49 protein-coding genes and 1 tRNA gene (2 of these 50 running past the window's edge) are annotated in these 56138 nt (G+C 68.7%); 28 read left to right on the top strand and 22 right to left on the bottom strand.

Annotated elements, in window-relative coordinates:
* Positions 1 to 412 carry the final stretch of a serine/threonine-protein kinase gene (locus Q0654_RS02835; RefSeq protein WP_298850288.1) on the top strand. It extends 614 nt beyond the left edge of the window, so 412 of the gene's 1026 nt are visible here — the last part of the coding sequence; its start codon lies beyond the left edge, outside the window; the stop codon is at positions 410 to 412.
* A gap of 9 nt (positions 413 to 421) precedes the next feature.
* On the opposite strand, the gene Q0654_RS02830 is transcribed toward Q0654_RS02835, so the two are convergent.
* Positions 422 to 1663, bottom strand: a complete 1242-nt coding sequence (locus tag Q0654_RS02830) for a M12 family metallo-peptidase (protein WP_298850286.1) — start codon at positions 1661 to 1663, stop codon at positions 422 to 424.
* A 241-nt stretch (positions 1664 to 1904) separates the two neighbouring features.
* Here Q0654_RS02830 and Q0654_RS02825 point away from each other — a divergent pair.
* From Q0654_RS02825 to Q0654_RS02780, 10 genes are all read left to right on the top strand, one after another.
* Positions 1905 to 1994 (top strand) — tRNA-Ser (locus Q0654_RS02825).
* A gap of 79 nt (positions 1995 to 2073) precedes the next feature.
* Entirely contained in the window at positions 2074 to 2832 is a 759-nt protein-coding gene (locus Q0654_RS02820; protein ID WP_298850284.1) for a 5-oxoprolinase subunit PxpA, read from the top strand.
* Positions 2829 to 3536, top strand: coding sequence for a DUF969 domain-containing protein (locus Q0654_RS02815; RefSeq protein ID WP_298850281.1), 708 nt, complete (start codon positions 2829 to 2831; stop codon positions 3534 to 3536). The genes Q0654_RS02820 and Q0654_RS02815 overlap by 4 nt, the downstream gene beginning before the upstream one ends.
* A complete protein-coding gene (locus tag Q0654_RS02810) occupies positions 3533 to 4495 on the top strand; it encodes a DUF979 family protein (protein ID WP_298850279.1) in 963 nt (320 codons plus the stop codon). Before Q0654_RS02815 ends, Q0654_RS02810 begins: the two co-directional genes overlap by 4 nt.
* A gap of 89 nt (positions 4496 to 4584) precedes the next feature.
* Positions 4585 to 6246, top strand: coding sequence for a M48 family metalloprotease (locus tag Q0654_RS02805; RefSeq protein WP_298850277.1), 1662 nt, complete (start codon positions 4585 to 4587; stop codon positions 6244 to 6246).
* Between the two features lie 49 nt (positions 6247 to 6295).
* Complete coding sequence (gene phoB / locus Q0654_RS02800; RefSeq protein ID WP_298850275.1) at positions 6296 to 6985, top strand: phosphate regulon transcriptional regulator PhoB; 690 nt, start codon at positions 6296 to 6298, stop codon at positions 6983 to 6985.
* 53 nt (positions 6986 to 7038) lie between these two features.
* Entirely contained in the window at positions 7039 to 8382 is a 1344-nt protein-coding gene (gene phoR / locus Q0654_RS02795) for a phosphate regulon sensor histidine kinase PhoR (protein WP_298850273.1), read from the top strand.
* A 107-nt stretch (positions 8383 to 8489) separates the two neighbouring features.
* Entirely contained in the window at positions 8490 to 10559 is a 2070-nt protein-coding gene (gene ppk1, locus Q0654_RS02790) for a polyphosphate kinase 1 (protein WP_298850271.1), read from the top strand.
* 11 nt (positions 10560 to 10570) lie between these two features.
* On the top strand, positions 10571 to 12094 hold the full coding sequence (locus Q0654_RS02785) for a Ppx/GppA phosphatase family protein (RefSeq protein WP_298850269.1): 1524 nt from the start codon (positions 10571 to 10573) through the stop codon (positions 12092 to 12094).
* Positions 12095 to 12178: 84 nt separating this feature from the next.
* The gene (locus tag Q0654_RS02780; RefSeq protein WP_298850267.1) at positions 12179 to 12613 is read left to right on the top strand and encodes a cytochrome c oxidase assembly factor Coa1 family protein; all 435 of its coding nucleotides are present in this window, start codon (positions 12179 to 12181) and stop codon (positions 12611 to 12613) included.
* 20 nt (positions 12614 to 12633) lie between these two features.
* On the opposite strand, the gene Q0654_RS02775 is transcribed toward Q0654_RS02780, so the two are convergent.
* Positions 12634 to 13947 carry a hemolysin family protein gene (locus tag Q0654_RS02775; RefSeq protein ID WP_298850266.1) on the bottom strand — a complete coding sequence of 438 codons (1314 nt, stop codon included), beginning with the start codon at positions 13945 to 13947 and terminating at the stop codon, positions 12634 to 12636.
* Between the two features lie 133 nt (positions 13948 to 14080).
* Positions 14081 to 14608, bottom strand: coding sequence for an SRPBCC domain-containing protein (locus tag Q0654_RS02770; RefSeq protein WP_298850264.1), 528 nt, complete (start codon positions 14606 to 14608; stop codon positions 14081 to 14083).
* A 123-nt stretch (positions 14609 to 14731) separates the two neighbouring features.
* On the opposite strand from Q0654_RS02770, the gene Q0654_RS02765 reads away from it, so the two are divergent.
* Positions 14732 to 15316, top strand: coding sequence for a DUF5655 domain-containing protein (locus Q0654_RS02765; protein WP_298850262.1), 585 nt, complete (start codon positions 14732 to 14734; stop codon positions 15314 to 15316).
* 223 nt (positions 15317 to 15539) lie between these two features.
* Here the strand turns inward: Q0654_RS02765 and Q0654_RS02760 are convergent, their stop codons facing one another.
* A complete protein-coding gene (locus tag Q0654_RS02760; RefSeq protein ID WP_298850260.1) occupies positions 15540 to 16622 on the bottom strand; it encodes a PA0069 family radical SAM protein in 1083 nt (360 codons plus the stop codon).
* 152 nt (positions 16623 to 16774) lie between these two features.
* On the opposite strand from Q0654_RS02760, the gene Q0654_RS02755 reads away from it, so the two are divergent.
* The 4 genes from Q0654_RS02755 to Q0654_RS02740 all read left to right on the top strand — a co-directional run bounded on the left by Q0654_RS02755 (position 16775) and on the right by Q0654_RS02740 (position 21637).
* Positions 16775 to 17338 (top strand): LemA family protein, encoded by a 564-nt coding sequence (locus Q0654_RS02755; RefSeq protein ID WP_298850258.1) that lies wholly within the window; start codon positions 16775 to 16777, stop codon positions 17336 to 17338.
* The gene (locus Q0654_RS02750; protein WP_298850256.1) at positions 17335 to 19077 is read left to right on the top strand and encodes a DUF2207 domain-containing protein; all 1743 of its coding nucleotides are present in this window, start codon (positions 17335 to 17337) and stop codon (positions 19075 to 19077) included. Before Q0654_RS02755 ends, Q0654_RS02750 begins: the two co-directional genes overlap by 4 nt.
* A 716-nt stretch (positions 19078 to 19793) precedes the next feature.
* Positions 19794 to 21230, top strand: coding sequence for a hypothetical protein (locus Q0654_RS02745; protein ID WP_298850252.1), 1437 nt, complete (start codon positions 19794 to 19796; stop codon positions 21228 to 21230).
* Positions 21231 to 21319: 89 nt separating this feature from the next.
* Positions 21320 to 21637, top strand: a complete 318-nt coding sequence (locus Q0654_RS02740; protein ID WP_298850250.1) for a hypothetical protein — start codon at positions 21320 to 21322, stop codon at positions 21635 to 21637.
* Positions 21638 to 21656: 19 nt separating this feature from the next.
* On the opposite strand, the gene Q0654_RS02735 is transcribed toward Q0654_RS02740, so the two are convergent.
* Both Q0654_RS02735 and Q0654_RS02730 read right to left on the bottom strand, forming a co-directional pair.
* Positions 21657 to 22181, bottom strand: coding sequence for a CIA30 family protein (locus Q0654_RS02735; RefSeq protein WP_298850248.1), 525 nt, complete (start codon positions 22179 to 22181; stop codon positions 21657 to 21659).
* A 170-nt stretch (positions 22182 to 22351) separates the two neighbouring features.
* A complete protein-coding gene (locus Q0654_RS02730; RefSeq protein WP_298850245.1) occupies positions 22352 to 23065 on the bottom strand; it encodes a class I SAM-dependent methyltransferase in 714 nt (237 codons plus the stop codon).
* A 162-nt stretch (positions 23066 to 23227) separates the two neighbouring features.
* Here Q0654_RS02730 and Q0654_RS02725 point away from each other — a divergent pair, with 162 nt between their 5' ends.
* Positions 23228 to 24004 (top strand): alpha/beta fold hydrolase, encoded by a 777-nt coding sequence (locus Q0654_RS02725; protein ID WP_298850243.1) that lies wholly within the window; start codon positions 23228 to 23230, stop codon positions 24002 to 24004.
* An 87-nt stretch (positions 24005 to 24091) separates the two neighbouring features.
* Here Q0654_RS02725 and Q0654_RS02720 read toward each other — a convergent pair whose 3' ends face one another.
* The 6 genes from Q0654_RS02720 to Q0654_RS02695 all read right to left on the bottom strand — a co-directional run bounded on the left by Q0654_RS02720 (position 24092) and on the right by Q0654_RS02695 (position 30480).
* Positions 24092 to 25027 carry an OmpA family protein gene (locus Q0654_RS02720; protein WP_298850241.1) on the bottom strand — a complete coding sequence of 312 codons (936 nt, stop codon included), beginning with the start codon at positions 25025 to 25027 and terminating at the stop codon, positions 24092 to 24094.
* Complete coding sequence (locus Q0654_RS02715) at positions 25024 to 25395, bottom strand: DUF4398 domain-containing protein (RefSeq protein WP_298850239.1); 372 nt, start codon at positions 25393 to 25395, stop codon at positions 25024 to 25026. The genes Q0654_RS02720 and Q0654_RS02715 overlap by 4 nt, the downstream gene beginning before the upstream one ends.
* Before the next feature lie 236 nt (positions 25396 to 25631).
* The gene (locus Q0654_RS02710; RefSeq protein WP_298850237.1) at positions 25632 to 26012 is read right to left on the bottom strand and encodes a hypothetical protein; all 381 of its coding nucleotides are present in this window, start codon (positions 26010 to 26012) and stop codon (positions 25632 to 25634) included.
* 268 nt (positions 26013 to 26280) lie between these two features.
* Entirely contained in the window at positions 26281 to 26808 is a 528-nt protein-coding gene (locus Q0654_RS02705; RefSeq protein WP_298850234.1) for a hypothetical protein, read from the bottom strand.
* A 792-nt stretch (positions 26809 to 27600) separates the two neighbouring features.
* The gene (locus tag Q0654_RS02700) at positions 27601 to 29721 is read right to left on the bottom strand and encodes a hypothetical protein (RefSeq protein WP_298850232.1); all 2121 of its coding nucleotides are present in this window, start codon (positions 29719 to 29721) and stop codon (positions 27601 to 27603) included.
* 201 nt (positions 29722 to 29922) lie between these two features.
* Positions 29923 to 30480, bottom strand: a complete 558-nt coding sequence (locus tag Q0654_RS02695) for a DUF3228 family protein (RefSeq protein WP_298850230.1) — start codon at positions 30478 to 30480, stop codon at positions 29923 to 29925.
* Between the two features lie 376 nt (positions 30481 to 30856).
* On the opposite strand from Q0654_RS02695, the gene Q0654_RS02690 reads away from it, so the two are divergent.
* Positions 30857 to 31432, top strand: a complete 576-nt coding sequence (locus Q0654_RS02690; protein WP_298850226.1) for a DUF2845 domain-containing protein — start codon at positions 30857 to 30859, stop codon at positions 31430 to 31432.
* Between the two features lie 321 nt (positions 31433 to 31753).
* On the top strand, positions 31754 to 32872 hold the full coding sequence (locus Q0654_RS02685) for a choice-of-anchor Q domain-containing protein (RefSeq protein WP_298850224.1): 1119 nt from the start codon (positions 31754 to 31756) through the stop codon (positions 32870 to 32872).
* 49 nt (positions 32873 to 32921) lie between these two features.
* On the opposite strand, the gene mfd is transcribed toward Q0654_RS02685, so the two are convergent.
* Positions 32922 to 36395, bottom strand: coding sequence for a transcription-repair coupling factor (gene mfd / locus Q0654_RS02680; RefSeq protein WP_298850222.1), 3474 nt, complete (start codon positions 36393 to 36395; stop codon positions 32922 to 32924).
* A gap of 175 nt (positions 36396 to 36570) precedes the next feature.
* On the opposite strand from mfd, the gene Q0654_RS02675 reads away from it, so the two are divergent.
* Positions 36571 to 37134 (top strand): ECF-type sigma factor, encoded by a 564-nt coding sequence (locus tag Q0654_RS02675; protein WP_298850220.1) that lies wholly within the window; start codon positions 36571 to 36573, stop codon positions 37132 to 37134.
* 31 nt (positions 37135 to 37165) lie between these two features.
* Here Q0654_RS02675 and Q0654_RS02670 read toward each other — a convergent pair whose 3' ends face one another.
* A complete protein-coding gene (locus Q0654_RS02670) occupies positions 37166 to 37897 on the bottom strand; it encodes an arginyltransferase (RefSeq protein ID WP_298850218.1) in 732 nt (243 codons plus the stop codon).
* 20 nt (positions 37898 to 37917) lie between these two features.
* A complete protein-coding gene (locus Q0654_RS02665; protein ID WP_298850216.1) occupies positions 37918 to 39126 on the bottom strand; it encodes an RNA polymerase sigma factor in 1209 nt (402 codons plus the stop codon).
* A 437-nt stretch (positions 39127 to 39563) separates the two neighbouring features.
* Between Q0654_RS02665 and Q0654_RS02660 the strand changes: the two genes are divergently transcribed.
* Positions 39564 to 40061, top strand: coding sequence for a MarR family winged helix-turn-helix transcriptional regulator (locus tag Q0654_RS02660; RefSeq protein ID WP_298850213.1), 498 nt, complete (start codon positions 39564 to 39566; stop codon positions 40059 to 40061).
* A gap of 171 nt (positions 40062 to 40232) precedes the next feature.
* On the opposite strand, the gene Q0654_RS02655 is transcribed toward Q0654_RS02660, so the two are convergent.
* From Q0654_RS02655 to Q0654_RS02645, 3 genes are read right to left on the bottom strand one after another with little or no spacing between them, the layout of a single operon-like run.
* Entirely contained in the window at positions 40233 to 40628 is a 396-nt protein-coding gene (locus Q0654_RS02655; RefSeq protein WP_091237744.1) for a hypothetical protein, read from the bottom strand.
* 3 nt (positions 40629 to 40631) lie between these two features.
* Positions 40632 to 41501 (bottom strand): acyl-CoA thioesterase II, encoded by an 870-nt coding sequence (gene tesB / locus Q0654_RS02650; RefSeq protein ID WP_091237748.1) that lies wholly within the window; start codon positions 41499 to 41501, stop codon positions 40632 to 40634.
* 59 nt (positions 41502 to 41560) lie between these two features.
* Positions 41561 to 42154 (bottom strand): N-acetylmuramoyl-L-alanine amidase, encoded by a 594-nt coding sequence (locus Q0654_RS02645; protein ID WP_298850206.1) that lies wholly within the window; start codon positions 42152 to 42154, stop codon positions 41561 to 41563.
* 98 nt (positions 42155 to 42252) lie between these two features.
* Between Q0654_RS02645 and Q0654_RS02640 the strand changes: the two genes are divergently transcribed.
* The 5 genes from Q0654_RS02640 to Q0654_RS02620 all read left to right on the top strand — a co-directional run bounded on the left by Q0654_RS02640 (position 42253) and on the right by Q0654_RS02620 (position 51273).
* A complete protein-coding gene (locus tag Q0654_RS02640; RefSeq protein ID WP_298850204.1) occupies positions 42253 to 42783 on the top strand; it encodes an alpha/beta family hydrolase in 531 nt (176 codons plus the stop codon).
* Positions 42780 to 44933 (top strand): bifunctional 23S rRNA (guanine(2069)-N(7))-methyltransferase RlmK/23S rRNA (guanine(2445)-N(2))-methyltransferase RlmL, encoded by a 2154-nt coding sequence (gene rlmKL, locus Q0654_RS02635; protein WP_298850201.1) that lies wholly within the window; start codon positions 42780 to 42782, stop codon positions 44931 to 44933. Before Q0654_RS02640 ends, rlmKL begins: the two co-directional genes overlap by 4 nt.
* A gap of 118 nt (positions 44934 to 45051) precedes the next feature.
* Positions 45052 to 45666, top strand: coding sequence for a methyltransferase domain-containing protein (locus tag Q0654_RS02630; RefSeq protein WP_298850199.1), 615 nt, complete (start codon positions 45052 to 45054; stop codon positions 45664 to 45666).
* 300 nt (positions 45667 to 45966) lie between these two features.
* The gene (locus tag Q0654_RS02625; protein WP_298850197.1) at positions 45967 to 47916 is read left to right on the top strand and encodes a DUF6311 domain-containing protein; all 1950 of its coding nucleotides are present in this window, start codon (positions 45967 to 45969) and stop codon (positions 47914 to 47916) included.
* Positions 47917 to 48261: 345 nt separating this feature from the next.
* Entirely contained in the window at positions 48262 to 51273 is a 3012-nt protein-coding gene (locus tag Q0654_RS02620; protein WP_298850195.1) for a ligand-binding sensor domain-containing diguanylate cyclase, read from the top strand.
* 36 nt (positions 51274 to 51309) lie between these two features.
* Here the strand turns inward: Q0654_RS02620 and Q0654_RS02615 are convergent, their stop codons facing one another.
* The 4 genes from Q0654_RS02615 to Q0654_RS02600 all read right to left on the bottom strand — a co-directional run bounded on the left by Q0654_RS02615 (position 51310) and on the right by Q0654_RS02600 (position 54091).
* Positions 51310 to 52308, bottom strand: a complete 999-nt coding sequence (locus tag Q0654_RS02615; protein ID WP_298850193.1) for a multidrug resistance efflux transporter family protein — start codon at positions 52306 to 52308, stop codon at positions 51310 to 51312.
* Between the two features lies 1 nt (position 52309).
* Entirely contained in the window at positions 52310 to 52804 is a 495-nt protein-coding gene (locus Q0654_RS02610) for a flavin reductase family protein (protein ID WP_298850191.1), read from the bottom strand.
* A 61-nt stretch (positions 52805 to 52865) separates the two neighbouring features.
* The gene (locus Q0654_RS02605; RefSeq protein WP_298850189.1) at positions 52866 to 53330 is read right to left on the bottom strand and encodes a hypothetical protein; all 465 of its coding nucleotides are present in this window, start codon (positions 53328 to 53330) and stop codon (positions 52866 to 52868) included.
* Between the two features lie 56 nt (positions 53331 to 53386).
* Complete coding sequence (locus Q0654_RS02600) at positions 53387 to 54091, bottom strand: arylesterase (RefSeq protein ID WP_298850187.1); 705 nt, start codon at positions 54089 to 54091, stop codon at positions 53387 to 53389.
* 12 nt (positions 54092 to 54103) lie between these two features.
* On the opposite strand from Q0654_RS02600, the gene Q0654_RS02595 reads away from it, so the two are divergent.
* Both Q0654_RS02595 and Q0654_RS02590 read left to right on the top strand, forming a co-directional pair.
* On the top strand, positions 54104 to 54829 hold the full coding sequence (locus Q0654_RS02595; RefSeq protein ID WP_298850184.1) for an ABC transporter ATP-binding protein: 726 nt from the start codon (positions 54104 to 54106) through the stop codon (positions 54827 to 54829).
* A protein-coding gene (locus Q0654_RS02590; protein ID WP_298850182.1) for an FtsX-like permease family protein crosses the window boundary here: on the top strand, positions 54826 to 56138 show its 5' portion. It continues 1186 nt past the right edge of the window; 1313 of the gene's 2499 nt are visible here — the first part of the coding sequence; the start codon lies at positions 54826 to 54828; the stop codon falls past the right edge of the window. The genes Q0654_RS02595 and Q0654_RS02590 overlap by 4 nt, the downstream gene beginning before the upstream one ends.

The following is a 56138-nucleotide window of genomic DNA, read 5'->3' as shown; positions in this document are numbered from 1 at the left end:
GGCTCGCGGCGAGCGCGCCGACGCGCGTACCGACCTCTACAGCCTGGGCGTCATGGCCTTCGAGATGCTGAGTGGGCGTCTGCCTTTCCAGGCCGAGGATCCGCTGGCCCTGGCCGAGCTCCACGAGCACGCGCCGGTGCCGCAGCTGCCGCGCGCGGTCGAGTGGCTGCAGCCGCTGGTCGACGGCCTGATGGCCAAGCGCCGCGAAGACCGGCTCGACTCCGCCCGCGCGGTGGTGCAGGTGCTGGAGACCCTGGTGCTCGCGGAGCCGGCCGCGGCCGATATCGCGCCGCGCAGCACCTCGCGCCTGCTGCGCGCGCCTCGGCTGCCGCGGCGTCGATGGATGCGCCCCCTGGCCTTCTCGGCCGCCGTCGTGCTGGCAGTGGTCGTGCTGCTGTTCCTGTTGCGCTGATCGCCCGCGCTACTGCGGCTCGAAGCCGTTGCGGAACACCGCGCCCTCGACCGTGACCGGCTGGAAGCAGGTCGCCGCGGTGATGCGCGGCTGGATCGAGTCGCGCGAGCAGGGCGAGAAGGTGCTCGATCCGTTCAGGCTCGGACTCATCAGCCAGCTGCCGGTCTGGGACGCACACACGCTGCCGGTCTGGCCGTCATGGCTGGCGCCGAAGTTGTGGCCCATCTCATGCGCGATGGTCAGCGCGGTCGTGGTGTTGGCGGCGCGCACCTGGTTGATGCCGTAGCCGAAGGTGGTGCTGCACAGGGTCGAGACATAGGCCACGCCGACGGTCGAGCCGTCGAAGTCCTTGCCGCTGAACAGGTGGTTCAAGCCACCCTTGGGAATACCGCTGCCCTCGCCGCTGACCATGTAGGTGCGGAAACGGGTCAGCAGCGTGTCGCTGCCGCTGACCACGGTGGTGTTCAGCGTGCCGTTGCTGCTCAGATGGCGCAGGGTGCCGACCACGATGCGGGTCTGGAACTGGGCGCTGTAGATGCCGTCGACAACGTTCACCCGTGAAGCGACCACCGCATCGCGGTTGCTGCCGTGCACGCTGGCGAACTCGGTGTCGGTGACCACGGTGAGGCGCAGCTGGCGGACCGGGTTGCGGGTGTCCTCGAACTGCACGGTGGCCCCCAGGTGGCGGCTGAACGCGGCGTAGTCCACGCGTTTGGCCGCGCTCGGCGGCGCATAGCCGGGCACGCTGACCTCCTCGTCCAGCAGGCCGGGCAGCTCGGCATCGCGCAGCCGGTACACCACCAGCGCGTCGTCTGCCTCGCTCGTCCGCTGCAGCAGGCTGGCGCCCAGGCTGTCGACGCGGTCCAGCAGCATCAGCTCGCTGCCGTCGAAGTAGACGCCGCTGTAGTGGCCGTCGACTTCGGACAGTCGCAGCCAGCTGCCCTCGATGCCGACGATATGGCCCTGCAGGAAGCGGCTCTTGCCGCGCAGCTGCAGACGCTGCGATTCCGGCAGCTCTGCAAGCAGGGCGTGATTGTCCTCCACTTCAAGCAGCAGGGTCTCGCCGGCCGTGTGCAGCCGCAGGCGCCGTGGATCGATGGGATCGGCCTCGATCCGCGCCGCCGCATGCGCATGGACACGCAGCGCGTCGGCCTCGATCTGCGGCTGCGCCGCGAGCGCGGGGACAGTCAGCGCACTGGAGACGAGCAGCCCGGCAAGCAGGCGACGGGCGGGGTGACAGTTCAGGGACATCGGAGCGCCAAATTGCAAAAAACTGTTGCAAGTCTAGTGGGGTGGTGCGCGCAGGTCGCGTGACCGCGCTCGCGCAACCGGCAATTGCCGCGCGCCGCAGCGCTGCCACTTCGCTGGCGCGGGTGGGGCAGCGAACGCGCCGCCGGCAAGCGCCCCGGTCATGCCGTGGGCCCGAACCTCTGACTTGCGCGAGGGCAGGGCGTGCCGCGCCGTCGCTGACTCGCTACACTTCGCGGCTCGCGGAGGGATGGCCGAGCGGTTTAAGGCACCGGTCTTGAAAACCGGCGTGGCAGCGATGTCACCGTGGGTTCGAATCCCACTCCCTCCGCCATCCGATCGCCGCGACTTCCGCGCCTTTACAGGCCTCTCGCCCGCATGCTCGACTGCCGCCTTCCGGTGAGGGGCAGGGCATGCGCGGACGCATCGATTTCAACTGCGACGTGGGCGAGAGCTTCGGCGACTGGCGCATGGGCGACGACGCCGCGCTGATTCCACTGGCCTCGTCCGCCAACATCGCCTGCGGCTTCCATGCCGGTGATCCTCTGCACATGCGGGCTGCGGTGGCGCTCTGCCTCGAACACGGCGTCGCCATCGGCGCCCATCCCGGCTGGCCCGATCTGCAGGGCTACGGGCGACGCGCGCTGGCCGCGAGCCCGGCTGAAACCTACGCCTATGTGCTGTACCAGATCGGTGCGCTGGCGGCCTTCGTGCGCGCGGCTGGCGGGCGCCTGCACCACGTCAAGCCGCACGGCGCGCTGTACAACCAGGCCGCGCGCGATGCGGCGCTGGCCGAGGCCATCGCCCGCGCGGTGCGCGACTTCGATCCGCAGCTGAAGCTCTACGGTCTGGCCGGTAGCGCCCTGCTCGAGGCCGCCCGCGCGCAGGGCCTGCAGGCGGTGGGCGAGGCCTTTGCCGAGCGCGCCTACGAGGCCGATGGCAGCCTCACGCCGCGCGCGCTGCCGGGGGCCGTGCTGCACGACTTCGCCGCCGCCGAGGCGCAGGTGCTGGGCCTGATCGCCCGCGGCGAAGTGCTGGCACGCAGCGGTGACGTGGTGCGGGTCGAGGCCGAGACTCTCTGCCTGCACGGCGATCGTCCGGATGCCGTCGACTTTGCGCGAAGGCTGCGCGCGAGTCTCGCGGCGGCCGGCGTGGTGATCGCCGCCCCGTGAGCGCGACCGTCAATCTGCTGCCGCTGGCCGGCGTCGGCCTGGTGGTGCTGGGCTTCGCCCTGCGCCTGAACCCGGCCCTGGTGGTGGTCGGCGCCGGTTTCGCCACGGCGCTGCTGGCCGGCATCGCGCCGGTGGCCACGCTGGAGCTCTTGGGCACGGCCTTCGTCAAGAACCGTTTTCTCGCGCTGCTGCTGCTGACCCTGCCGGTGATCGCCGTGCTGGAGCGGCACGGCCTGAAGCAGCACGTGCAGACGGTGATCGTGCGCCTGCGCGCGGCGACCGCGGGTCGGCTGCTGCTGTTCTACCTCGCGCTGCGGCAGATCCTGTCGATGATCGGCCTGCACAGCCTGGGCGGGCATCCGCAGACGGTGCGGCCGCTGCTGGCGCCGATGGCCGAAGCCGCCGCCGAATCGCGCCACGGCCTGCTGCCGGCGGCGGAGCGCGAGCGCCTGCGCGCGCTGTGCGCCGGCACCGACAACGTCGGCATGTTCTTCGGCGAGGACGTGTTCATCGCCTTCGGCGCGGTGCTGCTGATGCAGAGCTTCTTCGCCGACAACGGCATCGAGCTGCAGCCCATCGACATCGCGCTGTGGGGCATCCCGACCGCGCTCTGCGCCTTCGCGATCCACGGTGCGCGGCTGATGCGGCTGGATGCGCGACTGGCGCGCGAGGCCGCGCGCGCAGCGGCAGGGACGCAGCCATGATCTCGCTGCCGCTGATCTACCTGCTGGCCGGCCTGTTCGTGGCGCGCATCGCCTGGCTGTCGGCGCTGGACGCCAGCAATCCGCGGCGGGCGATGACCGCGGCCTTCTGGGGCCTCTTGGCGCTGTCCTTCCTGATCGGCGATCGCCTGCCCGCGGTCTGGATGGGCGGGGTGGTGGTGGCGCTCGCCCTGCTCGCCGGTTTCGGCGGCGTCCGCGCCGGTCGCGTCGAGCCGGCGTCCGCGGATCGACTGGCCGCCGCGGCGGCGCGCTTCGGCCATCGCCTGTTCGCGCCGGCCCTCGTGATTCCGCTGGTGACCGTGGCCGTGGTGCTGTTCGGCGCCGACATCGGCTGGGGCGAGTGGCGGCTGTTCGGCAGCGAGATGCTCACCCAGGTCGGCCTGGGGCTGGCCTGCCTGCTGGCGCTGCTGGCGGCCTGCGCCTTGACGCGCACCTCACCCCTGCGAGCCGTCGAACACTCGCGCGGCCTGGTCGACGCGATCGGCTGGGCGGCGCTGCTGCCGCTGCTGCTGGCAACGCTGGGCAGCGTGTTCGCGGCCGCCGGCGTCGGCGAGGCGGTGGCCGAGCTGGTGCGGGCGTGGATTCCGGTCGACAACCGCTTCGTGGTGGTGCTGGCCTATGCGCTGGGAATGGCCGGTTTCACCATGGTCATGGGCAACGCCTTCGCCGCCTTCCCCGTGATGACCGCCGGCATTGGCCTGCCCCTGCTGGTCCAGATGCACGGCGCGGATGCAGCCTCGCTGGCCGCGATCGGCATGCTCTCGGGCTATTGCGGCACCTTGATGACGCCGATGGCGGCGAACTTCAACCTGGTGCCGGCGGCGCTGCTGGAACTGCGCGACCCCTACGCGGTCATTCGCGTGCAGATCCCGACGGCCTTGCTGCTGCTGGCGGCCAACGTGGTGCTGATGTACTTCATCGTGTTCCGCAACGTCGCCTGATTGGCGGCCGCGGTCTTTACGGCGGGTTAACCTCGCCGCGCCCGCCGCCGGCCAAGATGCCTCTTCGCTGCTCCCCAGGAATCCGGCCCATGGCCTTGCCCTCCACCTTCGCGCGTCGCCTTGGCGTGCTGCTGCTGCCAGCGGCATTGACCCTGGCCGCCGGCGCCGCCGCACAGTCGCGTGACCCGCTGGCGCTGCCGGACATGGGTTCTTCGGCCGGTACCTTGATCACGCCTGCCGAAGAGGCGATGTACGGCGAATACACGCGGCGCGAGCTGCGCGCCTACGGCATGCTGCTGGAAGACCCGCTGCTCGATGAGTACCTGACGGCGCTGGGCCAGCGCCTCGCCAGCGTCAGCGAGCGGCCGCAGCAGGACTTCACTTTCTTCTGGATGCGCTCGCGCGACATCAACGCCTTCGCCACCCTCGGCGGCTATATCGGCATGAACTCCGGCCTGGTGCTGACGGCGACCAGCGAGGACGAGGTGGCGGCGGTGATGGCGCACGAAATCGCCCATGTGACCCAGCGCCACATCGTGCGCGCTGTCGAGCGCCAGCAGAAGGATGCGATCCCGATCCTGCTGGCGACGCTCGGTGCCATCGCGGTGGCGCAGAGCGCGGGCGGCAACAGCGGCAGCAATGCGACGCAGGCGGCCATCGTCAGCGGCATGGCGCTGATGCAGCAGCGGCAGATCAACCACACCCGCAGCAACGAGTACGAAGCCGACCGCATCGGCATCCTGACGCTGGCCCGCGCCGGCTACGAGCCGATGGCGATGGCCGATTTCTTCGCGCGCATGCACCGCACCCTGCGCTCGACGATCGGCGAGCTGGAGGCCCCCGAGTTCCTGCGCACCCACCCGGTCACCAGCAGCCGCATCAGCGAGGCCAAGGGCCGCGCCGAGGGCAGCCGCATGCCGCTGGGCTTCCAGCCGCCGCCGCGGCTGGACACCCGGCCGATCAATCCGCTGCTGCCCGAGCGGCACTTCGCCGTCGAGGGCCTGCATTCGGGGCCGAGCCGCGCCCTGTTCCCGTGGGTGCAGGCGCGGCTGCGCGTGCTCAGCGCCGACAGCCCCGGCCAGGCCCTGGACGAGTTCGCCAAGCGCGCCGCCGCCGAGGGCGCGGGGCTGTCCGACCATGACCGCTATGGCTATGCGCTGGCGCTGGCGCGGACCAGCGATACGCCCGGCGCACTGCGCCAGCTGCAGGCCATCAGCCAGCCGCCCCCGGGCTACTGGCTGGAGCTGGCGCGCGCCGAGGCCCTGCACCTGGGCGGCCGCCAGCAGGAGGCCGAGCGCCTGTACCAGGCGCTGTACGAGGCCCATCCTAAGAGCCGTCCGGTCAGCCTGAGCTATGCCGATGCGCTGATCCGCACCGGTGGCGCCGAGCAGGGGCGGCGCGCCCAGGCCGTGCTGCGCCCGCTGCTGCTGAGCGCGGCCAGCGACATCGCCCTGCAGCGCAGCTTCGGCCGCGCCAGCGAGCTCGCGGGCGACCCGGTGCGCGCCTCGGAAGCGCACGCCGAAGCGGCTTATCTCGCGGGTCGCGCCGAGGACGCGCTCAACCAGCTGCAGGCCCTCAAGCAGCGCGACGACCTCGACTACTACCAGCGCGCGCGGATCGACGCGCGCATCGCCGAGCTCACGCCCGTGGTGCTTGAACTGCGCGAGCGCGGCATCCGCGCCGGCCGCGAGACGCGCTCCAGTTCGGGGCTCGGCTTCGACGCCGAAAACGCTGTCATGCCAGGGACATAAAACTGTTATCTACTTTGCCGGCGGCTGAAAACCCCACCAAGGACGCCCCGTGCAGAAGCAGATCCTCATCGTCGACGACGAGCCCGCCATCCGCGACATGGTGGCCTTCGCCCTGCGCAAGGCCGAGTACGAGCCGGTGCATGCCGGCGACACCCGCGAAGCCCAGGCGGCCATCGTCAGCCGCGTGCCCGACCTGATCCTGCTCGACTGGATGCTGCCCGGCATGAGCGGCGTCGAGTTCGCCCGCCGCCTGCGCAAGGAAGGCCTGACCCGCGAGGTGCCGATCATCATGCTGACCGCGCGCGGCGAAGAGAACGACCGCGTCAGCGGGCTGGAAGCCGGCGTCGACGACTACGTGGTGAAACCCTTTTCGGCGCGCGAGCTGCTGGCCCGCATCAAGGCGGTGATGCGGCGTTCGCGCGGCGACGAGGAGGACGGCAGCGTGGCGCTCGGCGGGCTGCGCATCGACGGCGCCGCGCACCGCGTCTACGCGGGCGAGACGCCGATCCACATCGGCCCGACCGAGTACCGCCTGCTGCATTTCTTCATGACCCATCCCGAGCGCGTCTACAGCCGCACCCAGCTGCTGGACCACGTCTGGGGCGGCAATGTCTACGTCGAGGAGCGCACGGTCGACGTGCACATCCGCCGCCTGCGCAAGACCCTGGAGCCGCATGCGCTGGACGCGCTGGTGCAGACCGTGCGCGGTGCCGGCTACCGCTTCTCCACCGATGTCTGATCCGCGCCCGCGGCCCGCGTAAGCTGCTCGCGCCACCGCCGCCGATGACATCCGTGCGCAAGACCCGGTTCTCACCTCCCTCCAGCTCGAAGCGCGCCTGGCAGCACACCGCCTGGCGGCTTGCCCTGGTCGTACTCGGCAGCCTGCTGCTCGGCCTCGCGCTCGGCCAGCCCTGGCCCCTGCTGTGCGCGGGCCTGCTCGGCGTGCTGGTTTGGCACTACGCGCAGCTGCACGCCCTGCTGGGCCATCTCAACCGCCGGGAATGGCTGGAGCGGCCGGAAGGGCAGGGCGTGTTCACCGAACTGACCCGCGTGCTCTACCTGCGCCAGCGCGAGAACCGCGAGCGCAAGCGTCGCCTGCTGCGCACCCTGCGCGCCTTCCGCCAGGCCGCGGCGGCGCTGCCCGATTCGGTGGTGGTGTTGAACCGGCGCGAGCAGCGCATCGAGTGGTTCAACGAGTCCACCGAGCACCTGCTGGGCCTGTCCTATCCGCAGGACATCGGCAGCCGCTTCAGCAACCTGGTGCGCTCCCCGCAGGTCACGGCCTGGTTGGAATCCGGCGCTGCCGAGCCGCTGATCGATGTGCCGAGCACCGGCGCGGAAGGCCTGCGCCTCTCGATGCGCCTGCTCGACTACACGCCGGAAGAGCAGCTGCTGATCGCCCGCGACATCAGCAAGCTGCTGCACCTGGAGCAGGTGCGCCGGGATTTCGTGGCCAACGTCTCGCACGAGCTGCGCACGCCGCTGACCGTGCTGCACGGCTACCTCGACATGCTGGAGCCCGAGGACGTGCCCGAGTGGGCGGGCATGCTCGGCGAAATGCGCCGGCAGTCCGGACGCATGACCCAGATCGTCGAGGACCTGCTGACCCTGTCGCGGCTGGAGGCGCGCGAGTCGCTGCCGCACGAGCGCGTCGACATGGGGCCGATGCTGGCCGCCCTGCGCAGCGAGGCCGAGGCCATGAGCCTCGGTCGCCACCGCATCGAGATCGAGGATGCCGCCGGTTGCGATCTGCTCGGCTCGGCCAAGGAGCTGCACAGCGCTTTCTCCAACCTGGTGACGAATGCGGTGCGCTACACCCCCGAAGGCGGACGGGTGCGCGTCGAGTTCCAGCCGACCGCGGCCGGCGGCGTCAGCCTGTGCGTGATCGACACCGGCCCGGGCATCGCGCCCCAGCACCTGCCGCGCCTCACCGAACGCTTCTACCGCGTGTCATCCAGCCGCTCGCGCGACTCCGGCGGCACCGGGCTCGGGCTGGCCATCGTCAAGCACATCCTGCAGCTGCACCAGGCGCAGCTGACGATCGAAAGCGAAGTCGGCGTCGGCAGCCGCTTCTGCTGCGTGTTCGATGCCCGTCACCGTCTCCTCCGCGACGCGAAAGGCGCGGACGCCGCCTGACACAGCCGGCACGGGTCGGAGGATCTCCCCCATTCCGCGCCGGCAGTTCCGGCATCATGGGCCCCCACGCGCGCATGCGCCGCAGAACACGAATCGAAGCCCACGCCATGGCCCAGGACCGCGATCTCACCGATCCCTCGCTGTACATCAACCGCGAGCTGTCCCAGCTCGAGTTCAATTTCCGCGTGCTGGCCCAGGCCATGGACGAGCGCGTGCCGCTGCTGGAGCGGCTGCGCTATCTGTGCATCAGCTGCACCAATCTCGACGAGTTCTTCGAGATCCGGGTCGCCGCGATCCGCCACCAGCAGGACTTCGGCGGCGGCGGCATGGCCGACGGCATCGCGCCGACCGCGGCGCTGGCGCAGATCTACGCGCGCGCCGGCGAGCTGGTCGATGCGCAGTACCGCTACTGGAACGAGACCCTGCGGCCGGCGCTCACCGACGCCGGCATCCGCATCCTCACCCGCGACACCTGGAGCGCCAAGCAGAAGCGCTGGCTGAAGGACTACTTCGACAGCGAGATCACGCCGGTGCTGTCGCCGCTGGCGGTCGATCCGGCGCATCCCTTCCCGCGCATCCTCAACAAGAGCCTGAACCTGGTGGTGGTGCTGCAGGGGCAGGACGCCTTCGGCCGCAGCGGCGGCCTGGCCCTGGTGCGCGCGCCGCGCTCGCTGCCGCGGATCATCCAGCTGCCGGCCAGCGTCTCCGGCGGCAGCCACGATTTCGTGCTGCTGTCGGCGGTGCTCTCGGCCTTCGTCGAGGACCTCTTCCCCGGCATGACGGTGAAGGGCACTTACCAGTTCCGCGTGACCCGCAACTCCGAGCTGTTCGTCGACGAGGACGAGGTCGAGAACCTGGCCTCGGCGCTGCGCGACGAGCTGGTCGGCCGCGGCTACTCGCATGCGGTGCGGCTGGAGATCGCCGACACCTGCCCCAAGCCCATCGTCAAACAGCTGCTGCGCCACTTCGAGCTGCCGGAGTCGGCGATCTATCGCATCAACGGCCCGGTCAACCTCAATCGCGTCACCGCTGTCTACGACATGGTCGATCGGCCGGACCTCAAGTTCCCGGCCTTCAAGCCGCGCCTGCATCCGCACGAGACCGGCGAGGAGCTGTTCGAGGTGGTGCGCCGCGGCGACGTGCTGCTGCACCACCCCTACGACAGCTTCGCGGTGATCCTCGACCTGGTGAAGACCGCCGCCCACGATCCGAACGTGCTGGCGATCAAGCAGACCCTGTACCGCACCGGCCACAACTCGCCGCTGGTGAGCTCGCTGATCGAGGCCGCGCGCAACGGCAAGGACGTCACCGTCGTCATCGAGTTGCGCGCGCGCTTCGATGAAGAGGCCAACCTGCGTCTTGCCGATCGCCTGCAGGAAGCCGGCGTGCAGGTGGTCTACGGCGTGGTTGGCTACAAGACCCACGCCAAGATGCTGCTGATCGTGCGCCGCGAGGGCAAGAAGCTGCAGCGCTATGTGCACCTCGGCACCGGCAACTACCACAGCGGCACCGCCAAGGTGTACACCGACATCGGCCTGATCACCGCCAACGCCGACATCGGCGAGGACGTGCACCTGCTGTTCCAGCAGATGTCGGGCCTGGCGCCGGCGATCCGCCTGAAGCGCATCCTGCAGTCGCCCTTCACCCTGCATCCGGGCCTGCTCAAGAAGATCGAGCGCGAGGCCGCCAATGCGCGCGCCGGCAAGCCCAGCGGCATCATCGCCAAGCTCAACGCGATCAACGAGCCCAAGGTGATCCGCGCCCTGTACCACGCCTCGCAGGCGGGGGTGAAGGTCGAGCTGATCGTGCGCGGCGCTTGCGGCCTGCGGCCGGGCGTGAAAGGTGTATCGGAGAACATCCGGGTGCGCTCGATCATCGGCCGCTTCCTGGAGCACAGCCGCATCTACTGGTTCGCCAACGGCGGCGAGCCCGAGCTGTACGCATCGAGTGCGGACTGGATGGAGCGCAACCTGCTGCGCCGCATCGAAACCTGCTTCCCGATCCTCGATCCCAGCCTGGCCGAGCGCGTGCGCACCGAAGACCTGGAGAACTACCTGCGCGACAACACCCAGGCCTGGGAGCTCAAGTCCGACGGCAGCTATGAGCGGCTCGCTCCCGAGGGCGACGAGATGCCGCATTCGGCCCAGCAGTTCCTGCTCGCCCTGCTCTGCCACTGAAGGATCCGCGCATGCCCGAGACCCTGCTCAAGGCCGACACCGCGGGCCTCGCCGAGAACGAGCTGCTGGCCGCGGTGGATCTCGGCTCGAACAGCTTCCACATGATCGTGGCCCGTCACACGCTTGGACAGCTGCGCGTGGTCGACCGTCTGCGCGAGTCGGTGCGCACCGCCTCGGGCCTGACCGAGCGCGGCGAACTTACCCAGGAAGCGCTCTGGCGTTCGCTGGAATGCCTGGAGCGCATGGGCCAGCGACTGCGCAACATCGCCCCCAACCGGGTTCGCGCGATCGCCACCAATACCGTGCGCCAGCTGCGCAACCCGCAGTCGTTCCTGATACCCGGTCAGACCGCGCTCGGTCATCGCATCGAAGTGGTCTCCGGCCGCGAGGAGGCGCGACTCATCTACCTCGGCGTCGCCCAAGGCCTGCCGCCGAAGAGCAGCCGTCGCCTGGTGATCGACATCGGCGGCGGCAGCACCGAGTTCATCATCGGCGAGGGCTTCGAACCGCTGGAGCGCGAAAGCCTGCAGATGGGCTGCGTGGCGACGACGCGGCGGTTCTTCGGCACCGGCCGGCTGTCGCGCAAGCGCTGGAAGGAAGGGCTGACCGAGATCTCGGCCGAGTTCCAGCAGTTCGCGGCCACCTATCGTGCGCGCGGCTGGAAGGACGTGATCGGCTCCTCCGGCACGGTCAAGGCGATCGGCAAGATCATCAAGGGCATGAAGCTCGGCCGCGGCGAGATCACCCTGGAGGGCCTGGCTGCCGTGCGCGAGGCCCTGCTGGCCTTCGAGGACATCGACCTCATCCAGCTGCCCGAGCTGTCCGAAGAGCGCCGACCGGTGATCGCCGGCGGCGTGCTGGTGCTGGAGGCCGCCTTCAACGAGCTGGGTCTCACCCAGATGAAAGTCGCGCAGACCGCGATGCGCGAGGGCGTGCTCTACGACATGCTCGGGCGCGTGGCCCTGCGCGATCCACGAGATGGCTCGATCCAGGCCATGGCCCAGCGCTACGGCGTGGATGCGGCCCAGGCCGCGCGCGTCGAAGCCACGGTGCTGGCCCTGTTTGACCAGGTGGCGGCCGCCTGGAAGCTGGGCGAGGACGAGCGCCTGAGCCTGGCCTGGGCGGCGCGCGTGCACGAGATCGGCCAGACCATCGCGCACAGCCAGCACCATGTGCACGGTGCCTATCTGATCGAGCACTCCGACATCGCCGGGTTCTCGAACCAGGAGCAGCAGTTCCTCGCCGCGCTGGTGCGCTCGCAGCGTCGCGGCATGCACAAGTCCGTGCAGACCGGCGCTGGCGGTCGCGATCCGCTCACCACCCTGCGCTGCGTCGCCCTGCTGCGGCTGGCGGTGCTGCTGCATCGCAGCCACGAATCGGGCGGCCTGCCGCGCTTCGAGGTGGAGACCCGCGAGCGTGGCCTCTGCCTCAAGCTGCCGCCGAGCTGGCTGCTGCAGCATCCGCTGTCGCGCGCCGACCTCGCCACCGAGCGGGAGATCCTGCACGAGTCGGGCTTCAACCTCGAGCTGGAGTAGGCCCGCATGCGGGCGCAGTCGTCAGCCGTGAGCGGAATCGCCACCGTCCCGCGTAGGCTGTAGCGAACCGATCCGGAGGTCGACATGTCGGCACAGGCGAACGACGCGGCGCCCCGCAGCGGGCGGCGCTGGCTGTGGTGGATTCCCGCGGGTTGCCTCGTGCTCCTGCTGCTGGTCGCTGCCGGCGCCGCTGGCCTGGTCTGGCTGATCGGTGCCGCGCTGGGCGAGGCCGAGGCCTATCAGGAGCCGCTGCGCCGCGCACAGGCCTCGGCCGAGGTGCGCGCCCTGCTGGGCGAGCCGGTCGAAGCGGGCTGGCTGCCCCAAGGCAGGATCGAGGTCAGCAATCGGCACGGCGGCGAGGCACGACTCTCGATTCCGCTCCACGGGCCGCGCGGCGAGGCCGTGCTGGAAGTGCGCGCCGACCTGCCCGAGGGTGCCGAGGACTGGGTCTACGAGCGGATGGAGGTCGTGCCCGCGGGCGGCGGGGCCCCGATCGACCTGCGCGGGAACGCCCGCTAGCCGCCGCGGCGGCGTCCCGCTCAGGCGTCGAAATCGGCCGCCACCGCGCGCGTGACGGTACGCGACAGCAGCAGCCGGTCGACGCGGTTGGCGTCCATGTCCACCACTTCGATGCGCAGCCCCGGCAGCTCGATGATCGCGCCGACCTGCGGCACGCGGCCGAGCAGGTGCATGACCAGGCCGCCCAGGGTGTGCACATCCGCCTCGTCCTGCTGCAGCGTGAGATCGCCACCCAGCAGTTCCTCGACGCGGTCGATGGCGAGCATGCCGTCGATCAGCCAGGAGCCGTCCTCGCGCCGTACGGCCGAGTCGCTGGGCTCGGCGCCGCGCTCCGGCAGCTCGCCGACCAGGGCTTCGAGCAGGTCGGTCAGGCTGACCAGGCCCTCGATGCTGCCGTATTCATCGACCACCAGGGCCAGATGGCTGCGTTTGCGGCGCAGGGTCTCCAGCAGCTGGAAGGGGCTGATCGACTCCGGCACGTAGATCGCCGGATGCAGGGCGACTTCCAGCGAGGGCGGTTCGCCCTCGAGGCAGCGCGCGAGGTAGTCCTTGGCATCGAGCAGGCCCAGCACTTCGTCGAGGCTGCCGCGCGCCACCGGCAGGGTCTGGTAGCGGCCCTCGCGCAGCACCGCATGGTTGACCGCGTGCGGGTCCTCGACGTCGAGCCAGCGGATGTCGCGGCGCGGGGTCATGATCGCGCGCACCTCGATGTCGTCCAGCCGGAACACGTTGCCGACCATGGCCTGCTCGACCGGTTTGAACACACCGCTGGCCGCGCCCTGCGCGATCATCGTGCGGATCTCCTCCTCGCTGACGGATGGCTCGTCGCTGCGGTTGGCGCCCAGCAGACGCAGCAGCAGGTTGCTGGAGAAGCTGAACAGGCTGACCAGCGGATGCGCGATCTTCGCCAGTACGGTCATCGGCGGCGCCACCAGGCTGGCGAAGCGCTCGGGCGCCAGCAGGGCCAGGCGCTTGGGCACGATCTCGCCCAGCACCACCGAGCAGTAGGTGACCGCGATGACCATGCAGACCGTGGCCAGCAGCTGGCTGTGCGCAGCGATCAGCGGCATCTGCTCGAACACCCCGATCAGCCGTTCGGCGATCGCGTTCTCACCGAAGGCGCCGCTGAGGATGCCGATGGTGGTGATGCCGACCTGCACGGTCGACAGGAAGATCGCCGGATCCTCGCTGAGCTTGAGCGCCGCCCGCGCGCCGGCGCTGCCGGCCTCGGCGCGGGCCTGCAGGCGCGCGCTGCGTGAGGACACCAGCGCCATCTCCGAGGCGGCGAACACGCCGTTCAACAGGATCAGGCCGAGCAGGAGCAGCAGTTCCATGGGAAGTCCGGGGACGCGCACAGGCACATCCCGGCGCAGCTTGCAGGGCTGGGGGCGGGCCGCCGCGAATTCAAGCGCGCCCGTCGCCCGCGTCCAGCGACGGCCGCTGGGGGCGGAAGGTTCTCACATGCTCTCAGCCCTCGGCTTCGAGATGCGCGCGCAGCCCCTCCAACTGCTGCCCCTGCACGCGATCGACCACGGGCGCGAACCCGGACAGATCCGTGGCGCTGTAGCCACCGACCGTGTAGCGCATGCGCACCTCGCTGCCGCCGTCCTCGCGCGCGCTGATGCTGAACTCCAGCGCGCCGTGCAGGCCCATGCCCTGCAGTGGGCCGAGGCCGCCCAGCAGGCGCAGGGTGTTGGGTGCATCGACGAAGACCACGCGCAGATGCTCGGCCGAGCGCTCGCCGGCGCGTTCGCAGAAGCAGCCGCCTGCCCGCGCTTCGAGGCTCAGGGTCGACTCCGCCCCCCACCAGGTGTGGTCGCGCGGCCACCAGGTGCCGATGTCCTCGACCAGGGCGCGCCAGGTGCGCTGCGGATCCGTCGCGACCTCGATGCGCTGCTCCAGCGCGAAGCCGCTGGCGGAAGAGGACAGCACCTCCGCCGACGCGAGGCCGGGCGCGAGGCAGGCCAGCAGTGGCAGTGCGAGGGCGTGGCGCATGGTGGCTCCGGCGGTCAGCGGTGGCCGCGATTGAAGTCCTCGCGTCTGCACTTGGCAAGTGGCGCTTGCGGGTGCGCGGGCACTCGGCGCAGTGTTGGCCGACGCCTTCCACGGAGGCCTTCCATGGCCGACCCCACTGCCGCCCTCATCACCCAGCTCAGGAACGTCCAGACGCGCAGCGGACAGTCCATCGCACAGCTGCACCTCGCGCTCGAAGGCTGCGGCCTGGCGAAGCACGGCGAGAAGCGCAGCTGGCTGATGGAGCGTTACGGGCTGGGCTACGGTGACGCCAACACGGTTGTCGCCCTGCAGGGCAAGCCGCTGCCGGCGTTGGACGGCGCCGCGCCGGCGCTGCCTGCAGTCGCGGACGGCGATCCGCTGGACGCGATCTACGCCGGCAACAAGGCTGGGCTGCGCGACCTGCACGAGACGCTGATGGCGCGCATCCACGCGCTCGGCGAGTTCGAGATCGCGCCCAAGAAGAGCTACTTCAGCCTGCGCCGCGCCAAGCAGTTCGCCACGGTTGGCCCGGCCACCGCCAAGCAGATCGAGATCGGCTTGAACTGCCGGAGCCTGCCCAAGGATTCGCGGCTCAAAGTGCTGCCGCCCGGCGGCATGTGCCAGGCCAGCACGCGCGTTTCCGATGCCTCCGAGATCGACGAGGCGCTGCTCGGCTGGATCCGACTCGCCTACACCAGTGCGGGCTGAGCATCCCGATGCACATCGCCCCGCGCGATCGCGGGTCCTCACACGATCCGGCGGCCATTGACCCAACCGCGAGACCGGAACGACTTCACGCCATCTCCCGCTTCTGATCGCACGGCTCGCAGTGGCTATGTGGGGTGCGCGCTGCAGCCGCGCTCCGCGGTTGACCGAGCGAACGCCCGCGGCCATGAGGCTCCCCCCAGAACGATGGGCGCCGCGCGGCGCGCTAGAACAGCTCGCCCTGCGCTGACTCGGCGCGCGGCGGACGGAAGCGGCTGCAGTCGAGTTCGATCTCGTCGCGATGCAGATAGCCCAGACGTTTGCGCGCCAGCTCGAAGCGCGCCTGGATCAGCTTGGCGATCGCGCCCTCGCCGCGCATGCGTGCGCCGAAGCGCGGGTCGTTGTCGCGGCCGCCGCGCATGTCGCGGATCAGGTTCATCACGTGGGCGGCGCGCTGCGGGAAATGCAGCTCCAGCCATTCGCGGAACAGGTCCTTCACCTCGTGCGGCAGGCGCACCAGGGTGTAGTTCGCGTAGAGCGCGCCGGCCTCCCGGCCGCGTTCGAGGATGCCCTCCAGATCGGGATCGTTGACCGCCGGAATCAGCGGGGCGGCGAACACGCCGGTCGGCACACCGGCGGCGCTCAACCGGGCGATCGCTTCGAGCCGCCGGTGCGGCGCGCTGGCGCGCGGCTCCAGCCTGGCGGCGAGGCGATTGTCCAGCGTGGTCACCGACACCGCGACAAACACCAGGCGCTGCGACGCCAGCTCGTGCAGCAGGTCGAGATCGCGCTCGACGCAGGCGTTCTTGGTGACGATGGTGCAGGGGTGTCGCGTTTCCAGCAGCACCTGCAGCACCTCGCGCGTCAAACGGTATTGACGCTCGATCGGCTGATAGGGATCGGTGTTGGCGCCGAGGTTGATCGGGCTGACCCGATGGCTGCGCCTGCCCAGTTCGGCGCGCAGCAGCTCGGCGGCATTGGTCTTGGCGAACAGCCGCGTCTCGAAGTCGAGGCCCGCGGAGAGGTTGAGATAGCCGTGGCTGGGCCGCGCGTAGCAGTAGACGCAGCCGTGCTCGCAGCCGCGATAGACGTTGATGGAGTGCTCGAAGGGGATGTCGGGCGAGTCGTTGTGGCTCAGGATGCTGCGCGCGCGCTCCTCGCTGACCGTGGTGCGCGGTCGTGCAGGCTGCAGGTCCTCGCCCTCGGCGTCGCCCGGCCAGCCGTCGTCCTCGGCCTCGACGCGCACCGACTCGAAGCGCCCTTCGCGATTGCTGGCCGCGCCGCGGCCCTTGATGGGAGTGCCGGACATGCGGCGATTGTGCGGCCGCCGGCGCCGGATGTCCCCCAGCGGCCGCCTGCGCCGTTGCAGTGGGAGTCGAGGGCAGCGTGCGTTCTGCGCCCTGTCACGCATTGCATACTTCGCGGTCAGTGCGCCGCGACCGTTCGAAGGGGGATGCCGGAATGCTGTGGAGCCTGCTGCTCGTGCTGGTCCTGCCCGCGCTGTGGGCGCTGACCGCTTACAACCGGCTGGTGCGCCTGCGCAACCAGGTGCGTACGGCCTGGGCCGACATCGACGTGCAGCTGGTGCGTCGCCATGACCTGGTGCCGCAGCTTGTCAGCGTGGCTCAGGCGGCTGCCCAGCATGAGCGCTCGACCTTCGCCCTGGTCAGCGAGCTGCGCGCCCAGGCCCTGGGCCTGCAGGTCAAGGGCGGGCAGGGCGCGACTGCGCTGGGCGAGGTCGAGACCCGCCTGCAGCAGGCGTTGGGGCAGGTGTTCGCGCTGGGCGAGGCCTATCCCGCGCTGCGCAGCAGCGAGAATTTTCTTGCCCTGCAGAAGGAGCTCGCGGCGATCGAGGAGCACCTGCAGTACGCTCGGCGCTTCTACAACGGCGCGGTGCGCGACTACAACGACGCCACCCAGAAGCTGCCCGACGTGTTCATCGCCCGGCTCGGCGGCTTCGGTGGCGCCGAGTTCTTCCAGGCCCGCGAGGGCGAGCGCGCGCCGGCGCAGGTGCGGCTGTCATGAGCTTGCTTCGAGTTCTGATCGCACTGCTGCTGCTCGCCTGCGCGCTGCCGGCCGCCGCGCAGGAGCGCATCCTCGACTACCGCGTCGAGGTCGACATCCGCAGCGATGGCAGCATCGAGGTCGCCGAGCACATCCGCCTGCGCGCCGAAGGCCAGCAGATCCGCCGCGGCATCTACCGCGACTTCCCGACCCGCTACCGCGACCGCTACGGCAATGCGGTGGTGGTCGACCTGCAGGTGCTGGGCGTCGAGCGCGACGGCCAGCCCGAGCGGTGGTTCACGGAAGCCATGGACAACGGCGTTCGCATCAACACCGGCGGTGACGACTATCTGCCCGGCCTGCCGCGCGAGTTCACCTTCACCCTGCGCTATCGCACCACCCGCCAGCTCGGTTTTTTCGAGGCCCATGACGAGCTGTACTGGAACGCGATCGGCACCGGCTGGGCGTTTGCGATCGAGCAGGGCAGCGTCGAGGTTCGGCTGCCGGCGGTGGTCGATCCCGCCAACATGCGTCTCGATGCCTACACCGGCGTGCAGGGCGCGCAGGGCGGCGATGCGCGCGGTGAGGTGATCTCGCCGGGCATCGCCCGCTGGACGCTGACCGCACCGCTGGCGCCGGGCGAGGGCCTGACCATCGCACTGGGCTTTCCCAAGGGGCTGGTCGTGCAGCCCACGCGCGCCGAGCGCGTCGGCTGGCTGCTGCAGGACAACCGTGGCCTGCTGGTCGCGCTGGCTACGCTCGGCGTGCTGCTGGCCTGGTGCGTCTGGCGCTGGCGCGCGGTCGGGCGCGATCCCGAGGCCGGCGTGATCATCGCCCGCTACCAGCCGCCGGCCGATCGTTCGCCGGGCGAACTTCGCTACCTCAAGCGCATGAGCTACGACCCGCGCTGTCTCACGGCTGATCTGCTGGCCGGTGCGGTGGCCGGCGCGGCCGAGATCGAGCGCGAGAAGGGCCTGCTGTTCGGCGACACCTGGAGCCTTGCACGTGGGCCAGTCGCGGTCGATGAGAGCCTGCCCTTTACCGTGCGCAGCCTGCTTGGCAAGCTGCTGCCAGCGGGGCGTTCAAGGCTTGAGCTGAAAAAGAGCAGCAGCACCGCGCAACACGTGCAGGCGGCGATGCTCGAGCACACCCGCGCCCTGCACAAGCGCCTGCACCGCAGCCACTTCAACAACAACAGCGGCGACACCGTGCTCGCCGCGGCGATCGCGGTCTGCGGCGCGGTGATGGCCTTTCTCAGCGCGGGCGGGTCGGGCGAGCCCGCCATCATCGGCGTCTGCGTGCTGATGCTGATCGTGGTGATCGGCTTCGCCTGGTTGGTCAAGGCGCCGACCGCGCAGGGCCGCACGCTGCTCGACGAGATCGAGGGCCTGAAGCTCTATCTGAAGGTGGCCGAACGTGACGAGCTGGCGGCGATGCCCGGCCCCGATCAGCCGCCGCGGCTGGACGCCCAGCGCTACGAGGCGCTGCTGCCGTATGCGATCGCGCTGGATGTGGAAGACGCCTGGACCGCCAAGTTCACCGCGGCCGTGGGTGCGGCAGCCGCGGCGGCGGCGACGGAATCGATCCGCTGGTACCGCGGCGGCGGCTTCAACGACATCGGCAGCCTGGCCAAGGCGGTCGGTACGGGCCTGAACAGCTCGATCGCCTCGGCCAGCAGCCCGCCCGGCAGCAGCTCCGGCGGGGGCGGCGGTGGCTCCGCAGGGGGCGGCGGAGGCGGTGGCGGTGGCGGCGGGCGCTGAGCGCGTTCCCGCGCCGTGTCGCAGGCCGGGACTTCTTCAGAGACTTGAACTCGTCATCCCCGCGGAAGCGGGGATCCAGTGCTGCTGCAGCTCCGATTGGCGACGCAGGCGTGACTGCACTTGCATGCAGTCACCGGGTGCTCGACTGGGTCCCTGCGTGCGCGGGGACGACCAGCGCGTGAGCGCAAGGCTCAAAAGGCTGCGCAACGCCTCGGCTGCGTGGATTCCTGCTCCGGCGATGATCTCTTCCGTCATCCCCGCGAATGCGGGGATCCAGTGCTGCTGCAGCTCCGATTGGCGACGCAGGCGTGACTGCACTTGCATGCAGTCACCGGGTGCTCGACTGGGTCCCTGCGTGCGCGGGGACGACCAGCGCGTGAGCGCAAGGCTCAAAAGGCTGCGCAACGCCTCGGCTGCGTGGATTCCTGCTCCGGCGATGATCTCTTCCGTCGTCCCCGCGAATGCGGGGATCCAGTGCTGCGCCCGAGGAAGGGGACCTCTGGAGACTGCGCCACAGTGCGGTTGGCGAGGGCGATGATCCGTGGGGACGCGAGCGTTCTGTCTTGCGAGAGATCCGGGTGCCAACGCGATCGAAGCTGAACACAATCACGCCGAATCTGAACGCTGCACCGTCCTGCTGACACGTCCCTTTCCACCCTGCCGTTAGGTCGGACGCACCCCATAGACGGGGTGCTGACCACGGAAGGAGTGAAGGGATGCACACGACGAAGAGGCCCGGATGGGCCGGCATGGGTTTGGCCATGGTGCTGGGGTCGGTGAGCGGCGTGGCCGCCGCCGACCCCGGCGATCTGCAGCTCAGCTTTGGCAATCAGGGCGTGGTTCTGGTTGGCCTGGGCGGCGGCCAGGAGTACTTCCACGATGTGCTGGCCGAGCCCGATGGCGCGGTGCTGGTGGCCGGCGCGCTGTATCACCGCAATGCCGCGCAGGCGCCGACCCGCGGCTACGACATGTCGGTGCTGCGGGTACTGCGCAACGGCCAGCTCGATCCGGCCTTCGGCCTCGATGGCCTGAGCCAGATCGACAGCGGCGATGATGGCGACGCGGCGCGCGCACTGATCCGCCAGCCCGACGGCCGCCTGCTGGTTGCGGGTCGCCTGGACAGCGGCGCCTACAGCGATTTCGGGCTGGCCCGACTGCACGCGGACGGCAGCCTCGACACCAGCTTCGGCGAGCCCTTCAACGGCGCGCGGCGCGGCTATGTGCGGCTCAACATCGGGCCGAGCACGGCGATCAATGACGGCGCCAACGCGCTGGCCCTGCAGTCGACCGGGCGCATCGTGCTCGGCGGCGAGGGTTTCGCCCATGACAGCGGCTTCAACTACCAGCGCTTCGCGCTGGCGCGTTTCCACCCTGACGGCACGCTCGATACCAGCTTCGGCGATGGTGGGCGGGTGGTGTCGCCGGCCACGGCCTTCCAGGTGGCGGAGTACCTCACCGCGATCGCCCGCCGCCGCGACGGCAGCCTGCCGGAGGATCGGATCACCGCGGTGGGCTACGTGTTCGCACGCAGCACCGGCCTGATCCGTCGCTACCTCGCCGATGGCCAGCCCGACCCCAGCTTCGGCAGCGGCGGCACCCTCGTGCTGACCGAGAGCGTGGTCGGCGGCGTGCGCCGCGGCATGGCCTCGGTCATCGATGCGGTGTGGCTGGACGACGGCAAGCTGCTGGCGCTCGGCACCGGCAACGAGCGCGGCTTCGTGTTCCAGCGCTTCCATTCGGACGGCAGCCTCGACACCAGCTTCGGCAGCAACGGCCGCACCCTGGTCAAGTTCAGCGGCACGGTCGAGTACGACGAGCCGGCGGCGCTGGCCGTGCAGGCCGACGGCAGCATCCTCGCCACCGGCTACGCCAGCATGCGCTACAGCGGTCCTGCCTCGAAGGACTTCGCGGTGGTGCGGCTCACCGCCAGTGGCCAGCCGGATCCGCGCTTCGGCGACGGCCAGGGCCGTTCGACCTATCCGGTGTCGGTGCATGCGGACGAGGGCTACGCGATCGCGCAGACCAGCGACGGCGACTTCCTCGCCGCCGGCCGCGCCAACAACGATCAGAACTCCACGACCGGAGCGGCGATGCAGGCGGCGCTGATGCGCCTGCAGGGCGATCCGGGGCTATTCCGCGACGGCTTCGAGTAGCGGTTGCGGTGGCGCCCGGATACGCGGGCGAAGTCACAGGCGAGCGTCGAGCGCGTCCCGGGCCGGGCATGCCACAAGGAGACAGTGCAATGCGCCCATTCGATTTCCCAAGCACCATGCATCCCGAACTCGGGCCCGCCATCAGCCGCGAGGAGCGCCTGGAGGCGCTCCGAGAAACCCTGCGACACGACCCGCGCTGCTGGCTTGGGCTGGCCGCAGGCCTGGCCCTGTTGATGGGCCTGGTCCTCGGCCTGGGTCTGACTGGCCCGGCGCCCGTGCTGGGGCTTGCGGCCGTGCTGACAGGCTGGCTGTGGCTGGGCCGGCAGCTGGCGCTGCCGCGCATGCGGGCGCGCTTCGAGCAGCGCGTGGATCGCCGCAGGCTGCTGCGCGACTTCAAGGCCTGGTAGCGGGTCCGCGTTGGCGTGGTCAGCGCAGCAGGCCGATCCAGCGCAGCTCGACATCGGCCTCGAAGGCTTCGCCGTAGGCCACCAGCGCGACCGAGCGCAGGCGCTGCGTGTCGAGCGCCTCTCCCAGGGCCACCGGCACGAAGTCCGCCAGCGGCAGATCGAGCGTCGCCCAGTCCCGGCCCACGGCCAGCGGAGCCCGGTAGTAGGACCAGGGTCGCCGGGTGTCGGCGCTGCGCAGGTGCAGCCAGTAGGCACCGGGTGTGCCGCGCACCTGCACGCGCAGGGCGCGGTAGCTTGAGGCGTCGAAGTCGCCGCCGTCGGCGCGCAGCGGCAGCCGGAGCTGGATGAAGCCGCCGTTGTTGTCCAGCCGCACGCGACCCTGCATGCGCAGCCAGCGGCCGCCCTCGCTCTCGACAATCCCCGCGCGCAGCTCGCTCAGTCCGCCCATCACGCGGTCGCTGAAGCCCTGCCACTGCGTATCGACGGTGGAGAGCCCATTGGTCCGACTGAAGTCATCCAGCACCTGCAGGCTCTCTTGCGCCATGACGACTCCCGAGCTGAGGCCTGTCCAAAGCAAGCAGACACGCAGTGCGCTGCCAGCGGGGCGGCGGGGCGTTGCAGTTGGATGGAGTTCTGAACGCATGCCGCCACTGTTGCTGCAGGTGCGCCAAGGAAACGTGGCGGTCCACGTGCAGCGCCGTCGTCGGTTCAGGCTCAGACCTGCGGCAGCGGCTCGTTGACCGCGCGGCTCGGGTCGAAGCTGGGCGTGCCGCTGTGGCGCTCCTGCGGTTGCGGGTGCTCGCCCTTCTCGATCACCACCACACTGTCGTAGAAGTGCATCGAACGCGTCGCGCGGGTGAAGGGGCCGGGGCCGAAGCTGTGCGGATCGCGGCTGTGCCACGCGTTCAGGTCGTCCACCAGGCGCTTGGCGAACTCCATGAAGCTGTGCGGCGCGCGCAGGCCGCCGCCGTGACTGCGCCAGTAGCTGGTGTGGGTGTCTTCGACCAGGATCACGCCGTCCGGCTTGACGCTGCCATAGAGCTCTTCGACGGTGGCGATCTGCTGGTGCATCTGGTGGCCGCCATCGTCCAGCAGGATGTCGATGGGCCCGATCTTCGCGGCGAGCTGGCGCAGGAAGCCGCGGTCGCCCTGGTCGCCGATGTGGATCTCGACGCCGGGCTCGCCGAGCTCCAGCAGACGCGGATTGATGTCGACGCCGACCACGCGGCACTGCGGCCCGAAGTAGTGCCTCCACATCTGCAGCGAGCCGCCATGGAACACGCCGAACTCGACCAGGGTGATCGGCTGGCCGCGGAAGCGCGCGAAGTGGCGATGGTAGATGTCGAGGTAGTGGTCCCACTTCGTCATCAGCCGGCCGGGGTTGGCATCGAAATAGGTGCGCAGCGGATTGGCGGATTCGGTCGACATGGCAGTGAAGTCATCGATAACCCAGGAGTGCCGCGAGTCTGGACAGAGTCGGCTGTCGCGGCAAGCCGTGGCATGGTGCGCCTCGGAACATCGGTGAGGTCGATGAGAGGCAAGGGCGCGGCATACTCGTGCACGCACAGCACGTTCCGGAGGAGACGAACCATGCGCGCGAAACTGCTGCCCCTCCTGTTGCTGCCAATGCTCGCCTATGCGGGCCTGAGCAGCGCGGTGTATCTGGGGCAGCGTGACCTCATCTACTTCCCGCAGCCGCGCGCGCTGCCGGCGGGCATGCATGAACTCATGCTGGATGCCGCCGGGGCGCGTCTGCAGGTCAGCGTGCGCGAAATGCCCGGCGCGCCGGCCCTGATCTACTTCGGCGGCAATGCCGAAGATGTCTCCCGCACCTTGCCCGAGCTGGCGCGCTTCCTGCCCGGACATGCGCTCTACCTGCTGCACTATCGCGGCTACGGCGCCAGCGAGGGTGAGCCCAGCGAGGCGACTCTGTTCGCTGATGCGGAGGTGCTCTATGCGCATGTCGCAGCGCGGCATCCGCAGGTCGACGTCGTCGGCCGCAGCCTGGGGAGCGGTGTTGCCGTGCACCTGGCCAGTCAGCGCCCGGTGTCGCGCCTGGTCCTGGTCACGCCCTTCGACAGCCTCGCTGCCGTGGCGTCGGAGCAGTTCCCCTGGCTGCCGGTGGACTGGCTGCTGCAGGATCGCTATGACAGCGCGCGTCTGGCATCGCAGGTCAGTGCGCCTACGCTGCTGCTGGTCGCAGCCCGGGACACCCTTGTGCGGCCTGCGCGCAGCGAGGCGCTGCGGCGCGCTTTCCTTCACGCTGCGGTCGAGCTGCGGACACTCGATGGCGTGGACCACAACACGATCGGCCTGCATCCCGGCTACGGGCCTGCCCTCGCGGGAAAGACGGAAGCCTCTCCGTGAGCCATTTGCGGCGGACGAGCTGGCTTGCACGGGCGCTGCGGGCCCGACCGGCATGGGTCGGGCCCGCAGGCACGCCGGAGGCTAGGCTCAGCGACGGCTGCTGAGCTGGTCCATGCCCTCGAGATTCTGGATCACGATCTCGACCCGACGGTTCTGCTGGCGGCCGGCAGCGCTGTCGTTGCTGGCGACGGGATAGTCCTTGCCCAGGCCTCGCGTGGCGAGGCGCGACGCATCGATGCCCTGCGACACCAGATAGGTCTTCACCGCTTCGGCGCGACGCTGGGACAGGCCCAGGTTGTAGTCGGCGCTGCCGGTGGAGTCGGTGTGGCCCTCGATCTGCACCGTGGTTTCAGGGTGCTTGCCCAGGGCGTCCACCAGCGGCTGCAGATTGCGTGTGGCGCCAGGCTTGAGGGTGGCCTGGTCCACCTCGAACAGCACATCCCCCAGGGTCACCACGAGGCCGCGCTCGGTCTGCTTGGCCTGCAGGTCGGCCAGCGTCTGCTCCAGCTCCAGCAGGCGCGCGCGCGCTTCTTCCGCTTCCTGGCGCGAGGCGTCGGCGGCCATGCGTTCCTGCTGCGCCAGCAGCAGCGCCTGCTCGGCTTGCTGCTGTGCAGTCATGGCCTGTGCGCGGGCACGCTCCGCCTCCGCGCGGCGCGCCTGCGCCACCAGCCGCTCGCGCTCGACGCCCATGGTTTCCAGCTGGGCGCGCGCGGCGCCGCTGCGGCCATCGGCTTCGGCGATGCCGAGCAATCGGCCGGCGATGTACACGTTGCGATCGAACAGGTCGGACTTCATGCCGCGGCCGTCCCGGGCCAGCGTGTCCACGGCGGCGCGCGCGTCGGCGAGCTGCTGGGAGGCGTAGCCAGCGACCGCCGGATCGGATTCGAGCCGGCTCAGTTCGCTCTCCAGTCGAACGAGCTCGGGCGGCCGCTCGCTGTTGCCGGCACAGCCGGCGAGTGCGCCGAGCGACAGCCCCAGCAGCAGGGCGCGGGACAGCACGGTGGAATGCGGATGCAGGTTCATGGACGGCCTCCCGACTGGGTGATTTCTTCGCGGAGTGTGTTGAGGGTGCGCTCCATCTCGGCCAGCGTGGCCTCGGCCTGGCGCTGTCGCGACAGTGCCTCGGCGAGGCGCGCATCGGCCTTGGCGCGCTGCGCTTCGCGCTCGGCGTCGTCCCAGTCGCGGTCATTGAACGAGCCTTCGGCCTGTGCCAGCTGGTCGCGGGCCTGGCGCAGCTCCTGGGTCGCATGGGTGCCCGCATCGGCACGTTCGGCGGCGGCCACGTTGGCGCGCGCCGAGGTCAGTTCCAGCTCGGCCTCGCTGCGACCGGCGAAGGCGCTGAGCGGCAGCGCGAACAGGGCTGCGCAGAGCAGGGTGCGTGGTGTTCTCACGAGCGTTCTCCTTGGGTTTCGAGGAACTCGCGAGGGGTTCAGCAGGGGGCGTGCCAGCGCTCAAGCTGCTCGAAAAACGCAATGAGAACAGGGGTTTGTGTGGAATTCATGCGCCCTTGATGGACGTCGAATCAGGGGAGGCTGCACGACATCGGCCTGCCGATCGTGCAGCCTGCAATCACCGCGCTGGTGGCCCGCACGGCTCGCAAGCGCTTTCGATGTGGCGGGCCGCCGTGCTACTCCCAGGTCAGGCTGACGCGCGGATGGATGCGCAGCGTGGTGTACAGGGCGTCCGAACGCAGCGCCTCGGCCAAGGGCTCGGCGTGGATGCCGACCAGCATCGGTCCCGCCATGCCGCCGCCCCAGTCGATCGCGACCGAGTCCTCGGCAATGAAGAGTCTGGTCGGGCGATCAAGGCTCAGATTCAGGAACGGGTGGCGCCTGGCCAGCTCGGGAAGAAATTTCCGGTTGCCGTAGAAGTGCGAGCGCCTGGGCAGCTCTCCGTCTGCCGCAGCTGCGCGTGCCAGCTGCCGGGCATCGTCCGCGAGCCGCAGCCAGTCCGCTTCTCGGGGGGCGAACAGATGCGTCATGCGCAGCTCGCTGCTGACCAGGTTCAACCGCGCGCTCAGGCTTCAGAGACTCAGGATCAGCAGGACAATGCCCGACATTCAGCGCCGGCCGGCTCCTGCGGCGGCAAGCAGCGAACCCCAATCAGTCGGCCAGCAGGGTCAGTGCTCCGACGATGGCGCAATAGACCAGAGGCGGCCGACCTGGGGGGCATGCAGCACCCGGATCTGGCGGCACCGCGTAGATCGACGTTTCGCTGCCTCAGGGGATGGGCTGCGCCCGCTGGGGATCGAATGAGCCAGGACGATCCATGGGGCGCTATGCAGTCAGGGCAGGGATGCTGCAGGCTCGAGATCTTCGCCGATGACCTTGATCGGGTCTCCCGCGGCACGAAAGCGCGGCCGTGTTCTGTGCATGTGCTCTGTGTGCTGCAGGGGATGGATTGGTGTAGACGCTCTCTATGAACGTGCGCGCCATGCGCGAAGTGGTCCGTCGCTCCTGGTTCGATGCAATCGCCCGGAAATCGGTGGGATGCCCAAGCACGCCCCGGGCTTCAAGGTGGTGTCTCAGCAGCGATACCGTGTCCAGCTGGATTCCGCTCGCAATCCGCGTGTAGTTGGCCAGTTCGACCAAGCCACCGCCCAAGCGCCAATCGCAGTTGCGCCAGTTCCGGCATTCTGGCCAGCGGGATAGGGCAATGGGCGACGCCTTCAGCAGCGCCGGCTCTGACCTGCGGCGCGGATTGAAGCGATGCTCCACGCCGCGCCAGCCCGACTCGGCCTGTTTTAGTTCGATCCGCTCGCGGCCGAAGAAGCGCTTGATGCTCAGCTGGTTGTCGTCATCCATTGCTGACTGTTCCCGCCAGATCTACGCTGGATCCGTTGGTGTAGAAGTACGCTGGGGCTCGGAGCGCAGCGAATGACGCTCTTCTGCTGTGGAGATTGCGCTCAGGCAAGAGCGGTCTGCCAGAAGCTCCACCAGCAGGAAGCGATCTGCCCTGGGCAATTCTGATTGATGCATGCGTGCGCCTGTCGTTGACGTCAAGTAGACCATGCAGGGCGCCTCACTCCCGTGCAGGAGATTGCGCCCACTAGGGTCGAGCGCCATCACCAACTGGCCCCGACGCCGGGTCGAGCGATGTGGGGCGCGCGGAGATAAGCGCAGCAAAGGCCCCGATGAACGCCAGAACCTTTCGACTGATCTCCTGTGCCCGGACGGCTGCGCACGGGCAAAGCGCGGCCATATCAGTGCTGCGACCGAAGCTCTCAATGTTCGCCTACCCTGCAGAGAAGACGCAGACCGCGGCAGAGCATCAGAACCGCAGCGTCGGCGCTGCGCATTTGAATCCATCCTGATACGCGCAGGGCAAATGGGTGCCTGCCCGATGCGTTCGGGCCGGCGTCCGCGCTGGTCCAAAGGAGACGCGCCTGAGCCAAGCTTCGGCAGTTCCTGCCACTTGCGCCAGCACGTCGAGCGCCTGCGCCCCATGCTCACCTCGCCCTGCGGCCTACCGCCGAGAGCTGATCGCGGGCCAAGGCGGCAGTGGCTGCGGCCACAACATCGCAGCCACAGCCAGGCTCAGCGCAGGCATCCTCGAAGCCGTTTCTGGGGCAACGCCCCCCGTTGGGATCGAAGCGGTCATCGTGCGTCGAATCCGTCCTTGAAGAGTCCGTCTGGCACGAGATTCAGGAGTCGGAAGCCGTAATCCGTGCCGACCAGCACCAGGGTCTTGAGCCCTGAAGGGGCGATCGCCAGCGATGCAGTTCCGGATTGCGCGCCGAGGTTTGCTGTCTCGCCAACCATTGCACCTCCGAGGTCCAGCAACAGCAGGGAACTGTCGGAAGCCGCCACCAGGTAGGGCGCGCTCGGCATGGCTGCGAGCGCGCGGCTGGGGCCGGGTAGGCTATACGTCCGTCGCAGCTCGTGAGTTGCAGCATCCAGATGGGTCATGCGGCCAGCGCTGTCCTGAAGCACGATCTCAGGGCCGGCGGGCGCATGCGGGACGAAAAGCGCGTGGTGGATGTTGGCTGTATGCGTCCACTGCGACTGTTGGCTGTCCAAGCTGAAACCGTGCAGCCCCGTTGTCACTGCGGCAACCAGGAAGCGCTCGCTGCCATTGTTCATCACGAACAGCCCTCGCGATGTCCAGCGGCCGGACTGGATGCGCGGTGATTCCCACAGCAGCTGCCCGGTACGCAGTGAGAACACATGCAGTCGGACGTCTGACTCGTCGGCACTCGATGCATCGGTTGACACTGCGATGTCTTCATGGCCGTCCCCGTCGAAGTCGAGTAGCACGGCGTCGTAGATCCATCGCCCGATGAGCGGCCCGTTTCCGAGGTCGTCCTCAATCACCTGCTGGACGATCCTGCTTGCACCGTCGAGCACCACGATCCTGTTCCGGTTCGCGCTTCTGCCGGCGATCACAATCTCGCGGGCAGGATCGTCGTCCAGTTGGGTCGAGAGAAACCGCTGGGCATGCATGTTGAAGGGATAGGTGGAGGCGCCGCTGCTCTGCGACTGCCACTCTACTGCCCCTGTCTGGGCGTTCACGATGCGCATGCGACCCGACCAACCATCACCGGTTCCAACAAGCAGTTCCGATTGCCCGTCAGCATTGAAGTCGCCGATTGCTGTCGTGCTGGTGCCCTGCTGATCCGACCCCAGTGATTTCAGCACAGCACCCGAGTCCGAGTCAGCGAGCGTGAGCGCGCTGTCCGGAGAGGGATACAGGCTGGAGGGCGCATACAGGAGATGGCGTCGCGAGCCCCTGGTGATGCGCGGTGCGACGAGACTGCCTGCGCCATTGACGGAGGGCTGCAGCTCTCGCTTCAGTGAGCGCATCTGCGAGTCGAAGACTCTGATCCACCCGCCGATGTGTTCCGAGGTGATGATTTCATCGGCGCCGGTTCCGTCGAGGTTTGCGATGTGCAGCAGGTCGGTCCGATACTGCGGTTCGCTCCAGACGGGGGACCATGGCCCAGACTGGAACACTGTGAATCGATCAAGTGCGCCAACGAAGCCAGGGGCCTGCTGTGGGCCGACATTGCCTGCCGCGACGATGCCGCCGAAGCCCTGCGGGTAGGCCCACTCCGGCAGTCGCGTCGCGCCATCGATGACCTGTCCCTCGGCTGCCGAGATGAGGATCTCCAGCGCCGAGTCCGAGTCGAGATTGTGGGTGGTGATGGCAACGCCCCCATTCACGGGCACCGACCAGTGCAGGTCTCCGCTCAGCAGGTCCGACGCGCGGAGCTCGGTCCGGTAGAGACTCAATAGCTCGGGCGAGCCATCGGTATCCACGTCTGCAACGCGCGTGGCCACCGGGCCTGTGGGGAATGTGTAGCGGGCGATTTCCGACAAGGGCCAGCCTGCATACACGGTCACCAGTGCCGACTCCACGTACCACCTGTTTCCGGTCACGGCAGTCAGAACAGGGCCTTGCGCGGTCGACTCCGCGTGCAGGTCCACGAAGGTCGAGAGTGGTCGCGGCAAGGCGATGACCTGCCTCTGCGCCAGCGGTGTGCCGGCGTTCGAGAACACCACGATGGCAGGCGTCTTGGCCACTGTCGCCGCGAACACTTCATCAATGCCGTCCCTGTCGAAGTCTGCGGCGACAATGCCATACGGCGATATTGGGTCGAGGACCGTGGCCCGCTCCAGCAGCGGTTCGAAGGGGTAGGCGAGGACGTCTGCGCACAACGCAGCGAGCGCAATCGCGCCAAGGAACAGACGCTTGGAGGAAGCAAGCAGGGTGGGCATTCGAGGATCCCAGATATCATGGGGACAGGTGCTGCGGAGCGCCGGCGTCATGCATCTGCATCTGAGCTGGCGGAATTCCGGCGGGGCGCTCGCAAACAGTGATGCACTCGGTCTGTGAAACACAAGCGCTACCCACGCTGGCCCACTTTGCGAGATCACAGACTCGGCTCCACGCTGATGCGGTGCCGACGAGTGTTGCGACTACGGCCGCCAGTTCGCGTGCCGCTCCCAGAACTCGACGCTGCGCCGGTAGGCTTCGCGGTCCAGCGGCACGCCCGAGCCGCCTTCGTCGACGCCCAGCGCGTTGCGCATCAGGGTGATCGGCACCATCGGGATCTCTTCCGGCTCCATCGTGTACAGGCAGCCGACGATGCCCCAGTCGGCCTCGATCGGCGTGCCTTCCTTGGCCATCTGTTCGCGGCTGTAGAGGATTGGCACGAGGTAGTTCGCAACAGGCGGCTCGATGCCCTCGAACCAGCGCACCAGCACAGGCAGCTCGTCCCGGGTGCGCGCCTCGTAGGCGCTGCGCAGGCGATGGCGGTTGTCCTCGGTGATCGCCACCACCGAGCCGCGGGTCGACGTCCAGTTGCGGTGCACGTGCAGCTGGCAGAAGGGTGCGTAGCCCGCGATCACTCTCAGGGGCGGATGCGCGTTGAGATGTTCGACGAACTGCTCGGGCGCGCAGTCCTGGATGGCGGTGATGCGGCGGTCGCGCGGGAACAGGCGCGCGCGGGCGAATTCGGTGAGGACGATGGACATGGGTCTGGCTGCTGGGGCTGATGGGAGGCGGAAACATCGCCCGCCGCTGCGGGTTTGCTCGGCCGCGCGGATCACAGGCGCGGGTCGACGCGGTCGTGGCGCATCGTAACCGGCGGCAGTCAAGAGCCCTGCGTCGCCCAGCGCATTCCCGGTGTCGGGATGCTGCCAGGGCACGCTGCCGATCGCGGGCTCCCGGGCGTCCGACCGGGTCGGCCGCGTCGGCGCGCACAGGCTCGGCTCGCGTGGGTTCGAAGCCCCTGTGAGCCAAGATGGACGCGCTCGCCTCTGGTGCAGCCGGCGTCGTTCAGCCCCTGTCTGCCGACGCTGCCCGAACAATGTCGGCCCTGCCCGCGTTCGCCCCGATAGGAGTATCCACATGTCCGTCTCTTGCCTGCGCCTACTCGCAGCACTCGTGCTTGCAGCGCTGAGCCTTCCCGCATGCGCGCTCGACATGAAGCGCTGCAATGGCCGCGTGCTGCGGGTGGGCGACTGGGCCCAGCAGGCCGAGGCGCTGTGCGGTGCGCCCTACTACGTCGACCGCTGGCAGGAGCTGGTCTATGTCGATATTGACGCGCGCCGCAGCCTGCGCCAGCGCATCGACTGGAGCGAGGCCTACTTCAATCCCGGTCAGGGGCAGCAGTTGTTCAGCGTGCGCTCGCGGCAGGGTCGCATCGTCGCCATCGATACCCTGGTGCAGCGCGGCGGCCCGGCACGCCCCGGCGACTGCACCCTGGCGACGCTGACGCCCCCGCAGCCGGTCGGCGAAGTGGTCTACCGCTGCGGCCTGCCGGCCCAGCGCATCGACCTCGGGCTGGCCGTGGTCGACGGCCGCGAGCGCGTCGACGAGGCCCGCGACCTGCGCCATGAGCAGTGGCTGTATCCGGCCTCGGCAGGGCAAACCCTGGTGGTCGAGGTGCGCGAAGGGCGTCTGCTGGAGGCCGGGCTGCGCTAGCGCGCTGGGTCGTCCCAAGTCGGAGAGCATGCGAGAGAACCATCCGCCTGATGCGGCCGCCTCTGGACGCCCATGGCGGCAGCGCGCTACGCCAGTTCCGCGGTCATTTGGCTCGCCAAACTCCCTCGAACTCACGTGCCGCGCTTTGTCACGACCGCCGAGCGACGCCCTCGCTACGGCCTCTGGATTCTTCACACGCTCTGAGTCCACGCAGCCGCTTGCGTCCCGCGAGCCGGCTCTGATGCGTTTGCGGCTCGTTTCTCGTCAGCCCCTACGGGTGCGCCGAATCCGGCGCTGGAATCACTGGCGGGGGCTGCTGCAATGAACGGGCGATGCATGGCGGCGATGGCCGCGCTGTTGGGACTGGTGGCGATCGAGGCGCAGGCTGCGGTGTTCTGTATCGGCAGCGAGGCCGAGCTGCGCAGCGCCCTGGCGACCGTGGGATCGTCCTTTGATTCGGCGCCGAACGAGCTGCGGCTCACCCGCCGGGTGTTCTTCACTGGCACCCAGGCGTTCACGGTGCAGGTTTCCGGGCCGACCGGCGACACGGTGATCAGCGGCGGCTGGAGTGCCGGCCCCAACTCGCCCTGCGAGGTGCAGACGGTGGACGCGCGGCTGACGGTGCTGGACGCGCAGGGCACCTCGGCGGTGCTGAGCGTTCGCCGCAACAGCGTCAGCGGCAATGCCTCGCCGATGATCCGTATCGCCAACCTCACCCTGCGCAACGGCAGCGCCGACTCCGCCCCGGTCGGGCTGTACGTCGCCAACAGCTTCGGCCGCATCGAGGTCGACAACCTCATCGTCCATGGCCATCGCGCGCTGGCTTCCCAGTTTCTCGGCGGCGTGGCGATGACCCTCGATGCCTCCAGCCATGACATCAGCCTGCGCAACAGCCTTGTTTACGACAACATCGGCGCCTTCATCGGCGGCGGATCTCCACTGGTGAGCGTGCTGTTCACCTCTCTGAGCCTGAACAGCGGCCGCAACTGGTATCTGACCAACAACACCCTGATCGCCGGTGGCGGCGAGTCCGCACCAGCGCTGCGCATCCAGAGCGACGGCAATTTCTGGGTCATCAACAACGTGCTGCGCGGCGGCGTGGCCTATACCAACTCAATCACCGGCGCCGGTGCCGCCATTGATCCCTCGGTGCGCCAGCTGTTCAACAACTTCGCCTCCGCACCGACCACCGACCGCGCCACCATCGTCAGCAACCAGGGCAACACCTTCGTAGATCCGCAGCTGGATCCGGCCACGCTCGCCCTGCTGCCCGCCTCGCCGCTGGTCAATGCGGGCCTGGGCGCACCGCCGGGCGGCGTCCCAGCGCTCGACGCCTACGGCCAGCCGCGGGTGTTCGGCACCTTCATCGATGTCGGCGCGGTCGAACTGCAGCAGGCGCCGGTGCTGCCGGTGCGGATCTTCGGCGACGGCTTCGAGTAGCGCGGGCGGCGACTTCGCAACGTGGGCGTCCATCCTGCGGCGATGGCGCTCAGGCGGCCTTGCCTCCCAAGGCAGCCAGCAGATCGCGCGCCGTGCGCAGCCTTGCGGGTGCATCCGGCAGTTCGAGCTTGAGTTTCAGCTTGTCCGGCCCTTCCATCGCGAACACCCGCGGCTGGCCCTGGATCAGCTTGATCATGTTCATGGGGTCGAGTTTGGGCTGCTTGTCGAACTGCACGCGGCCGCCGCGTTCGCCCATCTCCACCTTCTTGATGCCCAGCGCGGTGGCGTCGAGCTTCAGTTCCGTCACCGCGAACAGATGCTTGGCCGGATCGGGTAGGAGACCAAAGCGGTCGACCATCTCGACCTGCAGCTCGTGCAGGGCGTCGCGGTGCGGGGCGCTGGCGATGCGCTTGTACAGGGTGAGCCGGGTGTGCACGTCGGGCAGGTAGTCGTCGGGGATCAGCGCCGGGATGTGCAGGCTGACCTCGGCCCCGTGATCGGTGTGGCCGTCCAGGTCGGGGATCTTGCCCTGCTTGATGCTGCGCACCGCGCGCTCCAGCAGCTCGGTGTAGAGGCTGAAGCCGACCTCGGCGATCTGCCCGCTCTGGCCCTCGCCCAGCAGCTCGCCGGCGCCGCGGATTTCCAGATCGTGGGTCGCAAGCGTGAAGCCTGCCCCGAGTTCTTCCAGCGAGGCCAGGGCTTCGAGCCGCTTCTCGGCATCCTTGGTGATTGCCTTGCGATCCGGGATGACCAGGTACGCGTAGGCGCGGTGGTGGCTGCGGCCAACGCGACCGCGCAGCTGGTGAAGCTGGGCCAGGCCGAAGCGGTCGGCGCGGTTGATGATGATGGTGTTGGCGCTGGGGATATCGATGCCGCTTTCGACGATGGTGGTGCACAGCAGGACGTTGAAACGCTGGCGGTGGAAGTCGAGCATCACCTGCTCCAGCTCGCGCTCGGGCATCTGCCCATGGGCGATGCGGATGCGCGCCTCGGGCACCAGTTCCTGCAGATCTCTCTGCATGCGCTCGATGTTGTCGACCTCGTTGTGCAGGAAGTAGACCTGGCCACCGCGCGCGAACTCGCGCTGGAAGGCCTCGCGCAGCTGGGCGGCGTCCCACTGGGCGATGAAGGTCTGCACCGCCAGGCGATGCGCCGGTGGCGTGGCGATGATGCTGAGATCGCGCAGGCCGCTCATGGCCATGTTGAGCGTGCGCGGGATCGGCGTGGCGGTCAGCGTCAGCAGGTGCACCTCGGCGCGCATGGCCTTCAGCGCTTCCTTCTGGCGCACGCCGAAGCGCTGCTCCTCGTCGACGATGACGCAGCCGAGATCCTTGAACTTGACGTCGGCCTGCAGCAGGCGGTGGGTGCCGACGATGACGTCGATCTTGCCTTCGGCCAGCTTCTCCAGTTCGGCCTTGATCTCCTTCGCAGTCTTGAAGCGCGACAGCACCTCGACACGGATCGGCCAGTCCGCGAAGCGGTCGCGGAAGTTGCGGTAGTGCTGCTCGGCGAGCAGGGTGGTCGGCACCAGCACCGCGACCTGTCGACCGCTCATCGCGGTGGCAAACGCCGCGCGCACGGCGACCTCGGTCTTGCCGAAGCCGACGTCGCCGCAGACCACGCGGTCCATGGGCAGGCTCGACTGCAGGTCGGTCAGCACCGCCTCGATGGCCTGCAGCTGGTCGGGGGTTTCCTCGAAGGGAAAGCCGGCGGCGAACTGTTCGTACTGCGGGCGATCGATATCGATCGCGAGGCCCTGTCGCGCCTGCCGCTTGGCCTGGATCTCCAGCAGTTCGGCGGCGACGTCGCGGACCTTCTCGGCGGCCTTGCGGCGGGCCTTCTCCCAGGCCTCGCCGCCCAGCGAGTGCAGCGGCGCCATTTCGGGTGAGGCGCCGGCATAGCGGCTGACCAGATGCAGCTGCGCCACCGGCACGTAGAGCTTGTCGCCTTTGGCGTACTCGATGGCGAGGAACTCGGTCTTGCTGCCGCCGACGTCCAGCACCTCCAGCCCGCGGTAGCGGCCGACGCCGTGATCCTCATGGACGATCGGCGCGCCGATTTCCAGCTCGCCGAGATCGCGGATGATCGCCTCGGGCTCGCGGCCGGCGCGCTTGCGGCGGCGCGGCTGGGCGGCGCGCTCGGGGTAGAGCTGGCGCTCGGTGAGCACGCACAGCGCCGGCTGCACGATGCTGAAGCCGTCTTCCAGTGCCGCTACGGTGATTGCGTAGCGCGGGCCGTCGGCTGCGGCGAAGGCCGACCAGTCGGCGACCGTGGCGGGCTTCAGGTCCATCGCGCCGAGCTGTTCGATCAGCGCCTCGCGGCGGCCGGCGGAGTCGGCGGCGATCAGCACCCGGCCCGGATAGCTTGACAGCAGGCTGCGCAGGGCGCTGCCGCTGGGCTCGTTCTGACGGGTGATCGGCGTCACTGGCGCGGGCGCATCGCCCAGTGCCAACGCCTCGTCAAAGCGCGGATGGGCGCTGCCGCAGACCTCGATGCGGCGCACGCCGTTGAGCTTCTGGCGCAGGGCTTCCGGCGGCAGGAAGAGCTCGTCCGGCGGCAGCAGCGGGCGCTCGATGTCGTGGCGGCGCTGCTCAAAGCGCTCGCTGGCCTGCTTCCAGAACGCGTCCGCCGCTTCCATCGCGCCCTCGCCGAGCAGGCACAGGGTGTCGGCGCCGAGGTAGTCGAACAGGCTCGCGGTGTCGTCGAAGAACAGCGGCAGGTAGTACTCGATGCCGGCGGCGGCGCCACCTTCCTTCATGTCCTGGTAGAGCGGGCAGCGCCGCGGGTCGATGGGGAAACGCTCGCGCAGCGTGGCGCGGAAGCGCTTCGAGGCCGCCTCGTCCAGCGGGAACTCGCGCGCCGGCAGCAGCCGCACTTCGCTGACCTTCTGCAGGCTTCGCTGGCTCTCGGGGTCGAAGGTGCGGATCGAGTCGATCTCGTCGTCGAGCAGCTCGATGCGATAGGGCTCGGGGCTGCCCATCGGAAAGATGTCGAGCAGGGCACCGCGCACCGCGAAGTCGCCCGGGTCCAGCACCTGCGGCACGTTGCGGTAGCCGGCGGATTGAAGCCTGAGCTTCTCGGCATCGAGGTCGAGGCGCTGGCCGTTTTTCACCACCAGCGAGCTGCCGCTGATGAAGCTGATCGGCGCCAACCGCTGCATCAGGGTGCCGATCGGCACCACCAGCAGGCCGCGCTGCACGGCCGGCAGGCGGTAGAGCGTGGCGATGCGCTGGCTGACGATTTCGGCGTGCGGACTGAAGGGGTCGTAGGGCAGGGTTTCCCAGTCGGGGAAGTGCAGCACCGGCAGGCCGCGCGCGAATACGGCCAGCTCGGCTTCCAGCGACTGCGCGTGAAAGCTGTCGCGGGTGATCGCGATCAGCAGGCCGCTGTGCCGCGATGCTGCCTCAGCGACGGCCAGGGCGAGGGCGCTGGGGCTGGCCGGCGCTCGCCAGTAGGCGCGCTGCTGGCCGGCGGCGGGCAGGGGCGGGGAGAGCGGGGCGGGGCTGGATGCGGCCGTATTCAAGAGGCGTCCGTGGCTGAGGGCGGCAGGCACTGCCGCTGGTGAAAACCCGCAAGTGTAGCCCCGCTGCCTGCGGGCCCGCCGTGAGGGCGGAGGCGGTGCGACAGGGCGAGCCGTCTGGGCGTCCTCGTCGCTGCGCTACACTCGCGCCGCCGACTTGCGCCGGACGGATCTGATCATGGGCAACGCGACCGATCGCCAGCAGTTGACCCGACTCCTGCACGCGTGGAGTGCGGGGGATTCTCCGTCAGCCGAAGCCGTGTTGGAGCTGGTCTACGATCGCGTCCGGCAGCTCGCGGCCAACAAGCTGCGCGCCAATCCCGGCAATGGCCTGGAGCCGACCGAGCTCGCCAACGAGTTGGTCATCAACCTGCTGGAGGCCCACGTCGAGTGGGTCGATCGCGTGCATTTCTTCCGCACGGTCGCCGTGGCGATGCGCAACCTGCTTTGCGACATGGGCCGCAAGCAGCTGGCGGCCAAGCACGGCGGCGGCCAGTTCCGGGTCACCTTCCGGGCAGCGGAGAACGAGCCGGCGCCGGAGTTCGCCCAGGCCGAAACCCTGCATGAAGCCTTGCTGGAACTGCGCGCCAACGATGCGCGCAAGGCCGATGTGATCGAGCTGACCTATCTGGTGGGCCTGGAGCACGAGGAAGTCGCCAAGGTGCTCGACGTCTCGCTGGCGACCGTCAATCGCGATCTGCGCTTCGCACGCGCCTTCCTGCGCGACCGCATGGAAGGCTGAGGCAGCGTCGATCGGTGTCGGGGCGGCCGGTTCAATCGGCGCCGGGCGAATCCGCCGGCAGGCTTTCCCACTCGCCGTGACGCAGCTGTTCGACGCCGCGGAAGCGTCGCTTGTAGTCCATCTTCGGATGCCCCTGCAGCCAGAAGCCCAGATAGACATGGGGCAGGCCGAGCGTGCGCGCCCATTCGATCTGGCGAAGGATGGCAAACGTGCCCAGGCTGCGGCCGGCCTCGTCCGGGTCAAAGAAGGTGTAGACCGCGGACACTCCGTTCGGCAGCAGATCGCTGACCGCAACACCCTTCAGGGCGCCCAAGCCGTCGTGGAAGCAGAGGAAGCGGGTGGGGCTCCACGGGGCGCTCAGGAAGTTGTCGAAATCTTCCGGCCGCGGCTCATCCATGCCGCCTTTGGGGTGGCGATGGCCCAGGTAGCGGCGATAAAGCTCGAACACCTCGGTATCGCGCTGCGCCGGCAGATCGCGCACCTGCAGGTCGGCATTGCGGCGCAGGCAGCGCTGCTGGCTGCGGTTCGGCGTGAAGGCCTGCACATCGATCCGCACCGGCACGCAGGCCATGCAGGCATCGCACTGGGGGCGGTAGACATGACCACCCGAGCGGCGGAAGCCCTGCGCCAGCGCCGCCGGGTAGACCACCGGCAGCGCGCGGCTGTCCGGGTCCAGCACGATGTCGCGGGCGCGCCGATCCGGCCAATAGCCGCAGGGATGCTCGGCGGTCTGATAGATGCGGATCGAGCTGGCAGCGGTCATGGCGGGGGTGGAGTCTCCGGTCAGCCAGGCGGCGCTGCGGTCAGGATGCCGATCGCCAGCGCCAGCAGGCCCAGCAGCATGCCGGCCAGCATGCTCCAGATCGCGTAGCGACGTTCCGCCATGCGTTCCAGTTCCGCGCGGCCGGGATCGCGGCGGCGCTCGATCTCGTGGCGGCGCTCCAGCAGCCGCGGCAGCCACAGCAGGTTCATGGCGCCGACCGCGGCCATCATCACCACGAAGACGATGCCGGGCGCGATCGGATCCCCTTCCAGGCCGGCCGCGAACATGCCCGCGGCAAACAGCACGACCACGGCGATCGCCACGGCCGAGTAGCGGGTCAGCGAGCGCTTCTCGTCCTCGTCGATGGCGCTGATCCAGTAGCGACGCACACCGAAGACGACGCCGGCAATGCCGGCGACCAGGGCGAACAGGGCGCTGCCCGCCGCGCCCAGCAGCAACTTGCCGGCGCCCTTGCCGGCGCTGGCGCCACCGAACACCAGCTTGGACAGGCCCTTGCCGCCGCCGCCGGCGGCCAAGCCCATCTTCTTGCCGGCGAGCAGTCCGCCGGCCGTGGCGGCGACTGCCGCGCCCGGCGCCAGCGAAAGCCCGCCGACGACCAGGGCGGTGAAGGCGATGCCTGGCGCGGTGCTCTGCGCGAACTCGCCGATCCGCTTCAGCATGTCGGCGCGCAGCGAGTCGCGGGCCCGCTGCAGGCGCTTGCGCACGGCGGCGTCCTGCATGCCCAGCAGCTGCGCCACCTGCTTGGAGCTCTGGCCCTCGCGGTAATAGATCAGCAGGATCTCGCGCGTTTCTTCGGGCAGCTCGTCGATCAGTTCGGCGACGATCTGCTCCTCGTGTTGCCGCGACAGCAGTTCCGGCGCGTCCGGCGTGGGGTCGGCGACCACGGCCAGAATGTCGTCCATGTCCCCGTTGTAGCGCTTCTCGCTGGCGCGACGGCGCAGATGGTCGCGCGCGAGATTGCGGGTGATCTGCCGCAGCCAGGGCAGGAAACTGCCGGTGTTGCGCAACTGCGGCAGGTTGTTCCAGGCATTGATGAAGGCGTCCTGCGCGATGTCCTGGCTGGTGGGGACATCGCGCACGATCGCGAGCGCGATCGCGGTGACGGAGTTCTGGCTGGCGGCGACGATGCGTCCGAAGGCAGCGCGGTCGCCGTTCTGGGCGCGCGGCAGCTGTTCGGTGATGACCAGGTCGAGGGCTTCTGCGTTCATGTGCGTCTTGGTGTCCGGAGGCTGGTGCCGCTGACGGGCCGTCGCGACGGCTGTGACCCCACAAATCGTCGACCCGGTCGACCCCACTGGCAAGCAGGCTGGCGTCATCGTCCTCGGAAGCATTCGACTTTCGTCGAATGCATTCGGCCCGAGACCCTGCCTTTAGTCATGGGTGTGCGTCCGTTGAAACCGCATCCCTGCTGAATGACGCGCACGAACGGCTTTTCGCGTTTTGAACAATGCGATGCAGCTGCGGTCACTGCCTGACTGCGTCGCGAACGCCGCGAAACAGACGGACCGCTGAGCAGGCTGGTATGGAACGGAATGTGCATAAGCGGTGCCCAAGGCGAAATCGGGTCGGTTCCTTGACGGTGCTGTGACACCCCTGGAAACGCTCCCCGGCATCGCCCACGTGCCTCAACCCATCGGTGAAAAACATGAGCAAGCGAAAAGCTGAAGCCGCGGCCAACGAAGCCGCCGACCTGCAGGCGGGCGAAATGCCGGCCGGTACCTCCCGTCTTGATGACCTGATCGGCCTGTCCCTGCGGCGCGCCGAGTCGGTTGCTTCCGAAGAGCTGGCCGCGCAGCTGAATGCGCACGACAGCACCCCCACCCGCATGATGGCGCTGATGATCGTGGCCGAACGCCCGGGCCTGAAGCTGGTCGATCTGGCGCGCGCGCTGGGCATCGCCCGTTCCGGCGCGGTCGTTCTGGTCGACGAGTTGGAGAACCGTGGCCAGGTCAAGCGTCGCCCGATGCCTGGCGATCGTCGCGCGCACAGCCTGGTGGCGACGCCGCGCGGCCTGAAGGCGCTGGAGAAGCTGGTCGACGTGGCCAAGGCCTCCGACGACAAGGTCTTCGAAGTGCTGGGGCCGCGTGATCGCCAGACCCTGCTGAAGCTGCTGTCGAAGATCGCGCCGCTGCCGGCGGCCTGATCCCGACAGCGATGCGCCCGGCCGGGAAGCCCGGTCGCGTCGAGATGGAATCGCGAGGCGGCGCCAATGGCGTCGCCTCGCTGCTTTTGGGGAGCGCCGGAGGTCGATGTCCTCGCGAGCAGCGTATGGTGCGGGATTCAGTGAATTGGCCCGAGCCGCAGTGCGGACGTCTCAGCCGTCACCGAGCATCCAGCGAACGAAGTTGAGCGACGCCAGCACCACGACCACGATCAGCAGCGCGAGGCGGACTTTGCTGGCCGTCGAGACACGTTTCTTTTCAAGAGTCAACGGGGTGTTATGACCTCCAAGGGCCAAGGCTGACTCTCTGCGTTCTGTTTCCAGAAGACCCGCGTCAGCCATCACCTGCCGAGCGCGGGTGATGTCATCCCCGTGCACGATCCACAGCGCGGACTCCGTGGCGTTGTCGTCGGTGAAGCTGAAGCTGCGGCGACGGTTGCCCTTGTAGGAGCGCGGCTGGCTGATGTGGGTCTCGATGCCATGCTCGGCGAGCAGGCGCGCCACCCCCTCGACGTTTTCCAGCCGGCGCGAGCGGAAGATCTGGCGCATGCCTCAGCCCTCCTTCTCGACCAAGCGGATCAGCCCTTCCTGCGCGGTCGAGGCCACCAGCACGCCTTCGCGGGTGTAGAAGCTGCCTCGCGCCAGGCCGCGTGCGCCGTGGGCGCTGGGGCTGTCGCAGGCGTAGAGCAACCACTGGTCGACGCGGAACGGGCGGTGGAACCACATCGCGTGGTCGAGACTGGCCATGTGCATGTCGCGCGACAGGTAGGACATGCCGTGCGGGAAGGTGCTGGTACCGATCAGATGGAAGTCCGACACGTAGGCCAGCAGGCTGCGGTGCAGGATCGGGTCGTCCGGAATCTGGTCGATCAGCCGCACCCAAACCTGGTTGTAGGGCGGACGTTTGGCGGGGTGCAGCTCGTCGCGCGGATACACCGAGCGGAACTCGAAAGGCCCGCTGCGGGTAAGCCAGCGCTGGGTGATCGCCGGCAGCTGCGCCAGCGCTTCGGCCGAGATCGGCGACGGCGGATCGATGTCTTCGGGCTTCGGCACGTCCGGTGCCGAGATCTGATGGTTCACCCCGTCCTCGGGGCGATGGAAACTGGCCGAGGCGACGAAGATCGGCTGGCCGTGTTGGATCGCGGTGACCCGGCGCACCGAGAAGCTGCCGCCGTCGCGCGAGTTCTCGACCTGGTAGACGATCGGATGCTCGATGTCGCCGGCGCGCAGGAAATAGGCGTGCAGCGAGTGCAGGGCGCGCTCGGCGGTGACGGTCTGCTGGGCCGCCGACATCGCCTGGCCCAGCACCTGGCCACCGAACACGCGGCGCGTACCGATGTCGCGGCTCTCGCCGCGGAACAGGTTGACTTCAAGGCGCTCCAGGCGGAGCAGATCGATCAGTTCCGATACCAGGGGATGCATGGGGCGGGCTGCAGACGGGTTGGCCGCGAAGTATACGGCCCCGCCTGTCGAGCCCCGGTTCAATCGCCGTTTGCGGGTGCGGCGATTCGCGCCAGCGGAAGTTCTGCGAGCACATCGCGCCAAGGGAACAGCGGGCCCGGATCGCGCTTGCGGAACACGAGGTGGCTCGGATTGTCGCTGGCCGGCACCTGCTCGGTATCGAGGTCTTCGTGGCCGGCGATCTCGCGCAGGTTCGGCAGTCGTGCCTGCAGCTCGCGCAACAGCGCGCGCAGGGCGGCGATCTGTTCGCGGGTATAGGGCTGGTCCATGCGCTGGCTGCCGCTGGCCAGCCAGTCGGGATAGCGCCCACGGTTGACCAGCTCGATGCCCACCGAGCGCGCGTTGTGGCCACGCACGTGGTGGGCGACGCGCTCGACAGGCACCCACACATGCACCTGACCGTCGCGGTCGATGTAGAAATGGCCGCTGTTGCCGGTGCCGCTCGGATAGAGCACGCGCTCGCCAGCGACGCGCGCCTCGGCAAGGTCCGGCAGCTCGGTGCAGTGGATCACCACCAGCTCGATGGCCTCGATCGGGCGCGCTTCGAGCCGTTCCACATAGGCCAGCGGAGCAACCTGCCAGGCGGGATCGAAGGGCGGAAGATCGGGCGTCATCGACAGCGTTCCAGGGCGCGCTCCGCAAGGCCGGAAGCGGGCCGCATGCTACCATCCGGCCCCATCTCGAAAGCCCGCCGCAGGGCGCTGGAACCCGCATGAGCCCTCGCGGCCACGTCATCCTCTCGCATGGGCTGGAGAGCGGCCCGCAGGCCACCAAGGTCACCGCGCTGGCCGCCGCCGCAGAAGCCATGGGCTGGACCAGCGAGCGCCCCGACTACCTCGATCTCGACGCCACCCGCGATGTCGCGCGCCTGCCGGATCGGTTGGCGCGCCTGCTCGGGTGTTGTCGCGCGGCGCTCGCCGCGGGCCGCGGCCCGCTGGTGCTGGCGGGCTCCAGCATGGGCGCCTTCATTTCGGCGCTGGCCTCGCTGGAGATCGAGGTGCGTGGCCTGTTCCTGCTGGCGCCGCCGGTGCGCATCGCCGGCTATCGCGATCTCGATGCCGCGCGCGTGCCCACTTCGATCCTGCACGGCTGGCGCGACGAGCTGATTCCCGCGGGGGACGTGGTGGCCTGGGCGGCGCCGCGCTGCGATGAGCTGACGCTTGTCGACGACAGCCACCGTCTCGCCGAGAACGTCGAGTACGGCGCGCAGGCCTTCGCACGCTTTCTGGAGCGGCTATCGTGAGCGGGACCGAAATCCGCCGCTACTTCGCGACCTGCCCGAAAGGGCTCGAGTACCTGCTGGTTGATGAGCTGAAGGCGCTGGGCGCCGAGGGCGTGCGCGAGGCCCTGGCCGGCGTCTACTTCGAGGGCCCGATCGGCATCGCCTACCGCGCCTGCCTGTGGTCGCGACTGGCCAGCCGCGTGCTGCTGCCGATCGCCGAGTTCGCCTGTGCCGATGAAGAAGCGCTGTACGCAGGCGTGCAGGCCATCGACTGGAGCGCGCACCTGCGCGCCGATGGCACGCTCGCGGTCGACGCCAGCCTGGTGCAGTCGCAGCTGAAGCACGCGCGCTATGCCGAGCAGAAGACCAAGGACGCCGTCGTCGACCAGTTCCGCCAGGCCAGCGGCCAGCGGCCTTCGGTCGATACCGATCAGCCGGATCTGCGCATCAACCTGTTCGTGAAGCGCGACCGCGCCACCGTGTCCATCGATCTGTCAGGCGACGCGCTGCACCGCCGCGGCTGGCGGCTGGAGCAGGGTGCGGCCCCGATCAAGGAGAACCTCGCCTGCGCGGTGCTGATCCGCGCCGGCTGGCCGCAGCGCATGCGGGACCAGGCCCTGTTCGATCCGCTCTGCGGCAGCGGCACCCTGCTGATCGAAGGCGCGCGCATGGCCGCCGACATCGCGCCCGGGCTGGAGCGCGATTACTACGGGTTTCTGGGCTGGCTGGGCTTCGACGCGGTGCTCTGGCAGGGCCTTTTGGACGAAGCCCGCGAGCGCGCGCTGATCGGCCGCGAGTCCCTGTCGCCGCGTTTCTTCGGCTCGGATGCCGACCGTCGGGTGATCGAAGCGGCGCGTGCCAATGCCTCCGTGGCCGGCGTCTCGGCCTTCGTCCGATTCGATGTGCGCGTGCTCGAGGACATCAGTGAGGCGCCCGCGCCGAAAGGCCTGGTGGTGAGCAATCCGCCCTATGACGCGCGACTCGCCGCCGACCCCGGCCTGTACCGCGCGCTGGGAGCGCTGCTGCGCGGGCCCTGCCGCGACTGGGCGGCGGGATTCATCGTCGCCGACGAGGCGCCGGGCCAGGCCATCGGCCTGCGCGCCGAGAAGCGCTATGCGCTGTACAACGGCGCCATCGCCTGTTCGCTGCTGCGCTTCGCGCCGGTGGCCGAGCAGCCCGAGCGCGCCCCGGCGCAGCCGAAAGAGCTCACGGCCGGCGCCGAGATGGTGGCCAACCGCCTGCGCAAGAACCTGAAGAAGCTCTCACCCTGGCTGAAGCGCGAGGGCGTCAGCTGCTACCGCGCCTACGATGCCGACCTGCCGGAGTATTCGGCGGCGATCGACGTGTACACGGCGGCTGACTCTGCGCCGGTCGAGGACCGCGGCGTCTGGCTGCACGTGCAGGAATACCAGGCCCCGCGCGAGATCCCCGAAGAGACCACGCGGCGGCGCCTGTCGGAGCTGCTGCAGGCGGCGATGGCGGTATTCGAGCTGCCGCGCGCGCGCATCGCGCTCAAGACCCGCGCCCCGCAGACCCGCAGCACGCGCTACCAGAAGCAGGACCTGCGCGGGCACTGGCTGCCGGTCGAGGAGGACGGCCTGAAGCTGCAGGTCAACCTGTTCGACTATCTCGACACTGGCCTGTTCCTCGACCATCGCCCGGCGCGGCGGCTGATCCGCCAGCAGGCGCGCGGCAAGCGCGTGCTCAACCTGTTCTGCTACACCGGCGTGGCCAGCGTGCATGCGGCGGCCGGCGGGGCGGCCTCGACCACCAGCGTCGACCTGTCGACGACCTATCTGGAGTGGGCCGCGCGCAACCTCGGCATGAACGGTTACACCGGCGAGCGTCATCGCTTGATCCAGGCCGATGTGCTGGCCTGGCTGGCGCAGAACCGCGAGCGCTTCGAGCTGATCTTCTGCGACCCGCCGACCTTCTCGAACTCCGCGCGCGCGGCGGATTTCGACATGCAGCGCGACCACGCCCGCCTGATCCGCCTGTGCATGGATCGGTTGGCGCCCGGCGGCCAGCTGCTGTTCTCCAACAACTACCGGCGCTTCCGCATGGACGCCGGGATCGAGGCCGACTTCCAGGTCGAGGAGATCGGCCCCGCATCCGTGCCGCCGGACTTCGCCCGCGACCTGAAGATCCACCGGGCCTTCTGGATCCGCTGATCCCGATGCAAATTGCCGCCGCCAGGTTCACCGTGGCGGCGGTGTTCACGCTTCGGTCATACTCGACGCCCGGTCTGCCCATGGACGGGGCAGCCGTAGAGAATCGGGGAGGAGATCGATGTCCAACCAGCGCCACACACCTTCGCGCAGACCGGCGCGCACCGACCACTGGACCTTCTTCAGGCAGTGGCTGCGCAATCCGCTGGCGACTGCGGCGATTTCGCCCTCCGGTGCGCAGCTGGCGCGGCTGATGCTGGCCGAGCTGCCCGTCGATGCGCGTCGAGTGATCGAGCTGGGCGGCGGCACCGGCGTGTTTACCGCGGCCCTGCTGGATCACGGCATCCGCGAGTCCGACCTGATGGTGGTGGAGCTCAACGAGGAACTGCACCAGCACCTCAGCCAGCGCTTTCCCGGTGCCCACGTCGCCTGCGGAGACGCCCGCGAGCTGGCGAGCCTGGCCGAACGCTGCGGCTTCGCCGAGGGCGGCCTGGCGGACGCCGTGGTCTCGGGCCTGGGCCTGCTGTCGATGAGCCGCAGCACCCAGCAGGCGATCGTCGCCTCGGCCTTCGAGTGCATGCGTCCCGGCGGCTGTTTCATCCAGTTCACCTACGGGCCGACCTGCCCGGTGGGCCGTGATGTGCAGCGCGCGCTCGGGCTGCAGGTCAAACGTGCGGGCGTCGCCCTGTGGAACGTGCCGCCGGCGACGGTCTACGTCTTCAATAGGCATGCTTAGCAGTGTTCCCAGTAACTTAGGCAGAGGCGCTCGATTACGGTTCGTGCCTCACTCGCTCTTGGGCGCGTTGGCTGCGTTTTGCGTGGTTAGATTGCGGATGCGTGAAGGCTGACAGCGCGTGCAACTGTTGCCGCATTGCATCGCTCTATCCGGGTGTTTCAGGGGTTCCCAGCGGCACATTGCTTGGGATGCAGGTGAGCAACGTGCAAACTCCTTTAAGGGTGCCTGCTCGGTCTCGTGCAGTCGTTCGGAAGGTTCAATCTGTCAAGAGGTTGTGGCCTATATGCGAGTCTTTCACGGATGCGTTCTCTAATGCCCTCTCTGCGGTTGCGACTTCTCGTTATACCGATCATGGTGGTCTTTGCTGGGATGTTTCTGATCTCGGTGCTGAGTTCTGCTGTTTTTGGGTGGTTGGATTATGTGGCGCTTGTATTGGGTCTTGTGCTGTCGTTCACTGTTGTGTTTTGTGGCCACTCTGGTGCGCTTCTCGGTTCCTCAGCGCGCGGGCGAAAAGGCTTGATTGAAGAAGCTGATCGGACCCACTCTAATCGTGTGGTTGGTGCGCTTAGCTTCGGCATGCAAGGTGCATTTCTCTTTGTTGCGGGGTGTGGTCTTGGCTTAGTGGTTTTCGTGCATCAGGTCGGAATGTCCGTGGTATGGCCGACTGACTCGAGCTGGATCGTAGAGGGCGATCGACTCCAGCATCACCTCGGTTGGGAGTATTTTCGCCGCTCCCCGTGGGCTTGGCCTCCGGGCAAGATAACTGACTTCCCTTATCCCGTGGGTAGTAGTGTCGTTTACACGGACTCGCTGCCTCTGATGGCGATTGGGCTGAAATTGATTTCTGAATGGTTGCCTCCGAGTGTGCAGTATCTTGGCGTTGTGCTACTGCTGGCGTGGGTTCTGCAGGCGGGTGTGGCGGCGAGTCTCGCGTGGCGCGCTGGGCTTCCCCCCGTTCTCAGCCTGGCTGCCGCCGGAGTGTTCGTGCTGCAACCCGTCCTTTTAAACCGAGTCGTGCATGAATCACTGACATGGCACTGGTTGCTGTTGGCTGGTTTCTGGCTTTTGCTTGTTGAGCGCTCGCAAGTCCATTCGGCGCGAGTTTGGTCTTGGTATCTGCTTTGCGCAACCGCAGCGTTGGTTCACCCGTATTTGGCTGTCATGGTGCTAGCGCTGTTTGCTGTCTTCGTTGCGTCTCTGACGACTCCTAACGGAGACGTTGTTAGACTTCGCGGCGTCATTTTCATTGGGGGGGCTGGAGTTCTGGTTTTATTTTGGTATCTGTCTGGTGCTTTTGTGTTGCGCGGTCTCAGTTCTATGGCTGGGGTCGAGATGGGTGCCTACTCCAGCAATCTTCTGGCGCCAATTGATTCGGGAGGGGCTTCGCGTTGGTTCGGAGGCCTGCCGCTATCAAGTGACGGGCAGTTCGAAGGGCGAGCGTATCCGGGTTCGGGTGGGTGGCTGATGATTCTGTCCGCTGCCGTGCTCCTGTGGCGCGATCCTGATTTGAGATTGCGCTTTCGAACTGCCTCTTGGTTCTGGCTCGGTATGCTGATGCTTCTTGCTGCTGTTTTCGCGGTGGGGCCGCGGCCTGCAATCGGTAGTTGGGTGGTGTTCGACCTTTCTTTCGCTACTCCCAGAATTCTGGAGATTTTTCACGCGAGTGGGCGATTTGTCTGGATCCCATTGTACGCTTTGCTGGTTGGCGCGCTGTTGGTTTTGTCTTCACGGATGCGGTTTGCGTTCTGGGTCATTCCGGCGGCCCTTGTGCTGCAGCTAGTGGAGCTTGCTCCCCGTGAGCGTGCTGGTGACGTATTGTATCGCGAAGGGGTTGTCAATAGTCTCGAGGAGCCTGCTTGGGTTGATCGGTTGGTCGGCCGTCGACAACTCGTGCTGCTACCCGCGCGCTTGTGCGGATCTGTTCCGATTGACGACATGCAGGCAGCTAGAATCGCACTCAAGTATGGTTTGTTGGTCAATAGTGCCTATTTGGCGAGATACAACGGTCGAGCACTCCGGGAAGACTGTAATTCTCGGTTTCAGAAGCTTATGCATGGTCAATGGGATCCTGGAAGCGTTTATGTGCTCGGAGATCCGTTTTGGGCCGAACTTCGCTCGCGTGTACCGCTGAATTTTAACTGTGAAGATCAGGGCGACTACGTCGTCTGCAGTGTTCTAGGCTCTGTGAGCGCGAGCTCGGATATCGCTCACAATGCCGTCAGCAGTATCACCGTGGGTCAGCTTGACTGATTGATGCACTGTAAGTGCTATTCAGTTGGTTGTAAGGTGGGCTCTGCTGCCAGATGTTGGGTCAGTGGTCGCTTTGGGAGGCGCCGTTTAAGATGCTGGACGTGGCCCTTCCGTGTCCGGCGGCTGCCAGCAACTCGGGCGTCTTTACCTTGTTGCTGATTGAGCTCTGAGTCGCCGTTTTCTTTTGATGGTCCGTTTGACTAAAGAAGTCATCGGCGTTCGGCACGGCGTTCCTAAGGCGACTTATGGCCAACCTCTCCGGTGGGCCGCTACGCGTGTTGTGCGCCGGGCGCTGTGACCTTGACGCCCGTTCTGGTCCATCAATTGCAAGGAAGGTTCCCGACCATGCGCGCGCCCGCTTCCGTCCTTTTCCTGTTGTCCATCCTGCTGCTCGTGCTGCACTTCGGCGGCGCCGTGGCCCGTGCGCAGGAGGCGGTGGAGGACGCCGTGGAGTCCACGCCCCCGGCTGCGGCCCTGCACGAGTTGGCCCGGCGCACCTGGACCACCCGCGAAGGCCTGCCGCACAACTCGATCAATGCGCTGGCGCAGACCGCCGACGGCTACCTCTGGCTGGCGACCTGGGAAGGCGTGGCCCGCTACAACGGCCGCGAGTTCAAGCTGTTCGGCCGTGAGCAGCTGCCGCCGCTGGAAGACGTCGCCATGCGCAGCCTGCATGTGGACCACGAAGGCGGGCTCTGGGTCGGCGGCGTGCGCGGCGACCTGCTGCGCTACCACCGCGGCGAGTGGACCCGGCTGGAGCCGGCCTCGGCCTTCGTCAATGCCCTGCTGCTGGACCGCGCCGGCCGCCTCTGGGTCGGCCAGGAAGGCGGTGGCCTGCTGCGCGTGGACCCGGACGGCAGCCGCCACGCCTATGGGCGGGCCCAGGGCATGCTGGGCGACAGCGTGTTCGAGCTGGTCATGGATTCGTCCGGCCGCGTGTTCGCCGGAACCTCTGGCGGACTGGTGCGGATCGAGGGCGAACACGCCATCGAGGTGCGCTACAGCGAGGACGGCGGCAATCCCGCAGTGCTTGGCCTGAATCTCGATCGGCAGGGACGCATCCTGCTGTCCACCGCGCGCGGCGCGTTCCGCACCCTGAGTGCGGACTACGCCAGTGGCTTCGAGCCGCTGCACCCGCAGCTCAGCGGCCGCGGCGTGTTCCGTATGGTCGAGGGGCCGGACGGTGCGCTCTGGATCGGCCTTGCGGTGGATGGCCTCGGCCGCCTGCTGGACGGCGAGCTGCAGACGCTGGGCACGGCCGAGGGCCTGCCCAACAGCCGCGTGCTGTCCCTGCTGCTGGACCAGGAAGGCGCCCTGTGGACCGCCACCAACGGCGGTCTGATGCGGCTCGGCTCAGCGCCGTTTTCGACCCTGGTCGACGCCCAGGGCTTGAGCGACAACTTCGTGCGTGCAGTTCTGCGAACCTCGGCTGGCGAGCTGTGGATCGGCACGGGCCGCGGCCTGAACCTCTGGAAGGACGGCCGCCTGCAGCCGCCGCCGGAGGATCCGCGCCTCGCCGGCGCCTCGGTGCTGAGCCTCGCCGAGGATCGCGATGGCAGCCTGCTGGTCGGCACCTTCGACCGCGGCGTGCTGCGCGCGCGCGGCGGTCGTGTGCTTGAAATCATCGATACACGCCGCGGGCTGGCCTACAACCAGGTGCGGGCCCTGGTGGTCGATCGCCAAGGTGCGATGTGGATCGGCACCATTGCCGGGCTCGCCGTGCTCGACCCGGGCGCCGAGCAGACGCGCACGATCGCGGTCGGTCCCTCTGGCGATTTCATCAACACGCTTCACGAGGACGCTGACGGACGGATCTGGGTCGGCACCACCCGCGGTCTGGATCGGGTCGTCGACGGCAGTCGCGCGGAGGCTGGGGTGGCCCTGCCTGCGGATGCGCGCTCGGTATTCTCGATCACCGCCGACAGCGCGGACGACGCGCTGTGGGTGGCCAGCGATCGCGGCCTGATGCGCCTGCATCCGGAGAGCGGCCGTCTTGGCTTGATCAGCCGCGCCCAGGGCCTGCCGATGGAGAAGGTGTTCCATGCGCTCGCCGACGGCAGTGGCCACCTCTGGCTGTCGACCAATCGCGGCGCCGTGCGCATTCGCCGCGAGGACGCGCTGGCGGTGCTGGGCGGCAGGCTGCCGCGCCTCACCGCTGACCTGTTTGACGAATCGCACGGCATGGCCAGCAGCCAGTGCAATACCGGCAGCCCACCGGCCGATCTCGATGCCGAGGGCAATGTCTGGATCGGCACTGCGATCGGCGCCGTCCGCATCCGCCGCGAGCGCCTCGCCGAACGTACTGCGCGGCCGCTGCCGACCGTGCTTGAGCGCGCCGCCGCGGAAGGCCGCGAGCTGCCGCTGGATCGTCCCGCCCAGCTGCCGCCCGGCACCAGCCGCATCGATTTCAGCGTCGCCGGGCTCGGCTTCGTGATGCCCGAGCGGATCAGCTACCGCTACCGGCTGGAAGGCTTCGACACCGACTGGGTGGAACGTGGGCGCCTGCACGCGGTCGAGTACACCAACCTCGCCCCGGGCAGCTACCGGCTGCGTGCCCAGGCCGCGTACGCCGGCACCGCCTGGGACTCACCCGAGGCCAGCTTCGAGTTCGAGATCCTGCCCGCGCCCTGGCAGCGGCCTGCGGTGCAGGCCCTGATCGCCCTGCTGATGCTGGCGCTGGCCTTCGCCGTCTACCGCCTGAGGGTGCGCGCACTGCGGGCCCGCGCCGAAGGCCTGCAGGCCGCCGTGGAGCGCAAGACCGCCGAGCTGCGCGCCTCGACCGAGCGCCTGCTGGCCGCCGACGCCGACAAGACCCGGCTGATGGAGCAGCTGCGCGAGCAGGCCGAGGCCTTCGAGCGACAGGCCCGCGAGGACGCGCTCACCGGGCTTGCCAACCGCCGCGCCTTCGACGAAACCGCCGCCCGCGAGTTCAGCCGCGCGCGCCGCATGGGCACGCCGCTGTGCCTCGCGATGATCGACATCGACCACTTCAAGCGGGTCAACGATACCTACAGCCATGCGGCCGGCGATGCCGTCATCGTGCGTCTGGCCCAGCTGATGAAGCGCCAGTGCCGCGGCATGGATGTCATCGCACGCTGGGGCGGCGAGGAGTTCGCCCTGCTGCTGCCGCAGGCGCGCCTGCAGGACGCCGAGGGCGTCTGCGAGCGGCTGCGCGCGGCTTTCGAGGAGCAGCGCTACGAGGACATCGACCCTGATCTGCGCCTGACCGTCAGCATCGGCCTGGCTTCGGAGGAGGGTGTCAACAGCCATGAGCAGCTGCTGGTGCGCGCCGATGCCGCGCTGTACGCGGCCAAGCGCGGCGGCCGCAATCGCGTGGTGCTGTCCGCCACCGAATAGTCGGCCGTGGACGTGCCCCGTCTGCGTGCGCGGGGATCAGCCGCCGCGATCGGAGCGCAGGGCCTTGAGCGCCGCCTCACGTCCTGCCGCTTCGCGGCCCGCCAGCAGGCCGAGCATCACGATGCCGGCCATCACGATCGCAGCCCCTGTCCAGGCCGTCGCTCCGGGCAGGGCTTCCGCAAACAGCAGCGCGCCCAGCACCGAAGCGAACACGATCTCGGCCGCCTGCATCGCTTCCACCGCCCCCAGCGCACCCGGTTGGTCCTGCACGCGACCGGTGGCCTCGAAGAACAGCACGGTGGCGATGATGCCGGCGAACAGGGCGACGCCGCCGGCCAGCCAGACCTGCTCCGCGGGCGGCGCGCCGCTGCGGGCAAAGGCGATCGCCGCGGTCGCGAACCACAGCGGCTGGCTGGCGAGTGTCATGCCGAACACGCGCTGGGTGGCGTTCAAGCGCTCGCCGGTTTTCTCCAAGTGCAGCAGCAGGCCGCGATTGCCCAGCGGGTAGGCGAAGGCGGCGACCCCGACCACGCCGAGCGCGATCCAGTCGCCCAGGCGCAGCGCGCCGCCGGCGGCATCGAACTGCATCAGCAGCACGCCGCCGATCATCGCAAGCGCCACCGCGAACACCGCGGGCGGCACGCGCGCTCTCGCGTCGCGATACAGCAGCGGCGCGCACAACATCCCCGCCACTACGGTCAGCTGGAAGCTGCCGGCAATCAGCCAGGATGGCCCGGTCGAGGCCGCCCACGCGAGGCACACATAGAACAGTCCGAAGCCGATGCCGCTCCACAGCAGCCAAGGCCCCGGTCTGCGGCGAAGGCTCGCCCACACGGGTGCCACGCCGCCCTGCCAGGCCATCAGCGGCAGCATCAGCGGCAGGGTGATCAGGTAGCGCAGGCAGGCCGTCCACAGCCAGTCGCCCTCGGCATCGGCGGCGGCGCGGTTCAGCACATAGGTGGCGCTGAAGAACAGGGCCGAAGCCAGACCCAGCGCGATCGCGAGATACGCGCCGCGCTTCGCGCTCGCCGGCATGTCAGTCCTGGGCGAAGCGCCGGTAGGCGCCGCGCAGGTAGAGCAGGGGTTCGAGCTCGGAGGACTCGAAGCCTTCGACCTCGGCCAGCAGGATCACGTGATCACCGCCGGCATAGCGCTCGACGATGCGGCAGACGAAGCGGGTCACGCAGCCCGACAGCAGGGGCAGCCCACCCGGCCCGCGTTCGAGTTCGATCCCCGCAAAGCGATCGATGCCGTGGGTGGCGAAGCGCTGCGACAGCTCGCGCTGATCGGCGCCGAGCACATGCACCGCGTAGTGGCTGGCGCGCTGGAAGGCCTCGAACGAGGCTGCGCGCCGGGCGATGCACCACTGCACCAGCGGCGGCTCCAGCGAGACCGAGGAGAAGCTGTTGACCGTCAGGCCGACATCGTGGGCCGCCATGCCCTCAGCGCCGGGGTCGCGCGCGGTGACGATGGTGACGCCGGTGGCAAAGCTGCCAAGCGCGCGGCGGAGTTCGGCGTGGGGTTTGGTCATTGTGAGGCCGACACGGATGCGGGCCGGCGATGGTAGCCCTCGGCGCTGATGTTTGGTGCGATCAGTCCCACCGGAACTTGGTGGCCAGCAGCTCGCCGATGCGACGTGCTATGGCCGGAGTGTAGAAGCCGTGCCCGGCGTGTTGCGAGTCCTCATCCTCCCCGATGGGGAAGTCGACCTCTTGCGCCGCGCCCTGCGGATCGAACACCCAACCCCTTGCAGCCTCGGCCAGGGCCGCCGCCACATGGAACACATCGGGATCACCTCGGCTGGGAAAGTGCAGTTCCACCCACTCGGAGTTGATGCTGGTCGGGCAGTTCGGCTCGCTCGCCCAACGGATGCGATCGGGGTAAAGCTCGCCCCATTCGTCGCCGTTTTCCTCGATCAGTACGCAGGAGTTGTCTGCAGTGCAGGTATCAGGGTCGATCTTGAGCCCCTCGGGCAGGCCCGGGTGTCGGATCGCGTTGAAGCGCTCGGCGACAGAAGGATCCAGGTTGGGGCAAAGAATAAAAAGGTCGAAGCTCATAGCGGCGTACTCCAAGGGTTGGGCGGCGCCAGCATAGAGGAACTTTCACGGAAAGATCACGGCAGCACTCGACCGTCTTCGCCGCTTGCCTTCACCAGCGCATGCACCTGCGGCCACACATGCTCCAGCAGCCTGGGCTGTGCCTCAGCCGTTGGATGCAGGTTGTCCGGAAGAAAAGCCTCGCGATCGGTGGCGATGGGCTCCAGCAGGAAGGGCAGCAGCGCCGTGCCGTGGGTCTCCGCCAGCTCTGCGAACATCCCGTGGAAAGCCTGCGTGTAGTCCGGGCCATAGTTCGGTGGGATATGCATGCCGATCAGCAGCACCTTGGCGCCCGCGGCCTGGCTGGCGCTGATCATGCGCGTCAGATTGGCGCGGGCCTGACCCAGGTCGAGGCCGCGCAGGCCGTCGTTGGCGCCGAGTTCAATGATCACGACCGAGGGCTCGTGCGCCTTCAGATCCGCCTCGATGCGCGCAGCGCCGCCAGCGGTGGTTTCTCCGCTGATGCTGGCGTTCACGACGCTCCAGCCGGGGTGTTCCTGGGCGAGCTTCTCGCCCAGCAGATGCACCCAGCCCTGTTCCTTCGACAGGTTGTAGGCGGCCGAGAGCGAATCGCCGACCACCAGCACCGTGCGTTTGGGCACTGGGCTTTCGGCCATCGAGGCCGCAGAAAGCAGCAGGGCCAGCAGCATCACCACGAATGTGACGACGCCACGTTCAGATCGGCTGGGCGAGGCTACGCGGGTTTGCAGGATCAAAGACATGGAGTTCCCGTGATGGATGGATCGAGCGAGCCGCGCCGCGAGGGCGCTGGCAGTGGGGCGGCTTCTTCGACGCGCGAGGCGCTGCATGCGCAGGGCCTGGGCAAGCGGGTACAGCTGCCGACCGGGCCGCTGACCATACTTGAGGACGTCAGTTTCTCGATCAAGGCGGGTGAAACCGTCGCGATTGTCGGTGCCTCCGGTTCAGGCAAGTCGACCCTGCTGTCCCTGCTGGCCGGCTTGGACACGCCGTCCTCGGGCGAGGTCGAGCTGGCCGGCGAGCCGCTGTCCAAGCTCGACGAGGATGGCCGCGCCGCGGTGCGCGGCCGCCATGTCGGCTTCGTGTTCCAGAGCTTCCAGCTGCTGCCCTCGCTGACCGCCCTGGAGAACGTGATGTTGCCGCTGGAGCTGTCGGGCGCGAAGGACGCCGAGGCCCAGGCCCGCGAGATCCTGCGCCAGGTCGGCCTGTCCGAGCGCCTCAGCCACTACCCGCGCCAGCTCTCGGGTGGCGAGCAGCAGCGCGTGGCCCTGGCCCGCGCCTTCGTCACCCGGCCGGCGGTGCTGTTCGCCGACGAGCCCACCGGCAACCTCGACACCAAGACCGGCGAGTCGGTGGTCGAGCTGCTGTTCGAGATGAACGCCAGCAGCGGCACCACGCTGGTGCTTGTCACCCACGACCCCAAGCTCGCGGCCCGCTGCGGCCGCGTGCTGCGCATCGATGCCGGGCGGCTGCTGGCATGAGGCTGCTCAAGCTCGCCTGGCGCTTCACCCGCCGCGACCTCGCCTCGGGCGAGGTGCGCGTGCTGCTGGCGGCGCTGATGCTGGCCGTGGCCGGCGTCACCGCAGTGGCTGCGCTCACCGATCGCGCCGAGCGCGCGCTGGCGATGGAGGCCAACCGCCTGCTCGGCGGGGATGCCGTGCTGCGCGCCGACCAGCCGATCGGCGAGGGCCCGCGCGCGCTGGCCGCCGAGCTCGGCCTGCAGGTCGCCGAGACCCACGGCTTTCCGAGCATGGTCCGCGCCGGCGAGGCCCTGCGCCTGTCCGACATCCGCGCCCTGTCCGAGGGCTATCCGCTGCGCGGCGAGTTCCTCCTGATCGACGCACAAGGCCGTGAGTACGCGGCCGACGGCATCCCCGAGCGCGGCGAGGTCTGGATCACCCGCGCCGGCGCCGAGGCCCTGCAGGTCGGCATCGGCGATACGCTCAAGATCGGCAGCAGCGAGCTGCGGCTGTCGGCCCTGATCGCGCAGGAGCCGGACGCTGCGCTCGACTACTTCAACGTCGCACCCAAGGTCTCGATCAACCTCGCCGACCTCGAAGCCACCGGCCTGGTGCAGGTCGGCAGCCGCATCAGCTATCGCTTCGCGGTGGCGGGCGATGCCTCGGCGGTATCGAGCTGGATCCGCGCGCAGCGCGAGGATCTCGGCCGCGGTCAGCGCCTGGAAACCGTGCAGGACGCGCGGCCCGAGCTGCGCAATGCGCTGGAGCGCGCCGACCGCTTTCTCGGCCTCGCCGCCCTGGTCGCCGTCGTGCTGTCGGCGATCGCCGTGGCCATGGCCGCGCGCCGCCACAGCGCTCGCCATCTCGATGCCTGCGCGGTGCTGCGCTGCCTCGGCGCGGATCAGCGCGCGATCGTGGTGATCCAGCTTGGCGAGCTGCTGTTCCTCGGGCTGATGGGCAGCATCGTCGGCGCCCTGATCGGCTACGGCCTGCAGGCCGGGGTCACCGCCTGGCTGGCGCAGGTGCTCGGTCTGTCGGTGCCTGCCCCCGGCCTGCTGCCGTTGGCGCAGGGCTTGGCCGTGGGCCTGATCGTGCTGTTCGCCTTTGCCGCCCCGCCGGTGCTGGCGCTGCGGCGGGTGCCGGCGCTGCGCGTGCTGCGGCGTGATCTCGGCGGCGTCGAGGCCAGCGCGGTCGCGGTGTCGCTGCTCGGCCTGGGCGCGCTGGCGGCGCTGCTGTGGTGGAAGGCCGGCTCGGTCAAGCTGGGCGCGGCCATGCTTGGCGGCATGCTCGGCACCTTCATCGTGCTGGCGCTGCTGGCGCTGGCGCTGGT

This window comes from uncultured Aquimonas sp., assembly GCF_937888285.1.
Taxonomy (GTDB): Bacteria; Pseudomonadota; Gammaproteobacteria; order Xanthomonadales; family Xanthomonadaceae; genus Aquimonas.
Note: the sequence above shows the minus strand (reverse complement) of the source record. Positions and strands in the feature narration are given on the sequence as shown.

Excerpts from the sequence above, each read along its gene's own strand:
- Q0654_RS02830 (WP_298850286.1), bottom strand. The coding sequence starts at position 1,663 with ATGTCCCTGAACTGTCACCCCGCCCGTCGCCTGCTTGCCGGGCTGCTC.
- Q0654_RS02820 (WP_298850284.1), top strand. The coding sequence starts at position 2,074 with ATGCGCGGACGCATCGATTTCAACTGCGACGTGGGCGAGAGCTTCGGC.
- Q0654_RS02810 (WP_298850279.1), top strand. The coding sequence starts at position 3,533 with ATGATCTCGCTGCCGCTGATCTACCTGCTGGCCGGCCTGTTCGTGGCG.
- Q0654_RS02805 (WP_298850277.1), top strand. The coding sequence starts at position 4,585 with ATGGCCTTGCCCTCCACCTTCGCGCGTCGCCTTGGCGTGCTGCTGCTG.
- ppk1 (WP_298850271.1), top strand. The coding sequence starts at position 8,490 with ATGGCCCAGGACCGCGATCTCACCGATCCCTCGCTGTACATCAACCGC.
- Q0654_RS02785 (WP_298850269.1), top strand. The coding sequence starts at position 10,571 with ATGCCCGAGACCCTGCTCAAGGCCGACACCGCGGGCCTCGCCGAGAAC.
- Q0654_RS02780 (WP_298850267.1), top strand. The coding sequence starts at position 12,179 with ATGTCGGCACAGGCGAACGACGCGGCGCCCCGCAGCGGGCGGCGCTGG.
- Q0654_RS02775 (WP_298850266.1), bottom strand. The coding sequence starts at position 13,947 with ATGGAACTGCTGCTCCTGCTCGGCCTGATCCTGTTGAACGGCGTGTTC.
- Q0654_RS02770 (WP_298850264.1), bottom strand. The coding sequence starts at position 14,608 with ATGCGCCACGCCCTCGCACTGCCACTGCTGGCCTGCCTCGCGCCCGGC.
- Q0654_RS02765 (WP_298850262.1), top strand. The coding sequence starts at position 14,732 with ATGGCCGACCCCACTGCCGCCCTCATCACCCAGCTCAGGAACGTCCAG.
- Q0654_RS02760 (WP_298850260.1), bottom strand. The coding sequence starts at position 16,622 with ATGTCCGGCACTCCCATCAAGGGCCGCGGCGCGGCCAGCAATCGCGAA.
- Q0654_RS02755 (WP_298850258.1), top strand. The coding sequence starts at position 16,775 with ATGCTGTGGAGCCTGCTGCTCGTGCTGGTCCTGCCCGCGCTGTGGGCG.
- Q0654_RS02750 (WP_298850256.1), top strand. The coding sequence starts at position 17,335 with ATGAGCTTGCTTCGAGTTCTGATCGCACTGCTGCTGCTCGCCTGCGCG.
- Q0654_RS02745 (WP_298850252.1), top strand. The coding sequence starts at position 19,794 with ATGCACACGACGAAGAGGCCCGGATGGGCCGGCATGGGTTTGGCCATG.
- Q0654_RS02740 (WP_298850250.1), top strand. The coding sequence starts at position 21,320 with ATGCGCCCATTCGATTTCCCAAGCACCATGCATCCCGAACTCGGGCCC.
- Q0654_RS02735 (WP_298850248.1), bottom strand. The coding sequence starts at position 22,181 with ATGGCGCAAGAGAGCCTGCAGGTGCTGGATGACTTCAGTCGGACCAAT.
- Q0654_RS02730 (WP_298850245.1), bottom strand. The coding sequence starts at position 23,065 with ATGTCGACCGAATCCGCCAATCCGCTGCGCACCTATTTCGATGCCAAC.
- Q0654_RS02725 (WP_298850243.1), top strand. The coding sequence starts at position 23,228 with ATGCGCGCGAAACTGCTGCCCCTCCTGTTGCTGCCAATGCTCGCCTAT.
- Q0654_RS02720 (WP_298850241.1), bottom strand. The coding sequence starts at position 25,027 with ATGAACCTGCATCCGCATTCCACCGTGCTGTCCCGCGCCCTGCTGCTG.
- Q0654_RS02705 (WP_298850234.1), bottom strand. The coding sequence starts at position 26,808 with ATGGATGACGACAACCAGCTGAGCATCAAGCGCTTCTTCGGCCGCGAG.
- Q0654_RS02700 (WP_298850232.1), bottom strand. The coding sequence starts at position 29,721 with ATGCCCACCCTGCTTGCTTCCTCCAAGCGTCTGTTCCTTGGCGCGATT.
- Q0654_RS02695 (WP_298850230.1), bottom strand. The coding sequence starts at position 30,480 with ATGTCCATCGTCCTCACCGAATTCGCCCGCGCGCGCCTGTTCCCGCGC.
- Q0654_RS02690 (WP_298850226.1), top strand. The coding sequence starts at position 30,857 with ATGTCCGTCTCTTGCCTGCGCCTACTCGCAGCACTCGTGCTTGCAGCG.
- Q0654_RS02685 (WP_298850224.1), top strand. The coding sequence starts at position 31,754 with ATGAACGGGCGATGCATGGCGGCGATGGCCGCGCTGTTGGGACTGGTG.
- Q0654_RS02675 (WP_298850220.1), top strand. The coding sequence starts at position 36,571 with ATGGGCAACGCGACCGATCGCCAGCAGTTGACCCGACTCCTGCACGCG.
- Q0654_RS02670 (WP_298850218.1), bottom strand. The coding sequence starts at position 37,897 with ATGACCGCTGCCAGCTCGATCCGCATCTATCAGACCGCCGAGCATCCC.
- Q0654_RS02665 (WP_298850216.1), bottom strand. The coding sequence starts at position 39,126 with ATGAACGCAGAAGCCCTCGACCTGGTCATCACCGAACAGCTGCCGCGC.
- Q0654_RS02660 (WP_298850213.1), top strand. The coding sequence starts at position 39,564 with ATGAGCAAGCGAAAAGCTGAAGCCGCGGCCAACGAAGCCGCCGACCTG.
- Q0654_RS02655 (WP_091237744.1), bottom strand. The coding sequence starts at position 40,628 with ATGCGCCAGATCTTCCGCTCGCGCCGGCTGGAAAACGTCGAGGGGGTG.
- tesB (WP_091237748.1), bottom strand. The coding sequence starts at position 41,501 with ATGCATCCCCTGGTATCGGAACTGATCGATCTGCTCCGCCTGGAGCGC.
- Q0654_RS02645 (WP_298850206.1), bottom strand. The coding sequence starts at position 42,154 with ATGACGCCCGATCTTCCGCCCTTCGATCCCGCCTGGCAGGTTGCTCCG.
- Q0654_RS02640 (WP_298850204.1), top strand. The coding sequence starts at position 42,253 with ATGAGCCCTCGCGGCCACGTCATCCTCTCGCATGGGCTGGAGAGCGGC.
- Q0654_RS02630 (WP_298850199.1), top strand. The coding sequence starts at position 45,052 with ATGTCCAACCAGCGCCACACACCTTCGCGCAGACCGGCGCGCACCGAC.
- Q0654_RS02625 (WP_298850197.1), top strand. The coding sequence starts at position 45,967 with ATGCGTTCTCTAATGCCCTCTCTGCGGTTGCGACTTCTCGTTATACCG.
- Q0654_RS02620 (WP_298850195.1), top strand. The coding sequence starts at position 48,262 with ATGCGCGCGCCCGCTTCCGTCCTTTTCCTGTTGTCCATCCTGCTGCTC.
- Q0654_RS02615 (WP_298850193.1), bottom strand. The coding sequence starts at position 52,308 with ATGCCGGCGAGCGCGAAGCGCGGCGCGTATCTCGCGATCGCGCTGGGT.
- Q0654_RS02610 (WP_298850191.1), bottom strand. The coding sequence starts at position 52,804 with ATGACCAAACCCCACGCCGAACTCCGCCGCGCGCTTGGCAGCTTTGCC.
- Q0654_RS02605 (WP_298850189.1), bottom strand. The coding sequence starts at position 53,330 with ATGAGCTTCGACCTTTTTATTCTTTGCCCCAACCTGGATCCTTCTGTC.
- Q0654_RS02600 (WP_298850187.1), bottom strand. The coding sequence starts at position 54,091 with ATGTCTTTGATCCTGCAAACCCGCGTAGCCTCGCCCAGCCGATCTGAA.
- Q0654_RS02595 (WP_298850184.1), top strand. The coding sequence starts at position 54,104 with ATGGATGGATCGAGCGAGCCGCGCCGCGAGGGCGCTGGCAGTGGGGCG.